This window comes from Hydrogenobacter hydrogenophilus (assembly GCF_900215655.1).
GTDB classification, from domain to species: domain Bacteria; phylum Aquificota; class Aquificia; order Aquificales; family Aquificaceae; genus Hydrogenobacter; species Hydrogenobacter hydrogenophilus.
The window spans coordinates 1-56,144 of the sequence record NZ_OBEN01000004.1 but is presented as its reverse complement, the minus strand read 5'-3'; the positions used below and the strand labels follow the sequence as shown (position 1 = coordinate 56,144).

Genomic DNA, 56,144 nt, shown 5'->3' with positions numbered 1-56,144 from the left:
AGAGTTTATGGCACTCCTGAAGGTTTCTAATGTACCGTGTGGAATTGAAAGGTAGACAATGCAGGATTAAGTGTAGTAGTGCCTACAGTTTCTAATGTACCGTGTGGAATTGAAAGGTATGTGTTCTCTTTCAATCATGAGAATCTCTTTTTTGTTTCTAATGTACCGTGTGGAATTGAAAGTATTGTGAAAGATACTTCACTATAGCCCTTTGCACGTTTCTAATGTACCGTGTGGAATTGAAAGATTAGACTTTTAATCCACATACTCGCTATGTTTTTGTGTTTCTAATGTACCGTGTGGAATTGAAAGCTCTTGTAATCTTAGGTGGTGCAGGTCTTCCAAAAGAGTTTCTAATGTACCGTGTGGAATTGAAAGGTGGGTTATAATAAGTCCATATGTTCAAGATTCTTTCTAAGGAAATTTTAGGTGAAAGATTTTTGCTCTTAAGGATTTATGCTCCTCACATATCGGATGCAAAAGCAGGACAGTTTGTCATATTACAGCTCAAAGAAGATTCGGAAAGAATACCTGTATTTGTTTTGGAAACTTTTCAAGATGGTTTTTCTTGCATACTGGAAATAGTAGGAAGGAGTACTCTTGAGATAAAAGAAGAAGGAGAGGAATTTTATTATGTAGGTGGTCCTTTGGGGAAACCTTTTCCTGCTAATTACTACGGAAAGGTAGTTTTATATTCAAAAAATTGGGGTGTTGCAGGTGCAATAAGCGTAGGGAGAGCTCTAAAGGAGATGGGAAACCACATCACTCTGGTTTATTTTGAGGAAGTTTTCACTGATATTTTAAAAAAAGAAAAATTTGATGAAGTTATCTTAGAGAAAGATTTAAAGGCTTACAAAGGTGTTGATCTTGTAATAACCGTTGGTGATAACTTACTATCAAAGAATGTCTCAGATATGTACCCTTCTGTAAGGCATATAGCTACGCCTAAGGTGTATATGCTGTGTTCTGTGGGGCTATGTCTTAGTTGCAGGCTAAAAGTGGGGGATGGTTATTCTCTTGCATGTACTGATGGTCCATGGTTTGATGCTCACAGTATAGACTGGGAAGAAGTGATAAAGAAAGAAGACACCTACAAAGAAGAGGAAAAAATAGCTCTTGAGGAGTATCTAAAAAAGCTTGCAAGTAAACGCATTAGCGCTTAGTTATCCACTCTTCAAAGCTCATGCCTTTTTTTATGCTCTCCAAAATGTGTTTTTCTGTGGGTGTAAGGTCTTGTGGGATAAGATCTGGCCTGTACTTTAAAGTCCTTTCTATAGCATGCCAGAGTTTCCACATCTCTATAAGTTTGTGATTTCCAGACAGCAAAACTTCTGGGACCTTCATGCCCTCGTACTCAGGAGGTCTTGTGTAAACAGGGTATCCCATCCACCTTCTGAAAGAATCAGACAGAAGACTTTCTGGTTCTGTAAGCACGCCCGGTAGAAGCCTTACAATACCTTCAAGCAATGCAAGAGCAAAGACTTCCCCTCCGGAAAGCACAAAATCTCCCAAAGATAGCTCTTCATCTGCAAGAGTGCTGACACGCTCATCTAAACCTTCGTATCTACCGCATATTACCGCTATACTGTCTTTTTTGGATAATCTCTCAAAATCCTCTTGGGTAAGTCTTTTGCCCCAAGGTTGAGGTATTATGGTGTAAGGCTTGCTGTGTTTTTGGATGATCTCCTTATAAGCGCTAAAAACGGGTTCTGGCTTTATCACCATACCCGGAAGACCACCGTAAGCGGTATCGTCTACCTTCCCCTTGTCCGCATAACGCCTTATATCTATCACTTTCAGATCCAAAACAGACTTCTTTATAGCTTGCTTGATGATACCATACTGAGCGTAGCACTCTATTATCTGAGGGAAGATGGTAAGCACGAAAAACTTCATTTTAGAAAGCTTTCTACTAACTGTCTTGCCCTTTCCTGACTAAACTTATAGTATATGTCTATGGTAGTTCTTATGTGTGAGTGTCCTGCAAACTCTTTTACCACTTCAGCAGGAAAACCACTATTTACTAAATTTGTTATGTAGGTATGTCTAAAGCTATGCACAGAAAAAGGAATTCCCAATCTGTGGGACAATCGGTTAGTATAAACTTGAAGAGATCCCCTTTTGACCTTAAAGTTCTCATCGTACGACTCTATCCATTCAAGCAACTTATGTGTAGCTTCGTATGTTTCTTCTTTTGTGCTTCCTAAGACGGGAACGAGCCTTTCCTTTCTACCTTTGGTGATGTCTGCAGAAAGCCTTATCCATAAAAGACCACTTTTGTCCTGATAAAAATTGCTTTTCCTAAGGGCAAGATACTCAGAAAGTCTTACACCGCTGTGAAGAAGAAGCATGTATACCTTCTCGTACTTAGTCCCATGTACCGCCGATAGAATTCTCTTGGTTTCTTCCTTTGATAAAGCCTTTGGATATCTATCCGCTACATTCCTTCCTATTTCCTCTCTCACTTCGTCTATGACCGTTTCTATATGTGAGTATCTTTCCTTGTCTATGTATCCTCTTCTGAAAGCAAACTTATAAAAGTGCTTTATAGCAGATAAGTGAGTAAGTATGGAAGAAGTGTTAAGCAATGAAGCGTCCACATAACTGTATATACTTTTGGGGTCTATTTGGATAAAGTCTTGACTTTGTATGTGTTTTACGAAGGACTCAAAGCTTCTTATGTATGTAATAACAGTTCTTGGGCTTTTAGTTCTTTCTAAGCTATTTTTCCAAAGCCTCAAAAGGTGATCACTATCCATAAATTTTAATTCTAATCCCTGACAGCTCCTAACTCAAGTCTCAAAAACCTATGCTTAACCATATGATGTACTGGTTTATGTACTTCCTTCCGTTAGTCATGTACTCAAAATCCGTAGGCGTTCTTACACCAAAATTCAATCTGGTCATCTTGTCAAGGTTATAACTGAGTTTAAGGTCTGGCTCCATACTTTTTGGGATATTTTCTTCATCCTGCGCTGTGAGCAAAAGAGCCACTAAAAAAACTTCCAAAGCCCTACCTCTCCTCCACATGTGCATACCTCAAAAGAGATGGTACTACTAATAATATAAGCAGTCCTGAGAGGAGCATACCACCTACAACTACTACAGCGAGAGGTTTTTGTATCTGGCTTCCTACACCTTTTGCAAGTGCAGTGGGTAAAAGCCCCATGGATGCCGTAAAACTGCTCAGAAGCACCGCTCTAAAGTTCTCTTTAGCGCTTCTTTTTGCGGATTCCACAGAAGATAGTCCATCAAGTATATGTTTTTTGTAAGCTCTGAGCATAAATGATATGTTCAGTACGGATATTCCAAGTATGGATACAAAACCTACTATAGCGGAAAGACTCATAGGAAAACCTGCTATTAAAAGACTTACTGATCCACCAAAAAGTGCAAAGAGAATACCAGACATAGCGATAAGGGTGTTTCGTACAGAACGGTTTATTATGTAAAGAAAGACACTCAAAGAAAATAGCGCTAAAGTGCCAGAAAAAGCAAACCTTCTTAGACCCTCTACCAGACTCTTGAACTGTCCGCTCCACTCTATAAAATAACCTTCTGGTAGTTGAATGTCTTTTACGGATTCCTGAGCTTTGCGCACAGCACCTGCAAGGTCTTTGGAAACTACGCTGAACTTTATGGGTATGTACCTTTTGTAATTTTCTCTGTATATAAAGGATGCGCCTGTGCTGAACTTTATATTTGCAACGGAAGACAATTTTACATAAGAGCCGTTAGGAAGCAAAACGGGAATATCTCCTATCTTTGATACATTCTGTCTTAACTCATCTGGTAGTATCACAAGAAGGGAAAAGCGTTTGTCTCCTTCTATAACCTGTGTTGCTTCTTTGCCTCCCATTGCTGCAGATACCGTATCCATAAGTTGCTGTACACTAAGACCGTAGGCAGAAAGTTTTTCTCTGTCTGCTTCTATCACCAAGTTAGGTTGACCTATTTCTCTAAAAATGCCCACATCTTCTATTCCCTTTACTTTGGTTATCCGCTCTTTTATTTGGTCTGCAATGGTATCTAACTTGTAAAGGTCATCGCCAAAAACTTTTACAGCGTTTTCCCCTTTTACCCCAGTCATAACTTCCTCAAGGTTGTCCTGTATGTACTGAGAGATATTTATATCTACCTTAGGAAACATGCTTTTCACACCTACTCTTATAGCTTCTTCCAACTCTTCCTTAGAACCAAACCTCTTCCATTGGGAGTAAGGCTTTAGGTCTATGAAATATTCAGAATTGAAAGGTCCAGTTGGGTCTGTTCCATCCTCAGGTCTTCCTACTTGAAATTCTACCGTTTTTATCTCAGGAAATTCCATTAGAAAGTCTCTTACTTTCTTAGCGTTCTCATAGGTTTGGGAAAGAGATATAGAGTAAGGAAAGATTATACGCATGTAAATGTTGCCTTCATCCATTTTGGGAATAAACTCAAGCCCTAAGCTTTTGATGACAAAAAGACTAAGTAGTGCCAAAGAAGAAAGCAGTATAACCGTGTACTTTAGCCTCAGGTTCAAAAGCTTATTAAGTAGCTTGTCGTAGATGTCTTCCAAAATTCTAACTACAAGAGTTTTTTCTTTGGCAGATTTGATAGCGGAGACCAAAAGAGCTACTACAAAGGTAAAGGTCAAAATCACCACCGCACTTATGGCATAAAGGTAAGTTCTGACCATAGGTGCAAATATGCGCTTTTCCGCACCCTCCATTAGAAAAACAGGAAGAAAGGATATTCCAATGAGAACTACAGAAAACACAAGTAGCCTTCCTACCTCCTGAGAAGATTGGACTATAGCACGCCTGACACCCAACTGCCTTGTATTCCTAAGATAGTTTTCTACAAAGAGCAAGGGTATGTCCGCTATTATGCCAAAGTCTATAGCAGCTATGGAAAGGAAGTTAGCGGACTCCCCTTTTATTGCCATAACACCTAAGGCTACAACCAAAGACATGGGAACGGTAAGAGCTACCAATAAGGCTACTCTTAGATCTCCTAAGAATAAAAAGATGGAAGCAAATACCAAAACTATACCCACGAGAGCTATCTCTGAAACCTTATGAATGACAGTGTCTATGAGCTTGCCCCTTTCGTAAAAGGGTATCACCTTCACATCCTTGGGAAGGATGTAAGAGTTTAGTTCTTCAATTTTTTCCCGTATAGACCTTATAGATGGAATGCTTTTGGCATCTCTTCTTAGCACAACCACACCCATAACTATGTCATCTTTGTTATTTAGTCCCACTATACCCGTTCTTGGTATGTTGCCAATCCTTACTTCTCCAAGGTCTTTTATCAAAACAGGTACGCCGTTGTGGTAGGCAACTACTATCTGTTCTATATCTTTAATGTTTCTGATAAGACCCACTCCCCTTATAAGGAAGTACTGAGAACCAAAGTCTATGGCTCTACCTCCTACATTTATGTTAGAGTTTGTAATGGCTTGAACTACATCTGATAAAGAGACTTTGTACTTTAAGAGATTTTCAGGCTTTATCTCTACCACATAAGCCTTTATAAACCCACCGTAGCTTGGTACATCTTCCACACCCTCTGCGGTTTTTATGTATCTGGATATGACCCAGTCTTGTAGAGTCCTCAGCTCCATAAGGTCTCTGTTTCCTACTACAACGTATCGCATCACCTCTCCTATGGGATTGGGGATTATCTGGGGTGATACTCCATCAGGAAGGCTAACTGTGGAAAGTCTGTTTATAACTTCTTGTCTTGCCTCTTTGTAAGGTATGTCGTAAGAGAAGGTGCACTTGATGTCCGAAAGACCGTATAGGGATATGGAGTTTATTCTGTGAAGACCACGCATACCCGCAAGAGCTATTTCTAAAGGTACGGTTATTTGTCTTTCTACCTCTTCAGCAGACCTTCCAGGATAAAGGGAAACTATCTCTATTACAGGGGGTGAAGGATCAGGAAAGGCTTCTACATTTAGATTCCTAAGAAAAAGCGCAAAAGCACTGATAACAATAAAGGTAAGAAGTATAAAGAGTAAACTGTTATTCGCAACAAAGTTTACCCAAGACTTCAAGGTGATACCTCTCTCATAGGATTTGCAAGCACTTTCTGTCCTTCTTTTAAGCCTTCTAAGGCTACATTACCATCTTCCAACTCTTTTACAAAAAGTACTTCTCTTTTCTCTACATTTTTGCCTTCCAAAAGGTAGACATAGAACTTACCATCTTGGTATAAAAGAGCCCTTTTTGGTAAAACCGCATATCGCTTTTCTCCTGTAAAAACTTTCATGTTGAAAAACATATTTATCTTGAAAGGTTCTTTCTCCAAAGGATCTATGTAAACCTTTACTGTGCGCGTTTCTGGGTCTACAACATCACTTACATACTTTACCAAGCCTTTGAAGTTCTTATCTGGATAAGTGCTTATGTTAAACTCAACAGCATCTCCCTTTTTAATCTTAAACGCATCCCTGTCATGAAGCTGTGCAACTACTACAACCTTTTTAGGGTCTGCAATGCTCAGTATTTCCGTAGATGTGTCTACGCTATCGCCTACATGAGCATTTATCTGATAAACGACACCATCTATGGGAGATCTTACCATGCTTACACCCATACCACCACCTAACAGTTTTAACTTTTGTTCTACACCTTCCAGCTGGGCTTTTATGACCTTATAGTTAGTTTCTGCATCCATGAGTTCGCTTTTGGGTATGGCTCCAACTTCGTAGAGTTTTTGCTTTAGTTCATAAAGTCTTTTTGCCTGTGCTAACTGTACGGTAAGAGAGACTTTTTGAGAATAAAGGTCTGTTGCGTCCGGAGCTTTTACCACTGCAAGAAGCTGACCCTTTTTTACCCTATCTCCCACCTGCACTTTTATGCTTTGCACTACACCCGGTAGACGCGATGTTATTTTTACCACACCTTCCTTATCAGGCTGTATACTACCTGTAGCTTCTATGAAATCTTCTACCCTTTGAACAGCCACCTGAAGGGTTTGAATGTTTTGAGTTCTTTCCTTTTCTGGTATTTTCTCTTCCTTTTTACCGCATGCAAATACAAGTACCAGACCAAACATTAAAAACTTAACCTTCATAATTCCCGACTCCCAAGATTTCTAAAGTGTAGTAGCTTTGCAGGTATTGATAACGAGCCTGAAAAAAGGCGTTCATAAAGGCTCTGTATGTGCGCAGAGTATCTAAAAAGTCAAGGGTAGATATACCTCCCAGTAGGTATGCTTTCTTTGTCCTCTCTAACAGCTCGTCCATAAGCTGTTTTTTTTCCGTATAGTTGTTATATATCTTTTTGTTAGCTATGTAGTCCTCATAGGCTTGAGAAAGTTCTTTTCTTATCCTTCCTTCTTCGCGTTTTATGGAAGTAAGGATCTGTTCTCTTAAAGCCATAGCCGTCAGAAGGTCTCCCTGCCTGCGGTCAAATAGGGGAAGGCTTACCGAAACACCAAAACCCAACCCCGGCTTGTATTTCACACCAAAGGCGTCATACTCCACACCTACAGAAATGTCTGGAATGGAGTAAGCCTTCAAAAGTCTTATTTGGTAATCCACAGACCTTAGTTGTTCTTTTAGAGCCTTTAGACTTTCTCGCTCTTTTAGAGCTCTTTGTATGAGTTCTTCCAAGTTGGCTTCCTTGGAGATATCCTTTACATCTGTTGGCTCGTAATCTTCACCACCTAAATAGAAGCTAAAGTCCTTTAAGTCCTTTTTGTAGTTGCTCATTGCCTGGGTTAGGGCTTTTTCAAGTTCAGTTTTATATAGCTGGAGTTTTATAAGCTCTATCAAGCTTAAAAAACCTAACTTCTGTTTCTGTTCCTGTATTTTTAATATCTTCTCAAACTCGTCCATGTCCTGCTTTATGTACTCAAGGTAAGCCCTATCGGAGAGTGCTTGAAAGTAAGCGGATACCAAACCCAGGCTCAAGGTTCTAAGAAGGTCTTCACTTTGGTAGCCTACGGATCTTAGCTGATACATGGCAGAAAGCTTCCTGTATTCCCTTTTTCCGCCAAGCTCTATAGGTTGATCTATCCTCGCAGAAAGCAATGTGTTTCCCGTATCGTAAAGGATATTCTTCCCAAAGTTAAGGCCTGTGTAATTTACCGAAAGGGTAGGATTTTGGAACAATCCAGCCTGTAAATACGCACCTTCACTCTTTTTAATTTCGTAAAGGGATATCTTAAAGTCATAGTTTTTATCTCTGAGTAGTTTTATTGCCTTAAAGAGACTTATCTCTTCCGAAAAAGCAAAGCTCACAAAAAGAAGGACAAAAATAAACTTCATGAAGCAGGATTGTAGCAGAAACACATAAATTTTTTATTAATTATTTGCTTATTAATTCTCTTTCTCTTATGCGAGGATCCAACACAGCAAGGAGTATGTCTGCTATGAGGTTTCCAAGCAGTAGCATAATGGTTCCTATGTACAGTCCTCCCATCACTAAAAAAAGGTCTTGAGACAAAACCGCATCAAGCATAAGAGTTCCAAGACCTGGCCAACCCACTATTATCTCTATAAGTGCCGCACCCGAAAGAAGTCCTGCAATCTCATAACCTATCAGCGTAGTAAATGGGTTCATCACATTCTTAAAGACGTGCTTTATCATAACCTTTTTGGGTAATCCCTTTGCCTTCAAAAAGAGCACCATGGGACTGCTTAGTACTTCTATCACACTGCTTCTCACTAGTCTTACCATGCTTGCAGTTGAAACCAAACTTAATGTAAGAACAGGTACAACCATGTGTTTCAAAAGATCCAAAGTTCTCTCGGAAAGACTCATACGCTCAAACCCAGCACTGTGCATACCACCAACAGGAAGAATTCCCGTCTTGGACACTATTAATAGAAGTATAAAAGCCAGGAAGAAAGAGGGAAAGGACATAAAGGTGTAAGCGTATGCCTTTATAAGCCTATCTATCCAAGTGCCTTCCCTAAAACCTGCCAGAAAGCCAAGAGTAAGGGCAAAAAACCAAGAGATTATCGCAGAACTAAGCGTCAGCAGTAAAGTATTACCTATCCTTTCTTTTATGAGCTCTAACACAGGCGCGTGGTACTGGAAGGAGTATCCCAAATCAAAGGTTATTGCGGATTTGAGCCACTTGAGGTACTGAACTGACAGGGGCTTGTCCAAACCGTACTGTTTTTTGAGAAGCTCTATGGTCTCTGGCGATATCTGTGGATTAAGCCTAAGCTGATCCAAGTAATCTCCTGGTGCCATCTTTATGATAAGAAAGGAAAGGAAAGTGACACCCAAAAGGGTAATGACTGACTGCAAAAGCCTTACAAAAAGAAACCTTACCATCAGAAGTAGTTAGCCACAAAATATCTGACCTGGGAGAAGTACCTTTCTATCTCTTTCTTGTGCTTCTCTTTCACGTACCTTACGAGTTTGTAGTCGTCCCATAAACCTATCAGTGGTATCCAGTCAGGGATGGAGTCCTTGTTTTCTATAAAGTAAAGAAGGGCAGAAGTAAAGTCTCTTCTTGCAGATTCCTGCAGGTCAAAGTTGGGATCACTAAGAATTCTAAACAAAAGCTTAGTATCCAGGATAAGATTTCTCACATACTCCATAGTAGGTGGTACAGAAGAAAGTTTTTCAAAAAAGAGCTTTCTAAGTTCACTTATCTGCACAGGTTTGTAGTATCTTTGAAGTGTTTTTTCCTTCTTTGGGTCCTGCATAATTACTATTATACAGTTCCTTCTTCTCTTATTTTCTCCTTGGAAATTATGTAATTTTTTCTCATAATGGCTCTATTTAGAGCATCTACAAAGCCGTTTACGCTTGCTTTGATGATGTCTGTATCCACTCCTCTGCCAGAAGCTTTCACATTGTCAAGTTCTACTACCAAGCGAGCTTCCGCTTGAGCATCCGTGTTTGGAGTAAGTGCCTTTATGGAAAAGTCCAACAGCTTGGGTTCTATGCCAAGGGCTTTTTGTATTGCTTTTATTACCGCATCCACAGGACCGTTTCCCGTAGAGGTTGCGGTTCTTTCTTCACCGTTAAAGCTAAGCACCACAGTAGCTGTAGGAAGAAGGTTTTCTCCTGTTTGTACCTGATAGTGTTTTATCTTTATAGGCTCTTCTTCCTCAACTTTCATAAACTCTTCGTATATGAGAGATTCCAAATCTTCATCGTAAACTTCTTTTTTCTTGTCCGCAAGAGCCTTAAACTTTTCAAAAACCCTCTCTATATCTTGGTCGCTCAGTTGAAAACCCAGCTGACTCAATCTGCGCTTGAGTGCGTGCCTTCCCGAATGCTTACCTAATATGATCCTTGTCGAAGGAAAGCCCACATCTTCTGGACTCATTATCTCGTAAGTGAGGGGGTTTGCAAGAACTCCGTGCTGATGTATACCAGATTCGTGAGCAAAGGCGTTGTCTCCTACTACCGCCTTGTTAGGCTGTACAAAAGACCCTGTTATCCTACAAAGTAGTCTGCTAGTTTTGTATATCTCCTTTGTGTTTATTTCTGTGTAAAGATCACCAAAGAAATCTTTACGCACCTTTATTGCCATGACTATCTCTTCAAGAGCAGCGTTGCCCGCTCTTTCTCCTATACCGTTTATGGTGCATTCCACCTGCCTTGCGCCATGCTTTACCGCCATAAGAGAGTTAGCAACAGCCATACCAAGGTCATCATGACAGTGTACGCTTATGATGGCTTTATCTATGTTGGGAACATTATTCTTTATGTCCTCTATAAGTTGGGCAAACTCCTCTGGCAGTGCGTATCCTACAGTGTCAGGTATGTTTATCACGGTAGCACCCGCCTTTATGGCAGTCTCTATAACCTTATAAAGGAATTCCCTCTGACTTCTTGTAGCATCTTCACATGAGAACTCCACATCATCGGTAAACTTTCTTGCAAATTCCACAGCTTTTTTTGTTCTCTCAAGAACCTCCTCAGGAGACATGCGCAGTTTGTATTTCATGTGTATTTCTGAGGTGGCTATAAAAGTGTGTATCCTCTTTCTTTTTGCTGGTTTTAAAGCTTCTCCTGCAAGCTCTATGTCCTTTTCCAAAGCTCTTGCTAAGGAGCATATAACAGGACCATCTACCTCCAAAGCTATAAGCCTAACACTATCAAAGTCCCCTTTGGATGCTGCTGCAAAGCCCGCTTCTATGATATCCACACCGAGTTTTGCAAGCTGATGTGCCATCTGAAGTTTTTCGTCAGCAGTCATGGAAAAGCCCGGTGCCTGCTCTCCGTCCCTTAAAGTAGTGTCAAATATGTACACTTTATCCATACACGGAAACCTCCTTTAATGATAATAATTCTCAATTAACTAAAAGTCAAGAGAGCGCATTATAATTTTGACCTTGTGTTCTGGAATGCATAACTATTACCTTTTGTACCAGCTTGTGAAAAGAGACATAAAAATGTCTTTTGCAGGGTCTATGTTTGGTACTTTGTGGATGTTTTTAAACCCTCTTCTCATGACAGGAATTTTTTACCTTATATTTCAACATATAGTGAGAGCAAGGTTTCCTATTGATGCTACAGAGGGTGCAAGCTATACAGTTTATCTTCTCACGGGACTTGCCTTTTGGAATGGTTTCAGCCAGTCTTTAATCAGGGGTATGAACTCTATAACAGACAACGCTTACCTGCTAAAGAAGACCGCCGTACCACCATACCTTTTTGTGCTTGCTTCCACCATAACAGGTTTCATATACACCTTTGTTTCTCTGGGGTACGCCCTTTTACTCAAGGACTTCCCGCAAAGTCTGACTCACCTAATACCGCTAATTCCAGTGCTCATGGTGGAACTTTGCTTTGTTGCTGGCTTAACTCTTATTTTGGGAAGTCTGTGTGTGTATGTAAGAGACATCTCTCAGATAGTTTCAACCCTCCTAAGTTTTGTCTTTTACTCTCTACCCATCATATACCCCGTTTCTTATGTGCCTGAGCCTCTCAAACCCTTTCTCCTTTTTAACCCACTTTTTTATATGCTCAGGAATGTCCAAACCTCATTGTTGAAAGGTTATATAGACCTAAAACTGTTTATCATTTCCTTGATAATATCTTGTGTATCCTTAGTTTTAGGTGCGCTTGTTTACAAACTTCTCAAAAGAGGTTTTTATGATGTGCTCTAATGGTCATGATGTATCTCATAATGGGAACTTCTGAGCATCTGCTAAAATACTTAACAAAAAGCTACAGGAGGTATGTAATGAATTTTAAGCACGTCTTTATATGCGTAAACCAAAGGCCACCAGGGCATCCTATGGGTTCTTGCGCAGAGAAAGGAAGCAGAGATATTTACCAAAAATTCATGGAAAAACTGCAGATGGACCCAGAGCTATTTATGAGCGTGGTAGTAACACCTACAGGCTGTCTTGGTCCCTGTGGAATGGGACCCACTATGGTGGTTTACCCAGAAGGTGTGTGGTACGGGAATGTTAGATTAGAAGATGTGGAAGAAATAGTCAATAGCCATCTTAAGAAAGATCAACCCGTAGAAAGGCTTGTAGTTTCAAAAGGCAAACCTCCCGGTATGTTTTAAGAGTGGGGCTTTACACAGCCCCAGGCACACCCTCTTCTTCAAACTCTATCTCAAGCTTTTCTGCAGGTATTATCGTGGTTATGGCGTGTTTATAAACAAGGGTCTGTTGCCTCCCATCTTCTATAAGTATAGTATACAGATCAAAGGATCTTACCCTACCTTGAAGTCTAACTCCATTCACAAGGTATATGGTCACCTTTACCCTTCTCTTCCTTGCGGTGTTTAAAAAGCTCTCCTGCAACTTATAGGGCATCTTCTAACCTCCTTTCTATGTGTTCTTCTACTATGCCGTAGAGCCTCTGTGCTAAAGAAATATAATAACCTGAATTTTCTAAGTTTTCAACAAGGTATGGTGGGAAGACGCTTTCCCCCCAATAAGCGCCTATATAAGCACCTACTAAGTATCCTATGGCATCCGTATCGCCTCCAAACTCTCCGTAGGAGTTTACCGCAGACCAAAAGGCACTCATGGGATGTTCTATGTGGGAGAGGAAAATAAAGAGGGATATGGGAAAGGCTTCAAAGACATAAGTGGAGTTGCCTATGCTGTAAATGGCTTCTTCCAGCGTTGCTCCACACTCAAGGAGTTCCTTCACTTTATCTATGTAAGATTTATGTTTTTTATATTTCGCAAATGACCCAAGCGTTTCCAGAAGCTTTAACCTCTGCGAGAGATCCCTAAGGTCATGATCCCCTTTAAGAAGGTAGGATATAAAAACTGCAAGCATGGAACTCGCATCGTAAACCTCTGGACTTCTGTGGGTCATTATGGAAACGAGCCTTGCCCCCTCAGAAGCTATCGTAGGTTCATAAAAGTGGAACATTCCAACTGCGATGCATCTCAAAATACCTTCAACGCTTGCAGATACAAAACCAGCATTTTCAAGAGATATACCAGAAGACAGAAGGTCAAGAGCTGTTAGTAAGGCAGGGTCAGGGTATCTATGGCTTTTTTCGTCCTGCCTCCAAGCAAGCAGTCTGTTGTAAAAGTCATAGGGATCTATTGCCTTTTTGCTCACTATGCTTTCAAGAAGTATAAGGGTTATTGTTGTTTCATCAGACACTTCCTGCGGTGCAGATCCGTATGCAGGACTAAGAGGATGAGGTTCCACAAAACCTTCTACTGGACCACCATAAAAGTCATAGACTTCCTTTATGGTGATCTCCTCCACGCACTTGCCTATAGCATCTCCCAAAGCCGAGCCTATTATAGTTCCTACAAACTTACTCTTGAGTGTACTCATGAAGCACTTTCCTATAAATTTCTTTGGTTATAAGTTTCCAGTCTTTTCTACCTTCCTCTATCTCATCCAGCATATCTTCCATGTTTGCAGTAAAACTATAATCCATAAGACTTGGAAACTTTTCCATAAGATAATCAACCACCTTAAAGGCTATCTCTGTAGGCTTTAAATGTCCTTTTTCAACAGCTACATACCCTCTTTGTTTTAGGGTTTTCACGATGGTTGCGTAAGTGGATGGTCTTCCAATGCCTAAGCGCTCTAAAGTTTTCACAAGGCTTCCTTCTGTGTATCTTGGTGGGGGCTGTGTCTCCCTTTCCTCTATGTATATCCTTTTTGGTTTTAGTATATCTCCCTGTGTAAGCTCAGGAAGTTTTTTACCTTCCCATTCCTTTCCGTAGATTTTCATCCAACCATCAAACAGTAAATCCTCACCTTCTGCAAAAAACTCAAGAGCTTCGTCAGTTATAGGATTTAGACTAACATAGGTCTTTTCTATTATTGCAGGGGAAGATAGGCTCGCAAGGGTTCTTGAGCTTATAAGCAAGTATAGCTTTAGTTCTATGCCTTCCTTAGGTTTTTTTCTCAGGCTTGTGGGTCTTATGCATTCGTGTGCAGACTGGGAGAGCCTTCCCTCTCTGAAGTTCCTAAGTTTTCCCACATACTCCTTTCCGTAATTTTTTTCTATAAAAGCTATAAACTCTTGAGCTTTCTCTTGGTTCATTCTGTAGCTGTCTGTTCTTGGGTATGTGATGTATCCTTCTTCGTATAGCTTTTGGGCTATTTTCTGTATCTCACTAACACTTAAGTTGAGTTTTTTGCTACCTTCTGATTGTAGGCTCGCGGTATTAAAAGGTTTTGGTGGGTCGGATATGGACTTTTCCTTTTTTACAGCATTTACAACAAACATGGTATCCTTTAGCTTCTTTAGGTAAGGCTCTGCGTTGGAGGGCTTTTCAAACCTCTGTTGGAAAACTGCAGAAAAGCTCACACCGTCTTTCTCAAAATCTACTTTTATGTAGTAATACTTTTTCTTTTTAAAGCTCTGAATCTGCTTCTCCCTTTCTACTATTAGCCTAAGAGCAGGAGATTGAACTCTCCCAACAGACAAACCTTTTGTTGTGAGTTCCTTCCACAAAAGGGGTGAGAGCTTGTATCCTATCAGTCTGTCAAGCACTCTTCTTGCAAACTGTGCGTGCACAAGGTTTAAATCTATGTCTTTAGCTGTTTGAACCGCTTTAAGTATGGAATTTTTGGTAATTTCGTAAAACATAGCTCTGTAAATTCTGCCATTCACACGGGAAAGCTCCTCCTTTAAAAAGTAAGCTATGGCTTCTCCCTCTCTGTCTGGGTCTGTTCCCAAATAGATCTTTTGGGCATTTTTTGCGATCTTTTTTATGTTTTCCACCAGTTTCTTTTTACCTTTTAGCCACACATACTTAGGTTCTAAGGTCTTTGGGTCTACCCCCAAGGATCTTTCTGGAAGGTCTTTTATGTGTCCCAGTGTTGCCTTAACTATCCAATCTTTTCCCAAATACTTAGATATGGACTTGGCTTTTGTTGGAGACTCCACTATGAAGAGCTTCATCTCTTAGTACATGCCACCATTTACGTGTATGACCTCTCCAGTTATGTAGTCAGCTAAAGGGGAGCACAGAAAAAGCACCGCACCAGCTACATCCTCGGGTTTACCAAACCTACCAAGAGGTATTCCCTTCAGATATTCCTGCTTTAGGTCTTCTGGAAGTAGGGAAGTCATATCAGTTTCTATAAAGCCCGGTGCTACCGCATTAACCGTTATGTTCCTGCTTGCGAGCTCCTTTGCCAAGCTTTTGGTAAAACCCACAAGACCCGCTTTTGTAGTGGAGTAGTTGACTTGCCCCGCATTCCCTGTAAAACCAACCACGGAAGATACATTTATTATTCTGCCCCACCTTTTTTTGACCATATCCTTTACAAAAAAAGATGTTATCAAGAAAGTGCCTGTTAGGTTCACCTTTAATACCTCTTCCCAATCTTCTAAGGACATTCTTAAAAAAAGTTTGTCCTTGGTTATGCCTGCGTTATTCACAAGTATGTCTATATCCCCCACCTTACTTTGTATCTCTTCACAGCACGCTCTTACAGAATTTGGGTCTTCCAAGTTGATGCTTGTGCCAAAAGTAGGAACTGAGTACTTATCAGAAAGCTCTTTAGCGATCTCCTGAGCTCTTGATCTGTCTCTTCCTGTGATCACAATACTTGCACCTGCTGATGCAAGGTACTCTGCTATTGCCCTGCCTATACCCCTTGTGGAACCTGTGATGAGTGCTTTTTTTCCCGATAGGTCTATAGAGAGCATAAAGATTAGTATATCATATTAGTTATGAAAATAGTTTTCACAGAAGTAGGAAAAGAAGATGTAGATTACTATGCAAATCATTTGAAGGAATACCAGCTTGTCTTTTACGATAAGCATTTGGACCTTATAAACCTAAGTGAAGTGGAGGATGCAGACATACTGTGCGTATTTGTCTTTGACAAACTAAACAGGGATAGATTGGAGGCATTCAAAAGGTTAAAACTAATAGTTACGCGTTCTGTTGGTTATGATCACATAGACCTTGATTACTGTAAATCAAAGGGTATAAAAGTAGCCCACATGCCCGCTTACTCCCCAAGGTCTGTGGCAGAACACGCAATAGCTATGATGTTTGCTCTCGTCAGAAAGTTCAAAAAGATAGAAAAGAGAATTAGAAACCTGAACTTCTCTCAGGATAATGAGCTTGAGGCACAGACCTTTGCGGATCTGACAGTTGGAGTTATAGGAACAGGAAGGATAGGTAGCTGGACTGCAAAGATACTACATCTCTTAGGTTCCAGAGTTTTGGCTTATGATGTAGTTGAGAACACAGAGCTTAAAACCTTAGGTGTGAATTACACAGACCTTGAAAAGGTTTTAAGAGAGAGCGACATTATCTCTTTACACATACCTTACACACCACAGACCCATCACATGATAAACGGTGAAAGGATAAAGTTGATGAAAGAAGGTGCCATACTTATAAATACCTCAAGGGGCAAGGTGGTAGATACGGATGCTCTTTACGAAGCTCTTATGCAAGGTAGGCTTGGGGGAGCTGGCTTAGATGTTTTTGAAGACGAAGAATTCCTAATACTCAAATCTTACGAAAGGGGTTTAGCTTCAGATAAAAACCTGAAGATAATCAAGCTTTCAACCTTAGATAATGTTATAATCACTCCTCATATAGCTTATTACACAAAAGAGGCAGTGAATAATATAAGAAAATGTACAGTTGAGTGTATAGAGATGTTTTTAAAACATGGTTCTTTGGGAAGGTTTGAGATAGTCTAAAGGTCTGTAGAGAGCATAGGGATATAATATAACATGAAAAAAAGTTAGCCTATGAAAAAACTGTTTTTCCCATTAGGGGTTTTACTCACAGTTGGTGCTCTTTTGGTGGTTTTTTACAAAAGCAACAAAGTAAAGGTTTTTGTGGTAGAAGAAAGACCTATAAAGAAAGTAGTTTACGCTTCTGGCTATGTAAAGCCCGTGAATTATGTAGTGGTAAAATCCGAGGTGTCTGGATACATACAGGAGATTAGGGTAAAAGAAGGGGACAAAGTGAAGAAAGGACAGATACTCGCCGTTATTGATCCAGGACCAGTGCTTGCTTCACTCAAAGAAGCTGAGGAAAGGTTAAAGCTCGTCAGAGAAAGACTCAGAGAGGATTCAGACTACAGAAAGAGCTTGCAGGAGCAGGTGGATATAACTAAAAGAAATATGGAACAAGCCCAAAGGTATCTTGAAAGAAGAAAAAACCTTTCAGAAAGGGGACTCATACCAAAGGAGCAGTACGAAGAGGCAAAAAGATCTTACGAAAACGCCAAAAGTGAGTACCAGCGAGCGCTCGCTGTATATGAGGATGCCATAACTTCCCTTAAGTCAGAAGAGAAAACCCTTTACGCAAACAAAGAGAAGATAAAAAGGGAGATAGAAAGGTATTACATAAGAAGTCCTGTTGATGGTATAGTGCTTAACAGATATGTGGAAGTAGGGGACTATGTAAATTATATGAGTGATAACAAGCTTTTCAGCATAGGAAATGAGAAAGATAAAGAGGTAGTTCTTAATGTAGACGAGGAATACGCTTCCATGATAAAGAGAGGTATGAAAGTGTTTCTTTCTCTTGACATTTACCCAGATAAGGTGTTTGAAGGGACTGTAAAGCTTGTAAAGGAGGAACTTGACAGGAACAAAAAAACCCTTGAGGTAAGAGCAAGTGCTCCGCTGCCTGCAGAAGTTCCAGCAGGTGCCACCGTGGAGGCAAACATACTGGTGGAGGAGAAAAAAGCTCTGGTCATACCCATCTCCGCTTACAAAGACGGATATGTTTATAAGTACGAAAGGGTTAGAAAGGTCAAAGTGCCCGTCAAGGTTGGGAGTCAGGTAGATGGATACATTGAAATAATTGAAGGTTTAAAGAAAGGTGATAAGGTGATTGTAGAATGAATCACACGCTCTTCATAGCTTACAAGCTCCTTCTTGAGAGAAAAAGGCAGACCCTTGTTTCCGTAGCAGGTGTTGCTATTGGGGTCTGTGCGTTAATAGTTATGAGTTCTCTCATGTTTGGCTTTCAGAACTACTTTATCCAGCAAGTCATAGACTTGGAAGCTCACATAAGTATAAAACCAAAAGAGTATGAGGAAGAAGACAGAATAGTAAAGAAAGCTAAGCAGGATAACATATGGGAAGTTTACGGCAACAAACCAAAAGAGAAGGACAGGATCGTAGGTTGGAGGGACATAATCAAAGAAGTACAGAGAAGGGAAGACATTGCCGGTGTAGCGGTACACCTTGTAGCAAGAGGTATTCTCAAGTACGGTGTTAAAGAAAAACCTGTTACACTCATAGGCATAGACCCTGACATGGAACCAAAGGCATCTGTGATAAACAGGTTTCTTGAAAACAAGAGAATAGAAAAACTAAAGACAAACAAAGACGCTTTAATAGTTGGTAAGCTGGTAGCTAAGGACTTGGGTATAAAGGACACAGGTAAGAAGGTGATCCTCTCTTTGGCAAACGGTCGCACAGCTTTGCTCAAGATAGAAGACTTTTTTAACTCAGGCATAACTAACATAGATAACAGTAGAGTTTACATGCACATAAAAACTTTGCAAGCCCTCACAGACAGACCTGACGAAGTGAATGAAATAGTGATAAAAGTAAAGGATGTAAACAAAGCCCAGAAGATAGCCTTAGACCTTCAGAAAAATCTCAGGTACGATGTGGAGAGTTGGCAGAGAGCTTATATAAACTTCCTTCAGATATTCAAAATACAGAACCTCATAACATACATGATAGTGTTTGCCATACTGACCGTTTCCGCCTTTGGTATTTTCAACATTATTATGATGACCGTCTTAGAAAAGAAAAAGGACATAGCTATACTTATGGCAATGGGATACAGTAGAAGAGACATACTTTTCATGTTTCTCGCACAAGGATTAGCCATAGGGTTCTTTGGAGCCATATTGGGTTTTATTTTGGGTTATGCTCTTCAGGAGTATCTTTCTTCGGTGAAGCTTGATGTAGAAGGACTTATAAGAACTAAAGGCTTCATATTAGACAGAAGACCCATATATTACCTGTATGCCTTTATCTTCTCTATGTTTTTTTCCTTTTTTGCAAGTTTCTATCCATCTTACAGAGCGAGTAGGCTAAACCCTGTGGATATATTCAGAAGTGGCTGATGGTTCTGATAGAGCTTATTAATGTAAAAAAGAGAGTAGGCAGTGAAGAAATACTAAAAGGTATTGACCTGAAGGTCCATAAAGGAGAATTCTTAGCGATTATAGGCGCTTCTGGTTCTGGGAAAAGCTCCTTGCTCTACATAATGGGACTTCTTGATTTTCCTACAGAGGGCGAAGTGTTTTTCAAGGGACAACAAGTTAGTTCTATGGATTCCCAGATGGTCTCCAGAATAAGGAACGAAAGTATAGGCTTTGTTTTTCAGTTTCATTACTTGCTTCCTGAATTTACTTTGCTTGAGAACGTCATGATCCCAATGTTAAAGAAGGGCATACAAAGACCGCAAGCAGAAGAAAGAGCTCGTGAGCTTCTTAAAAGTTTAGGGCTTGGGGGTAAGGAGAAGAGAAAAATTTACCAAGTATCAGGAGGGGAGATGCAAAGAACAGCCATAGCCAGAGCCTTAGCCAACAATCCAGAAGTAATATTAGCAGATGAACCTACAGGCAACTTAGATAGCAAAAACACCGCAATTGTCATGCAGATACTACAGGAGATAAACAGGTCTGGTACAACTGTGGTTATGGTTACCCACGAACTTGAGCTGGCAAAAAAAGCAAACAGGATACTGCAGATGAAGGACGGACTTTTAGTGTTGTAAGAAAGTCTAAAAAGCCTATATTATATAAAGTTTAATGAAGGAGGTAAGGCATGCTGAGTAAAGAAAACATAAAGAAGCTCATGGAGCTTGGCGAGAAAGGTTATGTGACCTACGATGAGATCAACGACGCTTTAGGAGATGAGGTTGCAGACCCAGAGATATACGAAGAGATCATGGACTTCCTTCAGGAAAGGGGCGTAAGGATAGTAGAAAGCGAGGAACTCACAGAAGAGATAGAGGGTGGTGATGAGCTCACCGTATCAGCGGACAACCTCCTTCTCAGTGCCAGAGACGGCGATCCAGTAAAGCTTTATCTAAGAGAAATGGGAAGGATACCTCTACTCAAAAGGGAAGAGGAGATCATGTACGCAAAACAGATAGAAATAGGCAGGAAGATCATGAGGCGAGGCCTTTTGAGGACTTCCTTCCTCATAGACAGGGTGCTCAGGGAGTGGGGAAATGTCTGCAACGGAAAGATTAAAGCTACAGACCTTATGGATACAATGGATGACAGTAAAACGGTGGAAGAGTACGAAGAGAGCCACGAGCACCTTGAAAGATACTTTATTGAAAAGGGACTTGAGCTCGCCAAGGCTTACAAAGAAGCCATAACTTGGAGGGAGCTATACCTCAAATACAGAACACCAGAGTATAAAAGGGCATATCTTGAAAAGCACGCCAAGATGAACAGAGTACTAAAGGACATGAAACTAAAATACTCAAAGTTTGAAAAGGTAGCGGACGAGCTTTTGAACCTTTACAAAAGGTACACAAAAAAATTAAAAGAGTACGAGATTAGAAAGCAAAAATTAGAGAGCATACACCCAGATGTGGAAGAGCTCATAAAGTTTTATGATTATAACAAAGACTTACAGCTCAAAGCAGAAAGGGCAGGATACGGCTTTGCCAAGTTTCAAGTTTTGAAAAGTGAATACCTAAGCCTTGAAAAGGAAGTAAAAGAGTTAAGAAAAGAGTTAGGGGTCCTTCCTGAAGAGTTAGACAGGGTCATGCACATTATAAAAGAGGGCAGAACCAAAGTAACCAAAGCAAAACAGGTTATGGTCAAGTGCAACCTAAGGCTTGTGGTATCCATAGCCAAAAAGTATGTCAACAGGGGCCTGCACTTTTTAGACCTCATACAAGAAGGCAACATAGGGCTTATGAAGGCGGTAGATAAGTACGACTACAGGAAAGGTTATAAGTTCTCTACCTATGCCACTTGGTGGATAAGACAAGCTATAACAAGAGCTATAGCAGACCAAGCAAGAACCATAAGGATACCCGTACACATGATAGAGACCATTAATGACATAACAAAGGCACACAAAAAACTCTTTCAAGAACTTGGGCGTGAACCTTTCCCAGAGGAAATAGCAAAATACTTAGGCATATCAGTAGAAAAAGCAAGAAAAGTCATGAGAACTTCCCAAGAACCCATATCCCTTGAGACACCTATAGGAGATGACGAAGAGACCCACCTAAGAGACTTCATAGAGGACAAAAGCGTTCCATCACCTGAAGAACAGGTTTCAAGGAAGCTCCTCAGAGAACAGCTTATAAAAGTTCTTAACACCTTGGGAGAAAAGGAAAAGGAAATACTTATGTACAGGTATGGACTTGTTGACGGCACAGAATACACCTTAGAGCAGGTAGGCAAGATGTTTAATGTCACCAGAGAGAGGATAAGGCAGATAGAGACAAAAGCCATAAGAAAACTCAGGCATCCAGCAAGAGCCAAGTATTTGAAAGACTTTGAGATATGAATTTTAAAAAGAAAGCTGTTGGTGTAGAGATAACTCAAAGAGGAATTTATGTATGTTCACAGGAAGGGAAGCTAAGCTTTGAAAGTCTTGACCAACTAAGGGAGTTTTCCAAAAACAAAAAACTTGGTATAGCAGTAGGAAGAGACATACTTTTGGTGCGCAAATACCTTTTTCCTGCTCAGGCGGTAGATGACCTTTTGGAAACAGTTATGCTCAACATTGAAGACTTATTCCCTACAAAGGTCCCTTTGAAAGTGAGCGTCTTGACTACAAGTAGGGAAAAAGATAATATAGAATGCTTAGTGTTCGCGGTGCCACAATCCCTTTTTGAAGAGCTTATGAGCTTCCCTAATCTTAAGTTTGTAGTGCCTTCCCCAGCACTTTATGTAGGGGAAAAAACTGGGATTTTTTACAGAAAGCTTGGTGATACACTTTACGAAAGGATAGTTATAAAAGACGGTAAGCTTATAGACAGCATACTTACGGAAAGCGTAGAAAACGGTAGTTATACAGTAGAAGATATCCACAGCGCTTCGTGTCTTGCTATGGAGGCGCTTTTGGAAAATAAGCCCATAGATCCTGTTTTTTATGACAAACGCAGGTTTCTTCCTGTAAAGCTAAGTAGGAAGTCCACTCGCCTTCTGATTGCAGGTATTTTTTTTATACTTTTGGCAGTAGGTATGATGGCAAAGGATATTTATCAACTCAAGAGCAAGCTACAAAAGACCCAGGAGGAGATAGAAAAGTTAAAACCCCTCGCTGAAAGGTACGAAATAAAGCGCAAGGAGATAGATACGAAAAATGCCGTCCTGAATGTACTCAAAAGCAAGGGTTTTGTAGTGTCTTTTGCGAATTTCGTTGAAATGCTTCCACCCAAGACCAAGATACTAAGTGTAAGTTATGACCGAAAAAGCATAACTGTAGAAGGCTATACACCTTCTGCTCCTGCGCTTATTCAAACTATTCAGAATAAATGCAAGGATCTTCAGGTGCAAACATCTAACCTTCAACCACCTCACGGACAGTCTTTTAAGATAATGGTAGGATCAGGATGTCTTTAGGTTTATATTATTTAAACGGAGGCTTTTGGAATGAGAACTAACAGCCTTGATTACATAAAGGAGAAAGCACTTGACAGAAGAAGGATAAGCCCTGACGAAGCCCTTTTGCTTATGGAGGGAGCGGACCTAACCCTTTTGGGTTTTTTGGCAAACGAGATCAGAAAAAACTTACATCCTGAGGATATAGTCACCTTCGTAATAGACAGGAATGTCAATTATACTAACATCTGTGTGGCAGGCTGTAAGTTCTGTGCCTTTCAGAGAAAGGTAGGCTCACCTGAGGGGTATGTGCTCAGCAAAGAAGAGATCCTTCGTAAGGTTCAAGAGCTTGTAGATTGGGGCGGTACAACCCTTCTAATGCAAGGAGGGTTAAACCCAGACCTCCCTTTAGAGTATTACGAAGACCTCATATCCTCTATAAAAGAGCGCTTCCCTCAAATTCAAGTGCACTCCTTCTCCGCACCAGAAATAGTTTATCTCTCTAAGTTAGAAGGTATAAGCATAAAACAAGTTCTTGAAAGGCTGAAAAATGCAGGACTTGACTCTTTACCCGGTGGTGGTGCGGAAGTGCTCTCTCAAGAAGTGAGAAGTTTTTTAAGTCCGGGAAAGTGTACAGTAGAGCAGTGGGAAGAAGTGCACAGAACCGCTCACGAGCTTGGCATGACTTCAACCGCTACCATGATGTTTGGACACATAGAAAAACCACACCACATAGTAGAACATCTTGAAAGAGTAAGGCGCTTGCAAGACGAGACGGGAGGCTTTACAGCCTTTATACCTTGGACTTTCAAGAAAGGAAACACTCAGCTTGACCACATAGAGGAAACCTCCACTGTGTATTACCTTAAAGTCCTTGCCCTTTCACGCATATATCTTGATAACTTCAAAAACATTCAGAGCTCTCATGTGACACAAACTATGCATGTGGGTATGGTGGGACTGCACTTTGGTGCAAACGACATGGGAAGTGTTATGATAGAGGAAAATGTCATATCTTCCACATCCTATAAGGTAAACATTCCAAAGGTGGAGGATATGGTTTCTGCCATAAGGTCTGCAGGTTTTGTTCCCGCACAGAGAGACACCTACTACAGAATAGTGAGGGTCTTTGAGTAAGCTTTTCTGCCTTCACGGTTGGGGGTTTTCTTCAAAGATCTTTAGAGGTCTTGGGTGCTTAAGCATAGACCTTCCCGCTCACGGAAGTTCAAAGCTCCTTTACAAAAACTTTAGGGATATGGCTAAAGACATAGGGCTGAGGATTCCCAACAAATCTGTGCTTCTTGGGTGGTCTATGGGTGGCAGTTTGGCTCTTTTGACAGCTTTTATGTTCCCGCAAAAGGTTCAAGGGCTCATTCTTATAGGCACAGCTCCCCATTTTAGATTGTGCTGGAGCGAGAAAAACATAAGGGCTTTTCTTTTAAGGCTAAGAAAAGAAGGAGAGAGTTTCTTAAGAGAATTTAGGAAGGTAGCCTACTCAGAAGAATTTGAAGACAAACTTGACTTTCAAGTGGCTTACAGAATGCTTGAGGACTATATAAACTTGGATTTGACTTACCTTCTGCCGTATATAAAACAAAAAACTGTGATAATTCATGGTGTTTGGGATAACATAGTCCCATTAAAAGCTGGGCTGAGCCTTTACAATCTTATTAAAAAGTCTAAATTTATTACCTTCCAAGGAGGACATTTTCCGAAAGGTTATGAGCATCTTATCCTTGAGGTTCTCAAGAGCTTTTGATACTTATGAGAGGTGGGCTTTGCCACAGAAAAAGAGTGCCGAGATACTTCTTAATATGAAAAGGGTTTGTGGGCCTGCCTTAGATGTGGGGTGTGGTACAGGCTTTGCCAGCAGAGGTTTGGAAAGGGTAGTAGGAGTTGACATATCAAAGGGTATGGCAAAGGTATACAAAGAGAGGTTTGGAAGGGTAGTTTTGGGAAATGCGGAGTATTTGCCTTTCAAAGACAAACAGTTTGATCTTGTGGTGAGCAACTTCTCCCTTCACTGGACGGACATAAAGAAAAGCCTTCCTGAGCTAATAAGAGTTTGTAAAAGACAACTACTTTTAGCTATCCCCATAGAGGGAAGTTTAAAAGAATTAGGTTTTCCCTTTCCACAGAAAGAGGAGGTTCTTGGTATCCTGATGGCGGGAGGTTGCAAAGTGTTGGATCACTTTACACAAGACATGGAAATTCCTTTCAAAGGTTGGGACTTGGTTAGGTTCTTCCACTACACGGGTAGCTCCTTTAACCCTTCAACAGGAGGTGTTATAATGTCAAAAAAGAGGATAGAGGATATGATATCTCGTATTGACATGCCCCTCTTCACTGTGTTATTCTTGTCCTGTGAGGTAAAAGCATGAGGAGGTTAAAAATGTTCTTCCTTTCATCCTTAGTTTTGCTTTCCTTCCTTATATTCACTGGCTGTAAAGCTCAAAAAGTACAGGAGGAAGTCCAGAGAGCTCCGTTAGTAAAGAGCGATGTGCTTGCCCAGTTTGAGAACGAGCTCACCCAAATAGTGGATAAGGTTTCACCTTCCGTGGTTACCATATTTGCCACTCAGGAAGTCCAGATGCAAAATCCTTTTGGTGAAGACTTTCCTTTCCCTTTTCCTATTCCTGTTCCACCGCAAGAAAGAAGATCCCTGGGTTCTGGCGTCATCATTGACTACAAAAACGGAAAGTTTTACATACTCACCAACAATCATGTGGTGCAAAACGCAAAGGCTATAAAGGTCAGGTTTGACGAGCACACAGAAAAGAAAGGCAGGATAGTAGGAACAGACCCCAAAACGGATATAGCGGTGGTAGAAGTTGATGCAAAGGATATAAAAGATCCAGAGCAGAGGGTGGCAAGATTAGGAGACTCTGACAAACTAAAAGTAGGACAGTTAGTTATAGCCATAGGCAACCCTTACGGACTTGAAAGAACTGTCACTATGGGTGTCATATCCGCGCTTAAAAGGTCTATAGGCGTCACTCAGTATGAGAGCTTCATACAGACGGACGCACCCATAAATCCGGGAAACTCGGGAGGACCTCTTGTGAACATAAGGGGTGAAGTTATAGGTATCAACACAGCGATAGTTGCAGAAGGGCAAGGGCTTGGTTTTGCCATTCCCATAAACTTAGCTAAATGGGTAGCGGATCAGCTCATAGCCAAAGGTAAGGTTATAAGAGGTTGGCTTGGTGTGGTTATACAGGAAGTCACACCAGATATGGCAGAAGCAGTTGGAGTAAAGGAAGGTGTTATCATAGCTCAAGTGATGCCATCAAGCCCTGCAGAAAAAGCAGGACTGAAGGTAGGAGATGTAGTGATAGCCATAGATGGGGAAAAGGTAAGCAGTGTGAGAGACCTTCAGCTCAGGGTTATGAGAACTCCACCCGGTAAAGAGATAACTCTGACAGTAATAAGGAACAGCAAAGAAGAAAACATAAAGGTAAAAGTGGAAGCTATGCCCGAAGAGACTAAAATTTCTCAGGCAGGACCATCCGCTCAAGATGTGGGACTTCTGCTCAGAGACCTTACACCCGATGAGGAGAGGCGCTTAGGCGTAAAAGGTGTGTATGTAAGCGGTGTAATGCCTGGAAGTCTTGCGTACCAAAGTGGTATAAGACCCGGAGATATTATAATGAGCGTTAACAACAGAGCGGTTGCCAACAGAGCGGAGTTCACTCAAGCCATAGAAAGTGCCAGAAAGGCAGGAAGGGACAAGGTACTGCTTCTCATAAGAAGAGGAGATACAAACCTTTATATTGTGCTTAGTTTGAGGTAGAACCATGATACCCGATACAGAGCAGGAGCTAATAAATCAGTACCTTAAGAAGGTAGCCAAAATACCCCTCCTGACGCCGGAGGAAGAGAAAGAGATTGCCAAGCGTGCTAAGGAAGGCGATCAGGAGGCTTTTAAAAAGCTCGTGGAGTCTAACCTCAGGTTCGTTATAAACATAGCAAAACAGTATTTGGGATATGGACTTCCCCTTTCTGAGCTCATAGCGGCAGGAAATCACGGTCTTATAGAAGCGGCAAAGAGGTTTGACCCAGACAGAGGTGTGAAGTTTATATCCTACGCGGTATGGTGGATAAGACAGGCTATTATGCAAGCGCTATCCCAACAAACTGGTGCTGTGAGAATACCCCTCAAGCAAGCTCATGTGATAAACAGGATAGGCAGTATATACAGCAAACTCTTTAGAGAGCTTGAGAGAGAGCCAACAGCAGAGGAGGTGGCGGAGGAATACTCAAGAGAGGTCATATCTAAGGAGCTTGAGAGAGAGTTGGGAAGAAAACCTACAAAAGAAGAGGTAGAAGAAAGACTCAAGAAAGAAGGTTTAAAAATAAGTCCTGAAGAGGTAGAAAAGTGTATGCAAGTGTGCAGGATACCTCTGTCTTTGGATGCGCCCGTAGGTGAAAACGAGGATACATTCTTTGTTGATTTTTTAAGCCAGCACGGAACCGCAGATGTAGAGGAAAGGATCATCACCGAAGTACTTGAGAAAGAAATAGAAGACATGTTAGACAGACTTCCAGAAAAAGAAAGGAGAGTTATAGAGCTACGGTTTGGACTAAGAGGCGAAGAGCCAAGAACCCTCAGGGAGATAGGGGACATACTCAACATATCAAGAGAAAGAGTCAGACAGTTAGAAACGAGGGCGCTTAGAAAACTTAGAAACATGGCTATAAAGAAACACCTGAAAGACTTCTTAAGCTAATGTTCCCTTCCGTGCTTTTGGTGGACAAACCCAAAGGCTTGACCTCCTTCCAAGTGGTAGAAGATGTAAAAAGAAGGTTCAAAGTCAAGGTGGGACACACAGGCACCCTTGACCCTATAGCTACAGGATTGCTCATCCTTCTTCTTGATACAGCAACAAGGTACGCTGAGTTCTTTACCAAACTTCCCAAGGAATACTTGGCTACAGCAAGGCTCGGAGAGATAAGAGATACATACGATGCGGAAGGCACAGTAGTAGAAAAAAGAGAAGTGGATATTACCTGTCAGGACATTCATAGCGTGCTCAAGAGCTTTATAGGAAGGATAAGCCAAGCACCACCGCCTTATTCTGCAAAAAGGGTAGAAGGCAGAAGAGCTTATGAGCTTGCAAGAAAAGGTTTATCTGTACCTTTAAAACCTGTGGAAGTGGAGATCTTTAATGCGCAAATGTTAGAATGCCAAATACCTCAGGTGAGGTTTCTATTTTGCGTATCTTCTGGAACTTACATAAGAAGCCTTGTACACGACATAGGACTAAGGCTCGGTTGTGGTGCCTATGTGGAAGACCTAAGAAGGACAAAGATAGGTCCCTTTGATGTAAGTAAAGCCATAAGTTATGAAAGACTTATGACACTCACAGATCTACAAGGAATAGCAATACCCATATGGTCTGCCCTTGATTTTATGCCTGCGGTTGAGCTTGACTTTAAGAATGCGGATAAAATAAGAAAAGGCATGTTCATAACATTACCCTCTTATACTAAGGAAAAGCTCTTTGTGAGACTCTACGAAGGTGATACTTTCATAGGGGTAGGCGTAGTGGAAAAAAACAGGTTAAGAGCTTACAGACTTCTTCCTCAAAAATGAGAGTGTTTATCCTTGCAATACTTAACGGAGTTTTGCTTTATCTTCCCTTTTCTCGCTACGAGCTTTGGTTTTTGATCTTCCCAGCACTTTTAATGCTTTTGGCAAACCCCAATCACAGACATTACTTTTTAGCAGGCTTTACCTTCTTCTTCATATCTTTAGAATGTGTCAACATAGCCAGCATACAGTATGGAGGTGTTAATCCCTTTTTGGCTTACGCTTTGTTTTCCATCTTTGCCCTTTTTCTCACCTTTTACCAAATGAACCTACCTCTAATGTTATGGAAAAAGCTAAGCCATAGCTTATGGACCTTACCCCTTTTTTATTCTCTCTTTGAGGTGATAAGGTCTTATCTGCCTTACGGTGGCTTTCCTTGGCTTGTATTAGGTGAAATATCCACTTACATCCCCATTGCAAAGTATTCACTGCGTTTTTTTACCGTTTACGGTGAGAGCCTCCTTATGTGGTATGTGGCTTACTTCCTCTTCAAAAGAAAAGTAGTACCACTACTTTTTTTGCTGATGCTCGTTTTTTTGACGGGTTTGTATGCTAAGCACACACTTTTGAAAGAACTTAGTTCCGCAGTTTCCATAAAAGTAGCTCTAGTACAAACAGCAATACCTCAGGAAGACAAGCTCACCGAAAAAGAGTTTAGAAAACACACAAAAGAGATACTTTCCTTGGTCAGGTCCGCTCTGAAAGAAAAGCCAGACCTTGTAGTGCTTCCAGAATCCGCCTTTCCTTTCTTTTTTTCCGATGAATTTGACAAAGACAGGAATGAGTTTTTTGAACTTAGCTTTCAAGCACCTCTGTTAGTAGGCCTCATAGACATAAGAGAAGGTCTAAAGCCTTATAATTCTGCCTATCTAATAAAGGACGGTCAATTAGTAGGCTACTATGACAAGATAAGGCTTCTTCCTATTGGTGAGTATGTGCCCTTTCCTTTTGCTTTCTTAAAGGATGTCTTTTCCGCAATAGCAGGTATAGACTACACACCCGGTAAAACTTGGAAACCTATAACTTACAGGAACATAAGACTGGCTACACCCATCTGCTTTGAAGTAGCTTACTGGGACTTGGTGAGAAAACTGTCAAAAGAGGCAAACCTTATAGTGGTTCTCACTAACGACGGGTGGTTTAACAACAGCGACTGCACGCACCAACACTTCACTTGGGCAAGAGTAAGAGCCTTAGAGAACGCCAAGTTCGTCCTTTGGGTGAATAACTCAGGAGACACAGCGGTAATAGATCCATCAGGGAAGGTGCTAAAAAAAATACCTTACATGAAAAGAGGTATTCTTGTGTATGATATAAAGCTAATGGATCCTTAAGTACCACACTTCCAGCTAACTCCTTCAAGAACCTCCTTTCTGTATTCTTTAAGGTCTACTATACCTTCTATTCCTTCCCTCTCCTTGTCCAGAAAACTTTTCAGAAGCTCTCCCAAATGTCTATAGTAGTTCTCTTCTGAGTGTTCCTTCAGAAGATCGGTGAATATCCTGTACCACCTCCCCAAATGATCCCTAAAGAAGGACCTAAAGGCGTTCTCATAAACCTCTTGAGCTTCAGCGTTTCCCTGTTGTTCAGCCCACATCTTACCTCTCAGCAGGAAAGCAGTAAACTCAAGCTCTGCAACTATGCTATCAGGTTCGTAAGGAGACTTTACCTCTAAACCGAAAGCTTTGTAAAAACCTTCTATGTCCGCAAGCTCCACCGCCTTTCTTCCCGCCTTTTCCAGTTCATAAGCGGTCTCATTGGCTGGTGCTTTGAGGGTTGTTGAAAAAAGAGCATTCCATTCACCTTGCAGATCAATAACCCTTTCTTTCGCTTCCGCGATAGCCTTTTTGAAAGGTTCAAGATCTACCTGCATCTGGAGTGTCTTAAAGGAAAGGGAGAGGTCGTGCAACCCCTCCTCAAGCTCCTCAAGGAGCTCCTTTTGTGGATAAAAAAAGGCTAAAGAAAGAAACTGATAAATGTAAGCTCTGTGCAATACACTCATTGTCATCTACCCTCTATCTTTAAAGGTATCCACGAATAGCTTAAAGACTTCCTTGCTCCCACTTCTCCGTTGGAACCGTCCCAGACTGCAAAGGTTATAAAGGTTTCTTTACCAGGTCCCCATTCTGGGTTGCTCGTGTTTTCCTCAATAAAGGCTCTTTTTATAACCACATACCACTTACCGTCCTTGTAAACACCCTTACCTTCTGCACCTTGAACATCCTTCCATGTTGAAGAGCCATAACCTTCCGCAACCACTTCTCTTACAGGTGTTTTCAGGGTGTTCTTCCTAAAGACCTTTTCCCCACCTATGTAGTTTAGTGCGTACTGATTAGCCCAGTCTTCCGGATATCTATAAGGAGGCATTGCATGAGGATACCAGTCGTAAGTAAAATTGGGATACACCTTTGGAACATCTGTATAACCGTGGTCTATGTTTTCCTGTCTTGCAGCAGTCCAGTGTAGTATGAGAACTCTTTGTCCTTTGTCGCCCATGGTCACAGGTGTGTCTGGGGAAGGCTTGTAAGGTATCTGCACCGCTACAGCGTCGGAAAACTTACCTACAAGATGGAAGCTATCCTTTGTCTTGTCTTCCCATACCAGCAAAAAGGCTATGTACTTGCCGTCGTTGACGCTTTTAACCGTTATCTTATTAACAGAAGGTTTTAACTCCATAGGTGTGGTAACCGCCTGACCAGAAAGAGATACTTCCACTGCGGGTGCGTTATCCCAAACTTTGCTGAAGGGATCTGTGGGTACTTCCTGAACTCTTTTTGAAAGAAGCTCTTGAGCTGAAGCAAAGCCAAGGAATGCAATACCAAAAAGAAGGATTTTTAATGTCCTCATGGTTAAACCTCCCTTAGGGTATGTCCTGTCTAACAACATCAAGCTTTTCATCTTTATGCGGTCTGTACTGAAGGGGCTCAACAAGAGGAACCCTTACTATTTCCTTTCCTTTCTCGTCGTAAGCTATTACCTCATTGGGTCCTACAGCAAAGGAATGAGGTATGTACGGTGTTGAACCAAAGAGGTGCAATACCGCCTGAAGCTCAGGCTCTTTTCCTTCTCTCATAGCCATATATGTCTTCACCGCATGCTCTGCTCCCTGTCCAAACATCTGCCTTAAGAACCTTAAGGGTACATTGATGGGAGGTATGTAGTAAACATTGGGCTCAAGTCCTGTCTGTGGGTAGAGGGGAAGAGCAACCTTCTTTATGTGCACGAGGAAATCTATGGGATTCTCCTGCCTTGCTCCTTCTGGTGGGTTTATAAAACCCATGAGCCTTATCTTACCTATACAGGTTATCACACACTGAGGCTGTAAGCCTTCCTCCACGCGAGGAAAACAACCTATGCACTTTTGGGAGATCCTCGCTACGAAGTTAAACATGGTCTTCTTGTAAGGGCATGCTTTAACACACTCCTGATAACCTTCGCACCTTTCGGCGTCAATAAGAACAATACCGTCCTCCTCCCTCTTGTATATGGCTTGTCTTGGGCATGCTGCAACACATGCTGGATAAGTACAGTGGTTGCAAATTCTCGGAAGGTAGAACATCCATATGGGGTGGGGGAAAGATTCTATGACAGTTCCTATATCTACAGGCTCGTTCACCTCGTCCTCTCCTATGTTCGGATACATCCAGTCAAGATCGTCAGGTTTCCAACCCAGTATCCTTTCCCCTTCCGGTGCGTCAAATACAGTCTTTTTATCCCCATCCAGAAGCTCAAGCAGTTTAACATCCCATCCAAGAGGATAAAAGCCCCAAGGCTTAGTTTCCACATTGTTCCACAGCATGTACTCCTGACCCCTGCCCGGAGTCCATGTGGTTTTGCACGCTATGGTGCATGTCTGACAGGCTATGCACTTGTTTAGGTCCATAACTACCGCAAACTGCCTTTTGGGTCTTTTCGGCTCGTAGGGATAGTTTATCTCCCTGCCAAGTTGCCAGTTAAAACCTTTAGCCATGACTAAACCTCCTCACTTTATGAAATCGCCTTTTACATACCTTCTAAGAGACTGACTGGCGTTCATAGGTCTAAAGCCAAGCTTTAGAGGTCTCCACGCACCCTTACCACCTATACCTCCGTCTTCGGCTTTGGTTATCTTACAAAAGCCTTCCCTTGGAGCTCCAATAAGACCGTGAACATCTAACTCAAAGCCCTTTCCTATTATCTGACCCATAAGGTTCTTCCTTATGAGGGTATCCGTTTGCAATGTAGCCTTGAACCAACCTCTCGTAACAGACTGATGGCTACCCTTTCTGTAAAGAGATTGGTAGCCAGTATCGGGATTTTTGGCAAGTCCATTAGGATTTTCTTTTGTACCTCTGACAGAACCGTGAGAAGAACCGTACATGTTAAACCATATCTTGGCGCATCCCGGCGGTGTGTTATTGGAAGCTCTGGCTCTCAAAAGCAGTCTTCCTACCTCGTAATCATCAGGCCTTTTCTGCCATCCCACAAAGGGTCTGTCCTGAGGGTCTGCATCCACCCACACATAATCACCGTCCTTTATACCCATCTTTTCAAGGTCTTTTGGGTTTATGTCTATATAAGCCTCTGAGACAAAGGGCATTCTTTTGTCGTGTCTGTATATATCTCCAAAAGGTCCAAAGAGAAGCACCGTTATATCCGTGTCTCCCGTTGTAGTATGAGCGGAGTGTCTGTACTTGGGAGTATGCACTATGTGCGTTGCACCAAAGGTAACCATTAGAGGATGTTTGGTACCAGGTAGCTTTTCAGGCTCTACCAGTACATTTCTGGCTTGCCTCCACTCGGTGTTAAGCAGAGCCTCTTTTGAGCTAACACCGTAATCTTCCGGTTTCTTAGGTCTTAGAAGGGGGTGGGGCCTTGCTACTATCACATTGGGTTCGTGGTGAGTGGAGTCCACAGGCTCTCTGTAAACAGGTAGGTTTTCTCCTGCGTCCATAAACTCGGGCTCTTCCCTATAGAATTCAAGCCTTCCGCTCTTGGTGTACCAAGGTTTGCTTTCTCTCGTTTGGTCTTCTCCCACATATTTGGGATAGCTTCTCGTCATTATGAGAGAAGGAATGCCTTCGTGAGCCTTTTTGGCTATATCTTCAAGCTTGTATCCTCTTAGATTGGAAGATGCGTTTATAACCCTCTGCACGTACACAATGTCCTGTTTGCCTTCCAAAACGAACTTCCAATAGTTTCTGAAGCGTTCGTCCCCCGTAAGTTCTGTAAGCCTATTAGCAACAAGGGCAAAAGCTTCAGCGTCATTTTTGGTGTCAAAGAACCTTCTGTGTCCAGTCTTGGGCCAGACATACACAAAAGGATTTGTTACAGAACCCGCTATGTCCCAGTACTTATTCTCGTTCCAAGCATCCACCCCAAGTACTATGTCTGAGTATTCGCAGGTGAGCGACCACCACCACTCATTGGTCACTATGCACTCTATTTTGGGCAGAGTGTTCATTATGATGTTGTACTTCCATTTTGCATTTCCAAGAATTGAGTTAGCATCAACAAACCATACAAACTTGGTTGGCGTGGGCATATGGGTCTTACCCGTTATGAGGTGGTCCCCCATGTATTGTGGGTGGTCATCGTGAGAGTAATAGTGTGCAGACTCAGGCTTCCAATAAAACCTCACCTTTGCAGGCTTTTCAGGATCAAGCTCTACATTGAAGGGGTCTTCTGCAAGGTATTGAGGTGCACCGTTAAAGAGAGCTAACCTAAAGTTTCCTGCGTAAGATCCTATGTTTCCAGTAGGGTGTCCTATGTTATCAGTCAGGGCACATATCATGTACATGGCTCTGTCTTTTAGATCCCCGTGCAAGTATTGATTCACACCCATTCCCTGAGCGAGTTTGAGGTTTCTCGGATGTGCTGCTATTTCTCTTGCAAGCTTCTCTATCTTCTTTGCAGGAACGCCTGTTATCAACTCAGCCTGTTTGGGTGTATAGTTCTTTCCAAAGAACTCAAGGTACACCTGAAATAGGGGCTTTACCTCTACCTCCTTACCATCAACAGTTTTTACCTTATAAGTGCCGTGCAGAGCGGGATCTATACCCAGCTTCCAGAAATCTTCTCCCACATCATCTCTTGTTATGACCTTTGGTGAGTTAGTCTTCGTGTCCCAAACGACAAAGTCATTCATGTCATCGTTTCTTATTGGCGCAGGTATATACTGTTTCTCCTGTTTGTAAAAGGGTGGTAGCGGATCCCCTGGCTTGAACACAACAGCCTTCTTGAGGGGCTTAGGTTGGTAGTTGGGTATTAAGTCTCTTGCTCTGAGGAGCTTACCATTGTCCATTCTCACAAGAAGAGGCATGTCGGTAAAGCTCTTGACATACCTATCCTGATAAAGCTTTTCCTTCATTATCACATAGGCTATGGAGAGAGCCAAAGCGGTATCGGTGCCAGTTCTTACTACTATCACTTCATCGGACGCTCTGGCTGTGGGTGAGTAGTCGTTGGATATGACTATAACCTTTGAACCTTTTATCCTAGCTTCCGTGAGCCAATGACAGTCGGGCATTTTTGTAGTAAAAGGGTTCATACCCCATAGGATTATGAGCCTGGAGTGTTCCCACATACATAGGTCAAATTCGGTGTTCTGCTGACCAGTGACCATGGGATGACCGGGTGCAAGGTCCGTATGAAAAGCGTAATTGTCCCAGCCTCTCCCTCCAATGGCTTTATCCGGTTCCACTCCCCTTATAAGACTATCTAAGATGGCAAGCATGTTAGCAAACCTATAGGGAGATGTGTACCTCACCACAGCTAAAAAGGGCATGGAACCTCTGAACTTGAGAGTCCTAGTTCCAGCCCCTTCCATAGCATCAAGCATGGGCTTAGGATAATGTCCCTGTGCCTCAAGCTTCTTTCTTCCTTCCTCACCACTGTAAGTTGAGGCTATGTTTATAATAGTTTTGGCTATTATGTCCGCAACCTCATCCCATGTGACCTTTATAAACTTATCCTTTCCTCTTTGGAAATACTTTTCTGGGGGTTTACCTGTTTTTGGGTCCCTTGGAAATCCTGCCTTGTACCACTCATAAAAACCCTTCCTAACCATAGGACCCTTGACCCTTCTATCTCCGTAAAACCTCCTCATTAGAGCAAGACCTTTGTTGCAACATCTGGGGTCCCAACGGTGAGAAGCTCTCAGTCCGTATATGTCTGTTGCCTCGCCAAACTTGTAAGAGGGCTCAATCCTTGTTATCACCCCATTTTTGACATGAGCAGTCAGCAGGCAGTTGTGAGTATCGTTTGGAGCGCATAAAAAGGTGAAGGTTGTCTCTGATTTAAAAATGTCTCTGTAAAACTTCTCCCAGTCCCTGTTGGGATAACTGCTCAGAGGATTCTCCACCTTTACCACAGGTTCCATAACCCTAAGAGCGAAAGATGGGCTCGCAATAGCGGTAAGGGAAAGACCACCCACCTTTAGAAGGTCTCGCCTCGTCATCTCTCTCATGTCTTGCCTCCTTTACTAAATACTCACTTACTGATTTAGATCACTTATAATGAATATAAACTTTTCTTATAATTTCGTCAAGAAGTAGGGAAAATGTTCCTCAAAACCGCCTACTGCGTTGCCTGTCAATGCCTCAAGCCTTTTAAACGAGCTCTAAACCCCTTAACAAGTGCCTTTTGAAGGGAGGAAATGTGGGTGCTTATACTTCAAAGATCAAGACTACTCTGTATAGACACTAACACACTTACAACACAGATAGACTGGTGCTACTATAGTGATAATCCAGGCAATCAGTGCGGACTTCCTTGGTTGCGCTCTTACCTCTTTAGTTTTTTGATGAACTAAATATTGGAGACAATCTCAAAAAGCCTTTAGGTTAAAGTTCTATACTTACAAGCATGCTAAAGGGGACTGCAATACCACTGAGGAAGAGCGTTCCGGGTCTTAAGGAGGGTAGGAGCCTGAGAAGTTCCATCTGTCCTTCTCCGAAAAATACAGAAACTGCATCGAGGTCGTTTTTGGTTATAAGTCTAAAAACTGCTTGAGTGTTCAGTTGAGAAAGTATGTACTTACTTATATTAGCTGGCCTCTGGGTTATAGCTATAAGGCCAACACCGAACTTCCTACCTTCTAAAGCTATCCTTTTTGCCATTAGGTAAGACAAGTTTTCTCTGCCAAAAGGTACATCTAAAGCACCCCTTTCTGGGGCAAAGTTGTGAGCTTCTTCAAGTATCACAAGTCTTTTTTTGCCATCAAGCCTTGAAAGTATAAAAACCTCCTTCATGAGTAATCCTACCATGTTTGTTCTGGCATCAAGGTTGAGTACATCTTTAAAGTCAAATACCACTATATCCTTGTTTGATCTTAGCCCCTCAAGAAGCATAAAGTAAACATCTTTCTGATTTTTTACAGAGGCAGGACCAAAATCCCGCATAAGGGCGTTTAGAAAGTCCTTTACATGGCTCTTTAAAGAGGTAGGAGCTGATGAAATAAGAAGTTCCTCTAAGTTCATCTCTTTGTAGCAAATAAGCTCAAGGTCTGGTTTAAGATACTTTCTGAGGTTCGTGAAGAATGCTTTTTCTTCTGTTGTTCTTTCTTCTATGCCTATACCGTAGGCCCTAAGGATGTCTTTTAGGTCTTCTGCTTGAATGGGAAAAAGGGTATAAGGTATCTTTACATACTCTATGCGTTCTTTGTTCACTTTTAGTTTCTCGTAATACTCTCCGAAAACATCGATAACGAAAAACTGAATTCCTTCGCTCTGTGCGTGCTCTATGAGTCTTCTGATAAATGTGGTTTTACCCGCTCCAGTGGTGCCTATTACTGCCATGTGCATACTGGACACCTTCGTTATATCCACATAAACATCAACATCCGTGTTGAGTATTTTTCCTACAAAAGCCTTTTTTTCCATAGGGTATCCAGAAAGGTTCATGCTCATGATCTTTTGCATGTCCTGATCATCACCTTTTACTCTCAGAAGTTGTGTTCCCACTTTCAAAGGTTTTAAAGGTACGCCAAAATAACTCTCTTTCTCCTCTTCTTTTACCTTCCTATACTCGCACATGATCCTTACTTCACCTATTTTTAGGTTTCCTGTTTCGTTAGCACAAGCTTTCAGAAAAGCTATAAGCCAGTCTTTATCTGCAGTCTTTCCCCAAAGAATACTTTCTTCTAAGCCTTGGGTCTTTACTGCGATGAGCTTACAGAGTAAGATTCCCCTTTCTGTTGGTGTTTTGAGAAAGCACTGTTCTGGAAGGTCCTCAAGGAGTAAGACGTGAGAGGATAGGGAGTTTTCAGAGGAGAGGACCAATGCGACTGTATCTTGCTGTATCTCTTCAGATTCATCCTTTAGCGCTTGGTAAAGAAGAAGAAGTTCCTTGAGTTTAATAGGGTCTGTGATCTCAACAACTGCCTCAAAATTACCTTGCTGTGTTCCTGCATAAGTGAGGTTAGCAGAACCTACAAAAGCCCTACTGTCATCAATTATAAGGAACTTAGCGTGAAGCCTTGGGTTTAGGTATATTTTCCCCTTTACGCTTCTGACTGCCTTAAAAACCCTAAAGTCAGTAATGTCCATATCTTTCCTTTCTCCAGCCCTAAGGAAGACCTCTACCTTCACATCTTCTCTGATATCTTGGAGAAGACTTTCAAGGATGTCCCCCTTTATCCAAGCAGACACTATCTTTATACTTTCCTGAGCCGATCGGAGTGCATTTTTTAGCTCTTCTATAAGCTCCCCACCTGCCATAGCTTTAATTATCTATCTTTTTAACCATCCTTATCCAGTAATTGAACCTGTCTTTGCTTTCAAAACCAAGAGATCTGTAAAAATTTATAGCAGGATAATTTTCTTCCCCCACCCACAGCTCAGCGGTGTCAAGACCTCTGCTTTTGAAGTACTCTAGTGCTTTCTCTACAAGAGCCTTACCTACACCCTTGTTCCTGTAATCTGGAAGTACGACAATCTCATGAATGGCACCCACTACTTTGCCCTCCCTTTTGCTAAACCAGTTTCCATCACTGGCTACAAAACCAACGATCCTGCCGTTATGCTTTGCTACAAATATACCTGCTACATCCCTTCTAAAAAGCCAGTTCAAATAAGCCAGTACATCATCCATGTGTGTGTAAGAATATTCTTCAAGCCCTTTGTAGCCTTCTAGATATATCCGTGCAAGCTCTTGCATATCTTTTTCTGAAGCCTTTTCTATGGAAAAATCTATTGCTTGTTTCTTCATAACTTCTTAACCTTTACACCCTGTGGTAGTTTGATCTTAAATAGGTCCTCTGAAGGCGAAAAATTATTGCTCACACTCAAAAATTCCACAGTGGTGGTTGTTCCTTCCTTGTCTTCAATCTTTATGGACTTTATGTTGTTTTCTTCATCAAGCTCTACATAAACCCTGTGAAACTCCTCATCTCTAAGTTTAGGCTTTAGTACCAAAGTAGTGTTTCTACCGTTTTTTATCTCTCCTATTGATTCAAAAACCTCGCTTAAGGGCTTAGACAAAAGGAAGAGGGCTTCTATTACTGCAGACCTGTTATTTTCCACCCTATCTATAATGGCGCTTTTTTCCTGTGGATAGTAGATAAGTATGTTCCTACCATCGGATACTATAAGCATGCGCTCAGGTTGTTCATACTCTATTCTGAACTTTCCTCCTCTCTGGGCGTAGAAAAAGCCTTTAGATATGTCTGGTTTAGGATACCAAGAGTAAGATACCTTCTGCACAAAGGATACCCTGATAGTTTTTGTCTCTTCAAGCTTTTTCTCCAAAAGATGCAAAGTTTGTGCGAAAGACAAGAGGGGAAGGAACAACAGTAAAAGGTATCTCATAGTCTGTGAAACCTCCTTAAAAAGGATAAGATAAGCTCGTACCATACAATGACCATATCCCAGTTTATAGCTTCTGTGTTGTCATGGAGGGTGTGATTTATGGTAAAAGGTTCAGAACTCAAAAAAAGAGTCTGCACCCCTTTCCTTTTGAAAGGTATATGATCACTTTTTGCCGAGCTTTTACTAACAAAAGGTATGTCCATTCTCATGTCCTGAAGATGCTTAAAAAACATCTCCATGATGCGCTCACCATTGTATCCTTCTGCGTCTTTGTATATAACTGCAGGATTGCGCCAACCTATGGTATCTAAGTTTATACAGTAGTAAGCGTACTTTATACCCTTGCTAACATGGAAATTAGAACCTTCAAGTCCCAGCTCTTTTGCGTCAGTAAGGAGAAACCTTATCCTGTAAGGTAGATAGAAGTTTTTCTTTAGCTCATCTGCTAAAAAAAGAAGCAGTAAGAAGCCTACCCCATCTGTTGAACCAAACACTTCTGGCGCGGTGTCCACATGTGCCACTAAGTAGATAGTAGGTCCTCTTCCCAAGTCAAAAACTATGTTGCTACAGAGAACCTTCTCTTTCTTAGTTTTTATCGTAAGCTTCACATAGGCGTCTTCTATGTGCTGAACATCCTCAAGCTTTATATTTACAAAAGGGATTCCTTCCCCATTTACACTACCGTAATAGTAAGTGTTGACCTTATCTAGATATGTGATACAAGCCTTTGCCTTCTTTACATGATCGCGTTTTTCCTCTGATACTCTAAGAAGAGCAATATCTCCTTCTATGGGCTCTCTTTTTACATAACCTTCATAAACTCCGCTGGGACTTCCTGCATAAGGGACTCCCAAAACTACTGTGTTGCCTACCTCTATACTTGCTTCTATTGGCATGAGCCTCTCTACATAAAAGAACTCCTCAGAATAACTTATGCCTCTATGTTTTAGCCACTTTTTTATAATTCTCTTAGCTGTAGCGTTTCCTTCACTTCCAGATAGTCTGTTTACTCTTAAAACCTCGTCTGCTAAACGCTTTAGTTCATCAAGAGTTTCACTTCTCATAAACGGGAGTAAGCCAGACCTTATACCTTTCTATGTTTCCCCTGACCGCATTGAAGTAAAGCTCTTGGAGTTCTCTTGTTATAGTTCCCACCTCTCCGCTTCCTACTTTCCTGTTGTCCACCTCTATTATGGGTGTCACTTCCGCAGCAGTACCAGTCATAAAAAGCTCGTCAGCAATATACAGTTCGCTCCTGGCAACAGGTCTTTCTTCCACCTCTACTAAAAGCTCCTTTTTGAGAAGTTTTATGACCGCACTTCTTGTAATACCCTCAAGTATGTGTTCTGAGTATGATGGAGTTATTGCCTTTGCACCCCTTATGAGGAATATGTTTTCCCCAGAGCCTTCCGCAATAAATCCGTGTTGGTTGAGCATTATAGCTTCGTCGTATCCACCAAGAAGAGCCTCAGTTTTTGCCAGAGCGCTGTTTACATACGCACCCGCTACCTTCCACCTTGAAGGTATGGAGTTATCGTCGTTCCTCCTCCAAGAAGAAACTTTTACCCTTATACCCTTTGAGGTGTCCAAGTACCTACCAAAGTTATAGGTGTATATGGCAACATCAGGCGTAAAGCCAATGAGCTTTGGGGTGAGCGCAAGGTCCTTAAAGTAAGCTATAGGTCTTATGTAAACATCCCATCTTATCTCGCTTTTTCTGAGAATTTCTTTAGTGATCTCTACAAGCTCATCTGCGGTGTAAGGAAGGTTCATGAACATAGCTCTTGCATTTTTCAAGAGTCTTTCGTAATGCTCACGGGCGAAAAGTATGTATAACTGCTGTTCTTTTTCATTCCAGTATGCTCTTATACCCTCAAACACTGCGGTTCCGTAATGAAAGGAGTTGGTCTTTATGTTTATGTTTGCGTTTTCTACGGGGACTATCTTACCTTCAAAGAAGGCGTATTCCATGATGTCTTATTATAGCACAAGCGTTGTATAATTATTTCACTAAGGAGGTCAGAAAATGAACTTGGAATTTATCGGAAAGGGCATTGAATGGACTGACGCTATGAAAAGCTTTGTAGAAGGCAAATTGGAAAGGTTATCGAGGTTTTTAAAGGAAGCGGAAGAGGATCAAGTGGAAGTGGTAGTCACCCTTTCTACCACAAGGGCAAAGCAGAAGGACTTTGCAGGAGATAGCAGACCTACTCTTTACAGGGTAGACATAGACATGTACCTCAAGACTTGGGGTGGTGGTAGTGTTCACGCATGGGAAGAAGATGTGGATGTGTTTTCTGCACTTGATAGGGTTATGGACGAAGTAGAAAGGCAGATCATAAAGTTAAAACAGCGCAGACACGAGATAAGAAGAAGGGGAGCAAAGCTAAAGGAAGAGATGCTAACCGCAGGGCTGATGCCTTCTGAGGAAAGGGAACTTCCTCCTGTAATAGAGGAAGAGCTTGTTGTGGAAAAACCCATGAGTCTTGAGGACGCCATTTTTGAGCTAAAAGGTACAGGCGTATACTTCCTTCCTTTTGTTGATGTAGAAACAGGTACTCTTAAAATACTTTACAGAAAAAGAGGAGGAAACCTTGGTGTCATAAACACCAAGTGTAAGATGCTCTGATCAGGGACAAACCTCTTTTTCTTCCACCTTTACGAGTTTACCATTTTGATAATAGCTGGTTTTTACTATCTTACAGTTTCCTTTCGATGCCACTGGCTCTGCATAAACCTTTTCTCTTCCATCTTCAGATCTGTATTCCACAGGTCTGTTATTTATTGCAGCTTCCCTTGCAGCCCTTGAGGCTATCTCCGTTATAGTTCCTCCTAAGACCGCACCGAGCACACCGCCTATAACAGCTCCTCTCCACCTGTTCTCTTTGTCTATAAGTGCTCCTGCTATGGCACCTCCTGCAGCGCCAACACCGGCTCCTTGATAAGTCTTCTCTGAGGTCACCTGTCCACAACTTACCAAAAACATCACCGGAATCATAAATAAAGCTACCTTCTTCATTCCTACACCTCCTTTCATCACTTAGTATAACCTCTTGAATCTAAAAACTTCATGAAAATTTCAAGGGAAGTCAGCTCCTGTTCTCCAAGTCCGTTGTGAAGGCACTTTGTGAAATACTCAACAAGCTCTTCCCACTCAAAACCCTCTATCTCTATCTTTCTCTGCATAAGGTCATCGAAGAAAGCCTTTTTTGATGCATTGCACAGCTCACCTATTCTTTGAGCAAGCCATAAAGGCGCATCTTTCCTTACTATGAAAAGGGCAAAGACAAAAGGCAGTTTGTGTTTTTTGTACCACTCATGGCCAAGGTCATAAATGTAGGGAAATTTACCTCTCTTTTTCTCAAACAATGCTTCATCACCTATGAGCAAAAGACAGTCTGCACATTCTCTATCTTCTGTGTAGATGGGTTTTATGCGGTAAATCTCTTCAAGCACATATATGCTAAGATATCTTGAGGTTATAGAGTTGGGTGTAAGATACACCTTTTTGACCTGCGCAATAGGTACATGGGAAAAGAGCAACACAGAGCAGGTGTATTCCTTAGAAGATATGGAAATGTCAGGCACATAGTCATAAAGATGAGAGTTTACAAGATACTCCACCGAAGAAACTATCCCCGCTTGTATATCTCCCTTCCTTAACATAAGCGCAAGTTCAGAGGGATGTCCGTATACGAGCTGTATGTTTTGGTCTTCCCACTTGTAAAAAAGGGGAATGGTGTTTAGGTAAGCTACCCTCCCAACTTTTATCATAACTTTTGGGATAGCTCTACGAACCTTGTGAGCTTCTCGTAAGCTTTACCACTGTGTATAGACTCCTTTGCCCTCTCCAGAGCGGTTTTTTTGTCTTCTGTAATACCAGAGACTATAAGCCCAAACATGGCATTCAAAAGCACCATGTAGTACGCGGGAGATTCCTCCCCTTTAAGAACGGACATAGCAACTTTTGCGCTCTCTTCTACACCCGATACGCACACAGAACTTAAAGGATATCTTTTAAATCCTACATCTTCTGGTACAAACTCGTAAAGTATAACTTCTCCACCTTCTCTTAGCTGTGCTATCTTGGTGGTAGAGGATATGGAGACCTCGTCTATTCCATCTTTACCGTGCACAACTATAGCACTTTTACACCCGAGACCTTTAAGAGCGCGAGCTATTTTATCAACAAGCCTTTCAGAGAAAACTCCAAGCAGTTGTCTCTTGGCACCCGCTGGATTGGAGAGGGGACCTACCAAGTTAAACACTGAACGCACACCTACCTCTCTCCTTGGACCCAAAACCCTTTTCATGGCAGGATGAAAGATGGGTGCAAACATAAACCCTATACCAAGCTCCTCTATCATAACAGCCACTTTTTCTGGTGAAAGGTCTATCTTTGCTCCCATATATTCCAGAAGATCTGCGCTTCCGCTTTTTGAGGATACTGATCTGTTGCCGTGTTTGGCTACTCTTACACCCGCACCTGCAAGCACAAAGGCTGTAATGGTGGACACATTAAAAGTTCCCTGCATGTCCCCACCGGTACCACAAGTGTCCACAAGCTCTTCCGGTCTTGAAACAACCACCTTGGTAGCTAACTCTCTGAAGATTTCCGCAGAACCTTCTATCTCTTCTACGCTTTCCCCCTTCATCTTGGTGGCTATGATGAAAGCACCTATCTGTGCATCTGTGGCTCTCCCCTCCACCATATCCTTTATGGCTGTCTTGATCTCTTCTTTTGTGAGATTCTCAAAGTTGGACAGTTTATAAAGTATTTCCTTCATAGCAAAGTGGCGGAGCCGACGGGACTTGAACCCGCGCCCTCCGGCTTGACAGGCCGGCGTTCTGACCGGGCTGAACTACGGCTCCTTACCAATATTTTATTATATCACCTTTTGAAGATTTTTAAAAGTATGTAAAGAGAGGTAGATACAAAACCCAATAAACCAACAAAGAACACGTAAGGTCTTGCTATCTCAAGTATGCTTTCCTTCCCCATAGCCTTTTTTAAATCTTGATGACTGAAAACCACGCCGTAGAGGTATTTTTTCACCCTCATATCTGGAGATATAACCACCAAAAGATTGGGATGGATAAAGTCTCTGTTTTCCAATGTCATAAACCTAAAGTCTATTGCATCTACAAGTCTAAAGAGATTTTCCTTATCCTTTGCTATGACCACCTTCCAACCAATGCCGTCTATATGGTGCTCCTCTTGAAACTTCCTTATGTCCTTAACTGTGTCTTTGGGATCAAAAGAAAAACTGATAACCCAAAAGTCCTTTCCGGGTTTTCCCAGCTGGGAAATTGCTTTTTTTAGAGAATCCGTTATTATGGGACAAGCAGAAGAACAGTGCGTGTATATGGGACTCAAAATTATGGGCTTTCCTTTGAGCTCATATATGTCAAAAGTGTTTCCGTAAGAGTCCATTAGCTCTATGTGGGGTAAATGCTTCCCCAGAGTTCTTGATTCGTTAGGAGGTATCCCTGTTCCTTGAGAGTAGGTGTAGCTAAAAAATAAAAGAAGGGGGAGGATCCCCCAAAACAAAAGGCGCACGAGGGAACGCATATCACTTGGCTTCTGCGGTATTTGTTTTCTCTTCTTTTGCACTCTGAGGTTTGGTTATAGGCACAGGATTTTTGTCGTTGTATCCCGGAGAGTCAAAGAATACACCCCTCTTGGTAACATCGTACAAAGCAGGTAAGTAAGATAGCACGAAGAGTAGCACTGATACGGTAAACCACGGCGTCAAACGGTTAAGCGCTGGAGCTTTTTCGTCGTGCAGTGCAGATGCAGTAGGAAATTCGAGGGTTTCCTCTCTTACCTTTGGTGAAAGGATAGTTCCAAAGAAAGACACAGCCCAGAATACAAATCCAAGCACTATTATAAAGGCTGCAAAGGCGGAAAGTTCCGCATAACCTACCCATTCGGGTCTGTAAAGAGGAGACTCAGGGTTTAGGTAGGATAAACCTGCGTTTGTTCTTCTTGGGAATCCATGAATACCAGCTACAGACATAGCATACTCAAAAATGAGCATGCCCTGCCACCACAACCACGGAGCCAAAACCGCAAGTCCCTTAAACCTTATATCCTTACCCATGAGTTTGGAAACCATGTAAAGGGATATACCCAGAAGAGACAGAGTAACAAGGCCCCCTACGGTAGTGTGAAAGTGCCCTGGTACAAAGGAGGTGTTGTGTACCACGAGGTTCACATTGTAAGACGCATTGACTATACCCGTTATGCCACCTACGAAGAAGAGGAAAAGACCTGCCATAAAGTAGGAAACCAACCACTTATCACCCTCTAAGCTTATGTAGGGTATCTTGGTCCACCAATAAAAGAGGGAGTCTCTTACCTCAGGATATTTCTGTTTTATAGAGTACTCAAGAGATGCAGCAACGGTAAAGGCTGTGAGCATGCTGGGAACAGCTACTCCAAAAGTAAAGAGCGCGTGTATGAGCTTGTAGTTGTTGGTTACAGCAGGTTCAGTAAACTGGTGGTGAAGACCTACAGGGAAGGAAAATAGTATAAAGAGTATGAAGGCAAACCTTGCAGCGCTGTCCGAATACAGCTTTCCATCTCCTGTTACTATCTTTGGAAGTATGGTATACAGCATGGTATAAGCAGGCAGTAGCCAGAAGTAAACGAGGGGGTGTCCAAAAGCCCAAAAGAGTGTTCTGCTGAGAGACACATTCTCTTCTTGGGTAATACCCAAAGACAGAGGAATCATCTGAAAGACTACCGTAATTACTACAGGGACGAGCATGATAACCCACATGATGTGATTGACAAAAACACCAAAGACCGCCAAAGGTACTTTCTCTCCTGGGTGTTCCTTCCTCCAAGCTATGTAATTAGGTGCCCAGTCAAAGAAAAGAGGAATTATGGAACCTACAAGCAGAAGAGCAGCACCTATGTAAAAGGCAGGGTGAGCTACAAGGGGAAGGTAAAAGGTGTATAGTACATTGGCTTTGCCCGTAAACATAGCCCACGCAGCCATAAGAGTGCCTATGACCATCATCAAAAAGCTAACCCATTGGACTGCAGGCCTGAGCGGTTTTTTCAGATAATAGAGAAACACCGCATTACCAAAAGCCACAATTACCATGGTGGTAAACACTACCGCATTTATAACACCGTGAAGAGTAAGCCCCTGATAGTACTCAATGCCCAAGAAGGACATGTCCTTTATAATACCCGCCCTATAGAGTGCCTGCATAAGTCCGTGGTATATACCAAAAACAAGTAGCAGTATGGGAAATATGATCTCACCTAAAATAACAGTTTTTACGCTTCCTTCCACCTTCATTTCTGCTCACCTCCTTTTACCACTATCTTTGTAGTCATATCCTGATGTCCTATACCGCAGTATTCGTGGCAGACTATGTGATAAACACCCGGCTTTTCAAACTTGACCCTTGCGTAAGATATGGCTCCAGGCACAGCCATAAGGTTCACATTGGTCCCATCAATCTGAAAACCGTGGACTACATCCCCACTGGTCAGGTATATGTCCACCGTTGATCCTACCGGCACTTCCACATCCGCAGGCTCAAAGTACCACATCTTGGCAAGGTAGTGGATCTCATACCTGTCAGGTGCATGCTGGATCACCTGTCCCTGCGTGTAGGGTTTCACATCCGTTATACAGGTAGGTACATCAATGTTTAAACCTTTAGCAGCGTAAACTATGAGAGCAAAGAAAAAACCAAGAAAAATCACTGCTGTGATGAATGCACCCTTCTCCGCCCTGTCCATGGTATTACCCCCTTGCTATTAGCGTCAAGTAAATGGAGAGCCATACAAAGGCATAAAAGGCAAGCATAAGAACAAGAAATGCTACTGCACCTTTTGGGAAGAAGTCTTCATGTCCTTCCATGTGTCACCTCCTTTTTACAGAACTATAAGCTATTTTTAATAAATATATAAGGAGTTCTTATAATGTCAAGGACTACTATTTGGTATAATTTTACAAATAGATTTCTATACTCTTAAATCTTATTTTCTACATCTTCCGATGTAAGAGTTATCATCTAATAATATTTTATTGATTATAAAGATTAATAAATCTTAAAATTCAGTTTCGCAGGATGACAAGCTCGAAATAGTTAAGAAAGGTTCTGTTGAAATAAACAGACCCATCTTTATAGAGGAGCAGTATGCCTATGTCCTGATGGTTTTCTAAGAATCTCTGTCTTTGTTCGTCACTCATAGCAAACACCGCAGTGGATATGGCATCTGTAGCAGTACAATCCTCGTAGGCAACGGTAACCTGAAGCAAGGAATTTGGTTTTCCTATTATATGTTCTCTCAGATAGTTGCCAGAAGTAGATAGACAAACATCTCTTTTATTTATAGCTTCCATCAGAATACCCTTTGTGATGGGGTCATATACTGCCAGCAGTCTTTTCTCTCCCCACACTTTCATGTCTCCCGCTATGGATATAAAACCTTTTGGAGTTTTTACATATTCATAAGCCTTCTGCACCGCGTATCCCTTACCTATACCACCCAAGTCTATAGCCATATTTTTTTCTGTTAAAAACACCTTACTGCCTTCTAACTTAACTTTTCTGTAATCAACAAGTTTGGTAGCTTCTTCTATTGATATCTCCTTGTTTCTTTTAGCCCTTATGGTTATAGCACCTACCGTTATGTCAAAAGCTCCTTCCGTTATCTGAGAGATGTAAAGTGCCTTTTTTATGACCTCTAAGGTTTCTGGTGATACAACCACAGGCTGAATTCCCGCATTTTTGTTTATTTCCGAAACCTCCGAAGTGTCCATATAGTCCGAAAGTTTCTCTTCAATATTTCTCATGTATCTGTAGGCTTGGTAGTTTTTACCTCCCGGTAGATCAATAATAGCGTAAGTTCCCATTAGATAAAACACTTCCTCTTTTGGGAAGGATGCAGAAAGAGAAAGGATTAATATAACTACTATGATAGTTATTTTCCTCATACTATTTTTCAGTATAGCCCAAAGCCTTGAGGTAAGTAAGATAAACTCTCAGATTCTCACCTCGATACCCTATGTAGTGAATCTAACAGACTTTCCAGAAAAAGTAAAGGGAAGTACGGTAAAAGAGTGGATGTTTAAAGATGTTTTACCTATGGACAAAAGCTTTGTGGAGAATACAAACTTGGAAGGTGTTCCGCAGGAGATAAAAGTATCCTTTGGTTGGACCTTAAGAAGGACAAACATGAAGATGTATCCTACAGACCTTGCCATATACAAAAACAATAAGGACATAGACCTAAATCAGTATACTCTTCTTGAACCTTTCACACCCCTGGCGATACTTCATACCTCAAAAGACGAAAATTGGCTCTATGTCCAGTCTCCCTTTATGAGGGGATGGGTAAAAAGGAAAGATGTTGCGATAAGGGATAGGAAAGAACTTCTTGAAGTGCTTTCTTTACCCTTTCTTGTAGTGTTAAAGCCAAAGCTTTACATAAAAAACTTGGAGTTTGGGCTTGGTTCCAAAGTGCCTTATTTGAGTAAGGAAGGGGAGCTTTACCGTGTTTTACTTCCTGATGGCTCTTATCATACAGTGAGCCTATCAGAAGGTTTTAACGATGGTTATCTTGAGTACTCTGAAGGTCTTGTCAAGAGCGTACTGGAAAGGCTTTTGGGACAGCCTTATGACTGGGGAGGAAGGCACGGTAGTTGGGATTGTTCTTCCCTTGTTAAAGATGTATTTTCCCTTTTTGGACTTGAACTTCCAAGAAACTCTCAGCAACAATCACAGATAGGGATAAAGGTAAAAGAAGGTTTCAGTAGCTACGAAGAGATGAAAACCACTCTTGAAACATTACCACCTTTTAGAACCCTCCTTTTTCTCAGAGGACATGTTATGCTATATGGTGGCATGGAAGGAAAAGACATTGTGATCTACCATGCGCTTTATGGTATTTTGCGTGATGATGGAAAGTACATAAAGGTCAACAAGGTGGTAAAAAATTTACTTGAAAGAGATAAGCTTACAAACATATACAGAAGAGTAATAAGTGTAAACGTGCTGGAGTAAAATATTTTCATGTTTTGTGTAAGAGTTCCTGCAAGCACGAGCAATCTGGGTTGCGGTTTTGATACCTTTGGGCTCGCGCTTAGTCTATACAACGAGTTTTTCTTTGAAAGATGGCAAAAGTTTACAGTAGAAGGAGAAGGAGAAGGAACTAACCTACCCAAGGATGAGAATAACCTCTTTATAAGAGCCTATCTTAAAGCTTGTGAATACTTTGGAGAAGATCCAAAGCCCATTAGAGTAATTCAGAAGAACAGTATACCTACGGGGAGGGGTCTTGGGTCCTCTGCTACAGCTATAATAGGTGGTATAACCGCCTTTGAGATCCTGCACAGTAAAAGGCTAAGCCAGGAGGAAAAGCTAAAGTTAGCCATAAGCATGGAACCACACCCAGATAATCTCTCTCCCGCACTTTTGGGTGGCTTTGTAATATCTCTTTGGGACGGTAAAAGACTCATTTATACCAAGATGGATTTCCCCGAGGACATCAAAGTGGTAGTCGCTGTACCAAATTTTGAGCTTTCTACTGATATAGCAAGAAGCATCTTAGAGCAAAAGGTCAGCCTATCTGATGCGGTAAACAACATCCAGAGAGCGAGCTTGATGATGGCAAGCCTGTGCAAAAGGGAGTATGATCTTCTTAAAGAGGCGGTAAAGGATAGATTGCATCAACCTTACAGAGCCAAACTCATACCGGGTTTTTTTAAAGTGATGGATAGGGCTTACCAAGAGGGAGCTTTAGCGGTATTTCTGAGTGGTGCAGGACCCTCTGTGGCTTCCTTTTCCAACCGCAACTTTGAAAATATAGGAAAAGCTATGACTAAAGCCTTTGAGGAAGAGGGTATAACAGCAAGATACTTGGTTCTTGATGTAGATCAAGAAGGGACTAAGATTTATGAAGGTTTTAACTCTTGATGTGGGAAACACCAGCGTTGATGCCTGCCAATACGACGGTAAAAACCTTACCTTTATCCGAAAACTTTCCCATAAGGAATTAGAACATTTAAGAGGCGATTACGATAGGGTATATGTAGCATCAGTAAAGCCCTCTCTAAACATACTACTAAAGGAGATCTTTCCCAATGCCCTTTTTGTAGAGGGTAAAGATATACCAATAAAGGCAGGTTTTGACACAACCAAAGTAGGCGTTGATAGGCTCTTAAACCTTTACGGAACGCTTGGTTTTTACTCTGAGAATGCCCTCGTAGTTAGCTGTGGGACAGCCCTTGTGCTTGATGTCCTTGTGGAAGGAGTGTTTGAGGGTGGATTTATAAGCCTTGGATTGGCTACAAAGCTACAGTGCCTTTCGCAGAGAGCAGAACTTATACCCTCTTTTGAGCTTAAGAAGGTTGAGGTAATTTTAGGTAAAGATACACAAAGTGCAGTTGTTGGAGGAGTTCTAAAAGAAGCTAAAAGCTTTATAAAAACCCTTCTTGAGGAATTGAAAAACACCTACATGAAGGATTTTTCCTTGGTGATCACGGGTGGTGATGGATGGCTTCTTGAAGATATGGGAATCTATGACCCCTTACTGATACATAAAGCTATGCTTCGTATCCATAAGCTTCTTTAAATTGCCTTTCAAAAGCTTGGCTATCGCTACAAACCACAAAAACTTCTTGCACAGAAGTGCCATTTTTATAAAGAAGCTTAAAACCAGAGTTTGTCCTGTATTTAAGAAATATACCTTTTGAACCTCTTCCTCTGTTATTTCTTGATATCCTTCCCGGCACTATACTTTTTACTCCATCAAATTGGGATATAACTCTCAGATACCTTTCAAGTCCTTCAAGCAAAGTGTGTTCAACCTTTACTTTGTTTTTTCTGTGTTTGCCCATATATTTAAGTTTAAGATGATCTTTTCAGACAGAACTCAAGCAGGTAAGGTCTTGGGAGAGTATTTAAAAGACAAGATAGACAGAAGGTTAAATCCTATAGTCTTAGGAATACCAAGGGGTGGTGTGGTGGTTGCCAAAGAGGTAGCAAAGATTCTTAATGTTCCTATGAGTCTGCTTATAGTGAGGAAGTTGGGAGTACCACAAAATCCAGAACTTGCTTTTGGAGCAGTGGACAAAGACGGTGAGGTCTACATAGACAAAAAAACGGTGGATTATTTTAGGCTTTCTGAAGACCAGATAAGAAAGGTAGTTCAAGAGGAGATGAAAAAAATAAGGGAAAGGGAAAAGCTCTTCTTAAAAGGTGGCGTGCCCGACCTTTCGGGAAGAGAGGTGATAATAGTTGATGATGGTATAGCAACGGGGTACACAGTTATAGCAGGCGTGAATTTTGTTAAAAGGAGAGGAGCACAAAAGGTAATAGTTGCATCTCCTGTCTGCCCTGCGGATACTTGGAAGAAAATAAAAGAGTATGCTGATGAGGTTTTCTGTTATCATGTATCCCACGAACCTAACTTTGCGGTAGGCATGTTTTACAGAGACTTCCGTCAGGTGGAGGACCAAGAGGTTTTGGAGCTTTTACAAGAGCTCAATCCCCAAGATGCATAGCGGTGGTAGAGTCCCATCTTGCTATGTGTAGCATCAGCCAAGGCACTAACCGTTCCTTTATAAATTGAGATATCTCTTCTGGCTTTTTGTTCCTTTTCCAACTTTCCATAAGTGCCTTTACTTCCTGCCTCATGCTGTCATGTTCCGCTTTGTGCATAGGGTAAGCAAAAAAGTCTCCCTCTCTCATGAGCTCTTCTTCCGTAGAAAAGTGATCTTCTATATCGTAGACCAAAAGTTCCATAAGCTGGTCTATTCTCTCTTTGTTTCCTTCCTCACAGGCAGAATAAAGCTCGTTAATGATCTCTACTTCATCCTCGTGAAGGGCATTCATAATAGAGTTAGCCACTTGAGGTAAGTCCGTCTTTTTTATTATCATAACTCTTCACCTCCTATATAAGTAATTATACACTTACTAAACTTTCAAGAAAAATTATCAAGGGGGCGCTTTATGGCCCCCCACTTTTCATTTAGAGATTGCTTCCTGAGGTCTTGGTAGGAAAGGCTCTATACCTTGTTCCTGAGCCCATCTTTTTGCAAGCTCGTAGGCAGCTTTTGCGGTATTTAGGTTCTTCTCTATGAGCTCTAACTTCTTCTTGAACTTCCTCTCAAGAGCGGAGTCAAGGGATGCGGTACCACCGGATGCCACAAACTTTTTGAGAAATCTTGACTTTATACCTTCTTCTATGGCTTCTAAACCTACACAACCTATCACGCCAAAGAGCGCTCCTATCATAGCCATGTTGGTGGAGAGCTCAGTACCTGCAATATCTATAGCGAACTTTGTAGCTGGAAAGTTAAGCACTTTTACATTCAAAGACTCCAAGTATTCTTTGTCTTCTTCTGTAAGTAAGTCTTCTTCTGTGTTTATGATGATAAGGCCGTTTCTCTTTATGCCAGAGTAAAAGGGCATGGTGTAGGATTTGCCCATGGTGATGACTTGAGGATGGAACACCATTATAACATCAGGATAAACCACTTCACCTCTATCGTAAATAGGTTCTAAGCCAATTCGTGCATAGCTCTCAGCAGGAGCCATTCTCTTCTCAGCACCAAAGAAAGGGTTGGAAACTGCATAATAGCCTTCGTAGTCTGCAGCTGTAGCTATTATGTGAGCGGCAGTAACAGCACCTTGACCTCCCAAAGCTGGCATTCTTATGTTTACCCTTCTCCTCTTCATAGCAAGCCTTCCTCCTTTACTCTGTTTATTACTTCTTCTGCTTGAGGTGTCATGTACTCAAAGAAAGCGAACCTTTCCTTATCCCTTGCTCTCATCTCATCTAAGCCATCGTCAGCATTTAGGCCTATCTCCAGTATGCAAGGTGTATAGAGGTGTACGTATGTAGGTCCTACCTCTCTTGCCACATATATGGCTTTCTTTATCACCTGCTCCACTCTTTTGGGAGAGGACACCGTGAGCCTTGCCACATAATGACATCCCGAGTCTATGGCTAATTGCCACATGGGCACCTTGTCCCACTGCTTACCTTTAGGAGCCATCTTAAAGACATGGCCTTTGACGGTAAGACCGCTTTCCTGTCCACCCGTGTTAGCGTAAACCTCGTTGTCAAAGCATATGGTGGTTATCTTTTCCTGCCTAAAGAAGGACTGAAGGGTACAGTCAAGGCCTATATCCACAGTAGCGCCGTCGCCCGCTAACACCACCACGTCTTTAACCTTGTCGGGGAAGCGCCACTCAAGAACCCTTTTGATACCAGATGCTACAGCATTTTGGTTTCCAAAGAGAGAGTGAACTGTGTGCAAGGCTATGTGAGGAAATACCAGTGAGGTGCATCCAGTGGAGTTTACTATTATGGTGTCCTCGGGGTTAGGAAGGGATGCCAGTATGTACCTGAGAGCCATAGACTCTGGACATCCAGCGCAGAGGGAGTGCTCTTCTATAAGCTCCTTGGTGTAGGGAAGGTCCATAACACCCCTTTTGGGATTGCCCCATGTGGCTTTCTCCTCAAGGTCTATTATCTCTTTTGGCATAAACTCCTTTAGCTCTTCGTTGATGTCGTATATCTTATATGACATGTTTGACCTCCTTTCCTGTGAGTTTTAGAACTTCTTTTACGATAACCTCCGCAGGCATGGTCATTCCACCAGCAACCCTTGGAGCACCTATTATCTCAGCGTTAGAGTGCCCGTAGAGATACCTCCTTACCTCTCTTTCGAGCCAACCTACCACATTAAACTCAGGAACGAATATGTATTTAGCACCCTTCACCGCTTGCCTAAGTTCCTCTATGGGGAAGGGTCTTATGGTTTTGAGTTTGACCACCCTTGCTGGTATACCTTCATCTTCTAAGAGCCTTACTGCTTCCTTTGCTTGAGCGGATGCAGTGCCACACGCTACAAACACAAGATCTGCCTCTGGATCTCCAAAGTGCTCTATGAGGCCCCTAAGGTAGTGTTTAGCGTAAGGTCTTGATCTTTCTATTGCAGCTCTTACCTCCCACTGCCAGCTTGCATGTGTAGCGTAAGATATGTAGTTGGACTTCATAACAAAGGGGTCTCTGAGAAATCTACCTGGAGGAACTTCCGCATCTATAACGGGCATGGGAGCTCTGTAGGGGTTATAAGGAGGAAGTGCTATGTCATCTGGGGGTAGCATAATGGCTTCTCTTGTGTGAGATACAAAAAAGCCGTCAACTACGGTAATTACTGGCACATGCACGTCGGGTTGTTCTGCTACTACAAAACCCGCTAATATCATATCAAATAAGTCTTGAGCAGTTTCTGCATACCATATCATGCAACCCGTGTCAAGCAAAAATCCCACTTCAAGATTGTCAGGTTGTATAGAGAGTGGAGAGTTTACACCTCTTGCCATCAGCACGAGCTGAACTGGTATCCTTGTTCCAGCCCACATGGGGAAGTTTTCCATAGCTCTGAGGGTTCCAGGTCCTGATGTGGTTGTTATGGTTCTGGCACCTGCCATAGCACACCCTGCTATTTCTGACATAACTCCAAACTCGGATTCACCCCTAAAGTAAACACCTACGTATCCTTCCACCCATAACTCACCTATGAGGTGCGCAGCTTCTGACTGCGGAGTTATAGGATAAGATACAGACGCATCAACGGATGCTCGCTTTACCGCTTCTTTAACCGCTTCTGAACCTGTCATAAAGTGTTTTGTTCTTGGAGCTTCAAAAAGAAGGTAGTCTGGAGAAACTACCCTCTGTCCTGCCCTGTTGTATAAAATGGTTTCTGTAGCTTGCATCTTACACCTCCTCAATAAGGGTTTACTTAAATTTACTTAAGAAAGAGATAAATTGCATGATTTTAATCAATTTTCACTTTCCAAGCTCTTTCTTTACTTCTTCTGCCACCTTTATAAACTTTTCCATCTCCTCAACGTGCTGATCTCTGAGAGTTATCATGGCATCTTCGTGTCCTGCCATACCGCACATGGCTATAGTAAAGCAGTCCGTTTCCGCCCTTATGATCTTTAAGGCTACGTTAGCATAGTGGCAGTGAACACCTACAAATATGCAAGCTTTTATCTTATTGTGCCATATGGTAAGGTTAGGATGGTTAGGATTTATCTCTATAGCGGGGTTTATCTTGGGATATTTGGGCCTATAATCGTACATAGGTATGATCTTGGCTCCTAAGACTTCTGCCATCTTTCTCACCAGCTTTGCCTTTTCCTTTGCCTCTTCGTTCCAAGCGTAAAGCACCTGAGGTCCGGGGAATATAGTGGGGTTTTCTCTGGTAAGCATTGCCTTTGCAGCTTCACGCATAGCGATCTCTTCATCTACTATTTCGTTAAACAAAAGGGCTTTACCTGGTGGTGGATTAAGTATACCTTCATAAACCGCCACCGGATAGGGTGAAAAACCACTTGGACCTATATGTGCCATCACAAACCTCCTTTAGGGTTCTTTACTTTTCTGCATGCACTTCTGGCATGATCATGTGTATAGCATTTCGCTTGAGTAGGTTTACACACACATAAACACATAAAGCACAGCCTTTACATCTGTCCTGAATTACATATGCGTGATGTTCTTCGTCAGTGTACATGAGTGTGTTGGGTTCCGGACAAAAAAGAGTGCACTGCTTACAGTTGTATTTACTGCATTCGTCGTTTATCACCTCCGCTACATAGTACATACCTTGCCTCCTGATAAGGATTTTCGGATTTTATTAAGTTAAGACTATTAAAAAAAATGTCAAGTTAAAAGGAGACTGTTTAAAAAATAGCAAAAAAGCTCCCCACAATGGGGAGATAATATTAGAATGAGAAACAAAAAACACAAACAGATCGTAAAGTTCATAG

58 protein-coding genes, 1 tRNA gene and 1 CRISPR repeat array (1 of these 60 running past the window's edge) are annotated in these 56,144 nt (G+C 41.8%); of the genes, 22 read left to right on the top strand and 37 right to left on the bottom strand.

Annotation, left to right across the window (positions count from 1 at the left end; genetic code table 11):
• Window positions 1–378: a CRISPR direct-repeat array (repeat unit 29 nt; unit sequence GTTTCTAATGTACCGTGTGGAATTGAAAG) (it extends 44 nt beyond the left edge of the window).
• A gap of 20 nt (window positions 379–398) precedes the next feature.
• On the top strand, window positions 399–1,163 hold the full coding sequence (locus CP948_RS04735; RefSeq protein WP_096601821.1) for an iron-sulfur cluster-binding protein: 765 nt from the start codon (window positions 399–401) through the stop codon (window positions 1,161–1,163).
• On the opposite strand, the gene trmD is transcribed toward CP948_RS04735, so the two are convergent.
• From trmD to leuA, 9 genes are read right to left on the bottom strand one after another with little or no spacing between them, the layout of a single operon-like run.
• Window positions 1,153–1,896, bottom strand: a complete 744-nt coding sequence (trmD, locus tag CP948_RS04730) for a tRNA (guanosine(37)-N1)-methyltransferase TrmD (protein WP_096601818.1) — start codon at window positions 1,894–1,896, stop codon at window positions 1,153–1,155. The genes CP948_RS04735 and trmD overlap by 11 nt on opposite strands.
• Entirely contained in the window at window positions 1,893–2,759 is an 867-nt protein-coding gene (locus CP948_RS04725; protein WP_096601815.1) for a tyrosine-type recombinase/integrase, read from the bottom strand. The genes trmD and CP948_RS04725 overlap by 4 nt, the downstream gene beginning before the upstream one ends.
• Before the next feature lie 40 nt (window positions 2,760–2,799).
• Window positions 2,800–3,030 (bottom strand): hypothetical protein, encoded by a 231-nt coding sequence (locus tag CP948_RS04720; protein WP_096601812.1) that lies wholly within the window; start codon window positions 3,028–3,030, stop codon window positions 2,800–2,802.
• Window positions 3,014–6,043, bottom strand: a complete 3,030-nt coding sequence (locus tag CP948_RS04715) for an efflux RND transporter permease subunit (RefSeq protein WP_096601809.1) — start codon at window positions 6,041–6,043, stop codon at window positions 3,014–3,016. The genes CP948_RS04720 and CP948_RS04715 overlap by 17 nt, the downstream gene beginning before the upstream one ends.
• Window positions 6,040–7,065, bottom strand: coding sequence for an efflux RND transporter periplasmic adaptor subunit (locus CP948_RS04710; protein WP_096601806.1), 1,026 nt, complete (start codon window positions 7,063–7,065; stop codon window positions 6,040–6,042). The genes CP948_RS04715 and CP948_RS04710 overlap by 4 nt, the downstream gene beginning before the upstream one ends.
• Window positions 7,055–8,263, bottom strand: coding sequence for a TolC family protein (locus tag CP948_RS04705; RefSeq protein ID WP_096601803.1), 1,209 nt, complete (start codon window positions 8,261–8,263; stop codon window positions 7,055–7,057). The genes CP948_RS04710 and CP948_RS04705 overlap by 11 nt, the downstream gene beginning before the upstream one ends.
• A 40-nt stretch (window positions 8,264–8,303) precedes the next feature.
• Entirely contained in the window at window positions 8,304–9,281 is a 978-nt protein-coding gene (locus CP948_RS04700) for an ABC transporter permease (RefSeq protein ID WP_096601800.1), read from the bottom strand.
• Window positions 9,281–9,658 (bottom strand): YkvA family protein, encoded by a 378-nt coding sequence (locus tag CP948_RS04695; protein WP_096601797.1) that lies wholly within the window; start codon window positions 9,656–9,658, stop codon window positions 9,281–9,283. The genes CP948_RS04700 and CP948_RS04695 overlap by 1 nt, the downstream gene beginning before the upstream one ends.
• Window positions 9,659–9,666: 8 nt before the next feature.
• Window positions 9,667–11,226, bottom strand: coding sequence for a 2-isopropylmalate synthase (gene leuA, locus CP948_RS04690; RefSeq protein WP_096601794.1), 1,560 nt, complete (start codon window positions 11,224–11,226; stop codon window positions 9,667–9,669).
• An 85-nt stretch (window positions 11,227–11,311) separates the two neighbouring features.
• Between leuA and CP948_RS04685 the strand changes: the two genes are divergently transcribed.
• Together CP948_RS04685 and CP948_RS04680 are read left to right on the top strand one after the other, a co-directional pair.
• On the top strand, window positions 11,312–12,076 hold the full coding sequence (locus CP948_RS04685) for an ABC transporter permease (protein ID WP_096601791.1): 765 nt from the start codon (window positions 11,312–11,314) through the stop codon (window positions 12,074–12,076).
• Window positions 12,077–12,153: 77 nt separating this feature from the next.
• Window positions 12,154–12,486, top strand: a complete 333-nt coding sequence (locus tag CP948_RS04680; protein ID WP_096602015.1) for a (2Fe-2S) ferredoxin domain-containing protein — start codon at window positions 12,154–12,156, stop codon at window positions 12,484–12,486.
• A gap of 10 nt (window positions 12,487–12,496) precedes the next feature.
• Here the strand turns inward: CP948_RS04680 and hfq are convergent, their stop codons facing one another.
• Genes hfq through fabG form a run of 4 tightly spaced genes read right to left on the bottom strand, consistent with a single transcriptional unit; the run spans window position 12,497 to window position 16,068 of the window.
• Window positions 12,497–12,739: an RNA chaperone Hfq gene (gene hfq, locus CP948_RS04675; protein ID WP_012963138.1), complete on the bottom strand. Its 243-nt coding sequence runs from the start codon at window positions 12,737–12,739 to the stop codon at window positions 12,497–12,499.
• On the bottom strand, window positions 12,729–13,730 hold the full coding sequence (locus CP948_RS04670) for an ADP-ribosylglycohydrolase family protein (protein WP_096601788.1): 1,002 nt from the start codon (window positions 13,728–13,730) through the stop codon (window positions 12,729–12,731). Before CP948_RS04670 ends, hfq begins: the two co-directional genes overlap by 11 nt.
• Complete coding sequence (topA, locus tag CP948_RS04665; protein ID WP_096601785.1) at window positions 13,711–15,315, bottom strand: type I DNA topoisomerase; 1,605 nt, start codon at window positions 15,313–15,315, stop codon at window positions 13,711–13,713. The genes CP948_RS04670 and topA overlap by 20 nt, the downstream gene beginning before the upstream one ends.
• 3 nt (window positions 15,316–15,318) lie before the next feature.
• On the bottom strand, window positions 15,319–16,068 hold the full coding sequence (gene fabG / locus CP948_RS04660; RefSeq protein ID WP_096601783.1) for a 3-oxoacyl-[acyl-carrier-protein] reductase: 750 nt from the start codon (window positions 16,066–16,068) through the stop codon (window positions 15,319–15,321).
• A gap of 24 nt (window positions 16,069–16,092) precedes the next feature.
• On the opposite strand from fabG, the gene CP948_RS04655 reads away from it, so the two are divergent.
• The 13 genes from CP948_RS04655 to lnt are packed head-to-tail and all read left to right on the top strand — an operon-like array spanning window position 16,093 to window position 29,867.
• On the top strand, window positions 16,093–17,082 hold the full coding sequence (locus CP948_RS04655; protein ID WP_096601780.1) for an NAD(P)-dependent oxidoreductase: 990 nt from the start codon (window positions 16,093–16,095) through the stop codon (window positions 17,080–17,082).
• A 51-nt stretch (window positions 17,083–17,133) separates the two neighbouring features.
• The gene (locus CP948_RS04650; RefSeq protein ID WP_096601777.1) at window positions 17,134–18,240 is read left to right on the top strand and encodes an efflux RND transporter periplasmic adaptor subunit; all 1,107 of its coding nucleotides are present in this window, start codon (window positions 17,134–17,136) and stop codon (window positions 18,238–18,240) included.
• Window positions 18,237–19,481, top strand: a complete 1,245-nt coding sequence (locus CP948_RS04645) for an ABC transporter permease (protein WP_096601774.1) — start codon at window positions 18,237–18,239, stop codon at window positions 19,479–19,481. The genes CP948_RS04650 and CP948_RS04645 overlap by 4 nt, the downstream gene beginning before the upstream one ends.
• A complete protein-coding gene (locus tag CP948_RS04640; RefSeq protein WP_096601771.1) occupies window positions 19,481–20,137 on the top strand; it encodes an ABC transporter ATP-binding protein in 657 nt (218 codons plus the stop codon). The genes CP948_RS04645 and CP948_RS04640 overlap by 1 nt, the downstream gene beginning before the upstream one ends.
• 50 nt (window positions 20,138–20,187) lie before the next feature.
• Window positions 20,188–21,900 carry an RNA polymerase sigma factor RpoD gene (gene rpoD / locus CP948_RS04635; RefSeq protein WP_096601768.1) on the top strand — a complete coding sequence of 571 codons (1,713 nt, stop codon included), beginning with the start codon at window positions 20,188–20,190 and terminating at the stop codon, window positions 21,898–21,900.
• Window positions 21,897–22,961: a PilN domain-containing protein gene (locus tag CP948_RS04630; protein ID WP_096601766.1), complete on the top strand. Its 1,065-nt coding sequence runs from the start codon at window positions 21,897–21,899 to the stop codon at window positions 22,959–22,961. Before rpoD ends, CP948_RS04630 begins: the two co-directional genes overlap by 4 nt.
• Window positions 22,962–22,991: 30 nt before the next feature.
• Entirely contained in the window at window positions 22,992–24,077 is a 1,086-nt protein-coding gene (gene mqnC / locus CP948_RS04625; RefSeq protein ID WP_096601763.1) for a cyclic dehypoxanthinyl futalosine synthase, read from the top strand.
• Window positions 24,070–24,699, top strand: a complete 630-nt coding sequence (locus CP948_RS04620; RefSeq protein WP_096601760.1) for an alpha/beta fold hydrolase — start codon at window positions 24,070–24,072, stop codon at window positions 24,697–24,699. The genes mqnC and CP948_RS04620 overlap by 8 nt, the downstream gene beginning before the upstream one ends.
• Window positions 24,662–25,321, top strand: coding sequence for a methyltransferase domain-containing protein (locus tag CP948_RS04615; protein ID WP_096601757.1), 660 nt, complete (start codon window positions 24,662–24,664; stop codon window positions 25,319–25,321). The genes CP948_RS04620 and CP948_RS04615 overlap by 38 nt, the downstream gene beginning before the upstream one ends.
• Complete coding sequence (locus CP948_RS04610; RefSeq protein WP_245810086.1) at window positions 25,318–26,733, top strand: Do family serine endopeptidase; 1,416 nt, start codon at window positions 25,318–25,320, stop codon at window positions 26,731–26,733. Before CP948_RS04615 ends, CP948_RS04610 begins: the two co-directional genes overlap by 4 nt.
• A 4-nt stretch (window positions 26,734–26,737) precedes the next feature.
• Window positions 26,738–27,670: a sigma-70 family RNA polymerase sigma factor gene (locus CP948_RS04605; protein ID WP_096601751.1), complete on the top strand. Its 933-nt coding sequence runs from the start codon at window positions 26,738–26,740 to the stop codon at window positions 27,668–27,670.
• Complete coding sequence (gene truB, locus CP948_RS04600) at window positions 27,670–28,536, top strand: tRNA pseudouridine(55) synthase TruB (protein ID WP_096601748.1); 867 nt, start codon at window positions 27,670–27,672, stop codon at window positions 28,534–28,536. The genes CP948_RS04605 and truB overlap by 1 nt, the downstream gene beginning before the upstream one ends.
• Window positions 28,533–29,867: an apolipoprotein N-acyltransferase gene (gene lnt, locus CP948_RS04595; protein ID WP_096601745.1), complete on the top strand. Its 1,335-nt coding sequence runs from the start codon at window positions 28,533–28,535 to the stop codon at window positions 29,865–29,867. The genes truB and lnt overlap by 4 nt, the downstream gene beginning before the upstream one ends.
• Here lnt and CP948_RS04590 read toward each other — a convergent pair.
• From CP948_RS04590 to narG, 4 genes are read right to left on the bottom strand one after another with little or no spacing between them, the layout of a single operon-like run.
• The gene (locus CP948_RS04590; protein ID WP_245810085.1) at window positions 29,864–30,541 is read right to left on the bottom strand and encodes a TorD/DmsD family molecular chaperone; all 678 of its coding nucleotides are present in this window, start codon (window positions 30,539–30,541) and stop codon (window positions 29,864–29,866) included. The genes lnt and CP948_RS04590 overlap by 4 nt on opposite strands.
• Entirely contained in the window at window positions 30,538–31,380 is an 843-nt protein-coding gene (locus CP948_RS04585) for an ethylbenzene dehydrogenase-related protein (RefSeq protein ID WP_096601739.1), read from the bottom strand. Before CP948_RS04585 ends, CP948_RS04590 begins: the two co-directional genes overlap by 4 nt.
• A 13-nt stretch (window positions 31,381–31,393) precedes the next feature.
• The gene (gene narH / locus CP948_RS04580; RefSeq protein WP_096601736.1) at window positions 31,394–32,503 is read right to left on the bottom strand and encodes a dissimilatory nitrate reductase subunit NarG; all 1,110 of its coding nucleotides are present in this window, start codon (window positions 32,501–32,503) and stop codon (window positions 31,394–31,396) included.
• A gap of 12 nt (window positions 32,504–32,515) precedes the next feature.
• Window positions 32,516–35,980: a dissimilatory nitrate reductase subunit NarH gene (gene narG, locus CP948_RS04575; RefSeq protein WP_096601733.1), complete on the bottom strand. Its 3,465-nt coding sequence runs from the start codon at window positions 35,978–35,980 to the stop codon at window positions 32,516–32,518.
• 189 nt (window positions 35,981–36,169) lie between these two features.
• On the opposite strand from narG, the gene CP948_RS08855 reads away from it, so the two are divergent.
• Complete coding sequence (locus CP948_RS08855) at window positions 36,170–36,325, top strand: hypothetical protein (protein ID WP_180764089.1); 156 nt, start codon at window positions 36,170–36,172, stop codon at window positions 36,323–36,325.
• Window positions 36,326–36,356: 31 nt separating this feature from the next.
• Here CP948_RS08855 and CP948_RS04570 read toward each other — a convergent pair whose 3' ends face one another.
• The 5 genes from CP948_RS04570 to ilvE are packed head-to-tail and all read right to left on the bottom strand — an operon-like array spanning window position 36,357 to window position 41,291.
• Entirely contained in the window at window positions 36,357–38,231 is a 1,875-nt protein-coding gene (locus CP948_RS04570) for a helicase HerA domain-containing protein (RefSeq protein ID WP_096601730.1), read from the bottom strand.
• Between the two features lie 4 nt (window positions 38,232–38,235).
• The gene (locus tag CP948_RS04565) at window positions 38,236–38,721 is read right to left on the bottom strand and encodes a GNAT family N-acetyltransferase (protein ID WP_096601727.1); all 486 of its coding nucleotides are present in this window, start codon (window positions 38,719–38,721) and stop codon (window positions 38,236–38,238) included.
• Window positions 38,718–39,320: a LolA family protein gene (locus tag CP948_RS04560; protein ID WP_096601724.1), complete on the bottom strand. Its 603-nt coding sequence runs from the start codon at window positions 39,318–39,320 to the stop codon at window positions 38,718–38,720. Before CP948_RS04560 ends, CP948_RS04565 begins: the two co-directional genes overlap by 4 nt.
• Window positions 39,317–40,384, bottom strand: coding sequence for a M28 family peptidase (locus tag CP948_RS04555; protein WP_096601721.1), 1,068 nt, complete (start codon window positions 40,382–40,384; stop codon window positions 39,317–39,319). Before CP948_RS04555 ends, CP948_RS04560 begins: the two co-directional genes overlap by 4 nt.
• Window positions 40,374–41,291: a branched-chain-amino-acid transaminase gene (ilvE, locus tag CP948_RS04550; protein ID WP_096601718.1), complete on the bottom strand. Its 918-nt coding sequence runs from the start codon at window positions 41,289–41,291 to the stop codon at window positions 40,374–40,376. Before ilvE ends, CP948_RS04555 begins: the two co-directional genes overlap by 11 nt.
• A gap of 55 nt (window positions 41,292–41,346) precedes the next feature.
• Between ilvE and hpf the strand changes: the two genes are divergently transcribed.
• Window positions 41,347–41,949 carry a ribosome hibernation-promoting factor, HPF/YfiA family gene (hpf, locus tag CP948_RS04545; protein WP_096601715.1) on the top strand — a complete coding sequence of 201 codons (603 nt, stop codon included), beginning with the start codon at window positions 41,347–41,349 and terminating at the stop codon, window positions 41,947–41,949.
• Here the strand turns inward: hpf and CP948_RS04540 are convergent, their stop codons facing one another.
• The 8 genes from CP948_RS04540 to CP948_RS04505 all read right to left on the bottom strand — a co-directional run bounded on the left by CP948_RS04540 (window position 41,950) and on the right by CP948_RS04505 (window position 48,286).
• On the bottom strand, window positions 41,950–42,339 hold the full coding sequence (locus CP948_RS04540) for a YMGG-like glycine zipper-containing protein (RefSeq protein ID WP_096602012.1): 390 nt from the start codon (window positions 42,337–42,339) through the stop codon (window positions 41,950–41,952). It lies immediately after the preceding gene.
• 17 nt (window positions 42,340–42,356) lie between these two features.
• Window positions 42,357–43,094, bottom strand: coding sequence for a menaquinone biosynthetic enzyme MqnA/MqnD family protein (locus CP948_RS04535; RefSeq protein WP_096601712.1), 738 nt, complete (start codon window positions 43,092–43,094; stop codon window positions 42,357–42,359).
• On the bottom strand, window positions 43,091–44,107 hold the full coding sequence (gene trpD, locus CP948_RS04530; protein WP_096601708.1) for an anthranilate phosphoribosyltransferase: 1,017 nt from the start codon (window positions 44,105–44,107) through the stop codon (window positions 43,091–43,093). Before trpD ends, CP948_RS04535 begins: the two co-directional genes overlap by 4 nt.
• A 7-nt stretch (window positions 44,108–44,114) precedes the next feature.
• A tRNA-Asp gene (locus CP948_RS04525) sits at window positions 44,115–44,192 on the bottom strand.
• A gap of 19 nt (window positions 44,193–44,211) precedes the next feature.
• On the bottom strand, window positions 44,212–44,892 hold the full coding sequence (locus CP948_RS04520; protein ID WP_096601705.1) for an SCO family protein: 681 nt from the start codon (window positions 44,890–44,892) through the stop codon (window positions 44,212–44,214).
• A 1-nt stretch (window position 44,893) separates the two neighbouring features.
• Complete coding sequence (locus CP948_RS04515) at window positions 44,894–46,636, bottom strand: cbb3-type cytochrome c oxidase subunit I (protein ID WP_096601701.1); 1,743 nt, start codon at window positions 46,634–46,636, stop codon at window positions 44,894–44,896.
• Window positions 46,633–47,085, bottom strand: a complete 453-nt coding sequence (locus tag CP948_RS04510) for a cytochrome c oxidase subunit II (RefSeq protein ID WP_096601698.1) — start codon at window positions 47,083–47,085, stop codon at window positions 46,633–46,635. The genes CP948_RS04515 and CP948_RS04510 overlap by 4 nt, the downstream gene beginning before the upstream one ends.
• 319 nt (window positions 47,086–47,404) lie before the next feature.
• The gene (locus CP948_RS04505; protein WP_096601695.1) at window positions 47,405–48,286 is read right to left on the bottom strand and encodes an FAD:protein FMN transferase; all 882 of its coding nucleotides are present in this window, start codon (window positions 48,284–48,286) and stop codon (window positions 47,405–47,407) included.
• Between CP948_RS04505 and CP948_RS04500 the strand changes: the two genes are divergently transcribed.
• Genes CP948_RS04500 through CP948_RS04490 form a run of 3 tightly spaced genes read left to right on the top strand, consistent with a single transcriptional unit; the run spans window position 48,267 to window position 50,925 of the window.
• A complete protein-coding gene (locus CP948_RS04500) occupies window positions 48,267–49,355 on the top strand; it encodes an SH3 domain-containing protein (RefSeq protein ID WP_096601692.1) in 1,089 nt (362 codons plus the stop codon). The two genes, CP948_RS04505 and CP948_RS04500, sit on opposite strands and share 20 nt — an antisense overlap.
• 9 nt (window positions 49,356–49,364) lie before the next feature.
• Complete coding sequence (gene thrB / locus CP948_RS04495; RefSeq protein WP_096601689.1) at window positions 49,365–50,267, top strand: homoserine kinase; 903 nt, start codon at window positions 49,365–49,367, stop codon at window positions 50,265–50,267.
• Window positions 50,248–50,925 (top strand): type III pantothenate kinase, encoded by a 678-nt coding sequence (locus CP948_RS04490; protein WP_096601685.1) that lies wholly within the window; start codon window positions 50,248–50,250, stop codon window positions 50,923–50,925. The genes thrB and CP948_RS04490 overlap by 20 nt, the downstream gene beginning before the upstream one ends.
• Here CP948_RS04490 and CP948_RS04485 read toward each other — a convergent pair.
• A complete protein-coding gene (locus tag CP948_RS04485; protein WP_096601682.1) occupies window positions 50,897–51,190 on the bottom strand; it encodes a DUF2103 domain-containing protein in 294 nt (97 codons plus the stop codon). The two genes, CP948_RS04490 and CP948_RS04485, sit on opposite strands and share 29 nt — an antisense overlap.
• 15 nt (window positions 51,191–51,205) lie before the next feature.
• On the opposite strand from CP948_RS04485, the gene CP948_RS04480 reads away from it, so the two are divergent.
• Entirely contained in the window at window positions 51,206–51,856 is a 651-nt protein-coding gene (locus CP948_RS04480; protein ID WP_096601679.1) for a phosphoribosyltransferase, read from the top strand.
• On the opposite strand, the gene CP948_RS04475 is transcribed toward CP948_RS04480, so the two are convergent.
• From CP948_RS04475 to CP948_RS04450, 6 genes are all read right to left on the bottom strand, one after another.
• On the bottom strand, window positions 51,837–52,232 hold the full coding sequence (locus tag CP948_RS04475) for a bacteriohemerythrin (RefSeq protein ID WP_096601676.1): 396 nt from the start codon (window positions 52,230–52,232) through the stop codon (window positions 51,837–51,839). The two genes, CP948_RS04480 and CP948_RS04475, sit on opposite strands and share 20 nt — an antisense overlap.
• Window positions 52,233–52,319: 87 nt before the next feature.
• On the bottom strand, window positions 52,320–53,033 hold the full coding sequence (locus CP948_RS04470; protein WP_096601673.1) for a 2-oxoacid:ferredoxin oxidoreductase subunit gamma family protein: 714 nt from the start codon (window positions 53,031–53,033) through the stop codon (window positions 52,320–52,322).
• Window positions 53,030–53,890 carry a thiamine pyrophosphate-dependent enzyme gene (locus CP948_RS04465; protein ID WP_096601670.1) on the bottom strand — a complete coding sequence of 287 codons (861 nt, stop codon included), beginning with the start codon at window positions 53,888–53,890 and terminating at the stop codon, window positions 53,030–53,032. Before CP948_RS04465 ends, CP948_RS04470 begins: the two co-directional genes overlap by 4 nt.
• Window positions 53,880–55,082 carry a transketolase C-terminal domain-containing protein gene (locus tag CP948_RS04460; RefSeq protein ID WP_096601667.1) on the bottom strand — a complete coding sequence of 401 codons (1,203 nt, stop codon included), beginning with the start codon at window positions 55,080–55,082 and terminating at the stop codon, window positions 53,880–53,882. The genes CP948_RS04465 and CP948_RS04460 overlap by 11 nt, the downstream gene beginning before the upstream one ends.
• Before the next feature lie 73 nt (window positions 55,083–55,155).
• Entirely contained in the window at window positions 55,156–55,725 is a 570-nt protein-coding gene (locus tag CP948_RS04455; protein ID WP_096601664.1) for a carbon monoxide dehydrogenase beta subunit family protein, read from the bottom strand.
• A gap of 22 nt (window positions 55,726–55,747) precedes the next feature.
• Window positions 55,748–55,978 (bottom strand): 4Fe-4S dicluster-binding protein, encoded by a 231-nt coding sequence (locus CP948_RS04450; RefSeq protein ID WP_012964184.1) that lies wholly within the window; start codon window positions 55,976–55,978, stop codon window positions 55,748–55,750.
• Window positions 55,979–56,144: the final 166 nt, after the last annotated feature.

Bases quoted from the DNA above. Each gene is read 5' to 3' on its own strand.
- CP948_RS04735 (WP_096601821.1), top strand. From the start codon at position 399: ATGTTCAAGATTCTTTCTAAGGAAATTTTAGGTGAAAGATTTTTGCTC.
- trmD (WP_096601818.1), bottom strand. From the start codon at position 1,896: ATGAAGTTTTTCGTGCTTACCATCTTCCCTCAGATAATAGAGTGCTAC.
- CP948_RS04725 (WP_096601815.1), bottom strand. From the start codon at position 2,759: ATGGATAGTGATCACCTTTTGAGGCTTTGGAAAAATAGCTTAGAAAGA.
- CP948_RS04720 (WP_096601812.1), bottom strand. From the start codon at position 3,030: ATGTGGAGGAGAGGTAGGGCTTTGGAAGTTTTTTTAGTGGCTCTTTTG.
- CP948_RS04710 (WP_096601806.1), bottom strand. From the start codon at position 7,065: ATGAAGGTTAAGTTTTTAATGTTTGGTCTGGTACTTGTATTTGCATGC.
- CP948_RS04705 (WP_096601803.1), bottom strand. From the start codon at position 8,263: ATGAAGTTTATTTTTGTCCTTCTTTTTGTGAGCTTTGCTTTTTCGGAA.
- CP948_RS04700 (WP_096601800.1), bottom strand. From the start codon at position 9,281: ATGGTAAGGTTTCTTTTTGTAAGGCTTTTGCAGTCAGTCATTACCCTT.
- CP948_RS04695 (WP_096601797.1), bottom strand. From the start codon at position 9,658: ATGCAGGACCCAAAGAAGGAAAAAACACTTCAAAGATACTACAAACCT.
- leuA (WP_096601794.1), bottom strand. From the start codon at position 11,226: ATGGATAAAGTGTACATATTTGACACTACTTTAAGGGACGGAGAGCAG.
- CP948_RS04685 (WP_096601791.1), top strand. From the start codon at position 11,312: ATGCATAACTATTACCTTTTGTACCAGCTTGTGAAAAGAGACATAAAA.
- CP948_RS04680 (WP_096602015.1), top strand. From the start codon at position 12,154: ATGAATTTTAAGCACGTCTTTATATGCGTAAACCAAAGGCCACCAGGG.
- hfq (WP_012963138.1), bottom strand. From the start codon at position 12,739: ATGCCCTATAAGTTGCAGGAGAGCTTTTTAAACACCGCAAGGAAGAGA.
- CP948_RS04670 (WP_096601788.1), bottom strand. From the start codon at position 13,730: ATGAGTACACTCAAGAGTAAGTTTGTAGGAACTATAATAGGCTCGGCT.
- topA (WP_096601785.1), bottom strand. From the start codon at position 15,315: ATGAAGCTCTTCATAGTGGAGTCTCCAACAAAAGCCAAGTCCATATCT.
- fabG (WP_096601783.1), bottom strand. From the start codon at position 16,068: ATGCTCTCTATAGACCTATCGGGAAAAAAAGCACTCATCACAGGTTCC.
- CP948_RS04655 (WP_096601780.1), top strand. From the start codon at position 16,093: ATGAAAATAGTTTTCACAGAAGTAGGAAAAGAAGATGTAGATTACTAT.
- CP948_RS04650 (WP_096601777.1), top strand. From the start codon at position 17,134: ATGAAAAAACTGTTTTTCCCATTAGGGGTTTTACTCACAGTTGGTGCT.
- CP948_RS04645 (WP_096601774.1), top strand. From the start codon at position 18,237: ATGAATCACACGCTCTTCATAGCTTACAAGCTCCTTCTTGAGAGAAAA.
- CP948_RS04640 (WP_096601771.1), top strand. From the start codon at position 19,481: ATGGTTCTGATAGAGCTTATTAATGTAAAAAAGAGAGTAGGCAGTGAA.
- rpoD (WP_096601768.1), top strand. From the start codon at position 20,188: ATGCTGAGTAAAGAAAACATAAAGAAGCTCATGGAGCTTGGCGAGAAA.
- CP948_RS04630 (WP_096601766.1), top strand. From the start codon at position 21,897: ATGAATTTTAAAAAGAAAGCTGTTGGTGTAGAGATAACTCAAAGAGGA.
- mqnC (WP_096601763.1), top strand. From the start codon at position 22,992: ATGAGAACTAACAGCCTTGATTACATAAAGGAGAAAGCACTTGACAGA.
- CP948_RS04615 (WP_096601757.1), top strand. From the start codon at position 24,662: ATGAGCATCTTATCCTTGAGGTTCTCAAGAGCTTTTGATACTTATGAG.
- CP948_RS04610 (WP_245810086.1), top strand. From the start codon at position 25,318: ATGAGGAGGTTAAAAATGTTCTTCCTTTCATCCTTAGTTTTGCTTTCC.
- CP948_RS04605 (WP_096601751.1), top strand. From the start codon at position 26,738: ATGATACCCGATACAGAGCAGGAGCTAATAAATCAGTACCTTAAGAAG.
- truB (WP_096601748.1), top strand. From the start codon at position 27,670: ATGTTCCCTTCCGTGCTTTTGGTGGACAAACCCAAAGGCTTGACCTCC.
- lnt (WP_096601745.1), top strand. From the start codon at position 28,533: ATGAGAGTGTTTATCCTTGCAATACTTAACGGAGTTTTGCTTTATCTT.
- CP948_RS04590 (WP_245810085.1), bottom strand. From the start codon at position 30,541: ATGACAATGAGTGTATTGCACAGAGCTTACATTTATCAGTTTCTTTCT.
- CP948_RS04585 (WP_096601739.1), bottom strand. From the start codon at position 31,380: ATGAGGACATTAAAAATCCTTCTTTTTGGTATTGCATTCCTTGGCTTT.
- narH (WP_096601736.1), bottom strand. From the start codon at position 32,503: ATGGCTAAAGGTTTTAACTGGCAACTTGGCAGGGAGATAAACTATCCC.
- narG (WP_096601733.1), bottom strand. From the start codon at position 35,980: ATGAGAGAGATGACGAGGCGAGACCTTCTAAAGGTGGGTGGTCTTTCC.
- CP948_RS08855 (WP_180764089.1), top strand. From the start codon at position 36,170: ATGTGGGTGCTTATACTTCAAAGATCAAGACTACTCTGTATAGACACT.
- CP948_RS04570 (WP_096601730.1), bottom strand. From the start codon at position 38,231: ATGGCAGGTGGGGAGCTTATAGAAGAGCTAAAAAATGCACTCCGATCG.
- CP948_RS04565 (WP_096601727.1), bottom strand. From the start codon at position 38,721: ATGAAGAAACAAGCAATAGATTTTTCCATAGAAAAGGCTTCAGAAAAA.
- CP948_RS04560 (WP_096601724.1), bottom strand. From the start codon at position 39,320: ATGAGATACCTTTTACTGTTGTTCCTTCCCCTCTTGTCTTTCGCACAA.
- CP948_RS04555 (WP_096601721.1), bottom strand. From the start codon at position 40,384: ATGAGAAGTGAAACTCTTGATGAACTAAAGCGTTTAGCAGACGAGGTT.
- ilvE (WP_096601718.1), bottom strand. From the start codon at position 41,291: ATGGAATACGCCTTCTTTGAAGGTAAGATAGTCCCCGTAGAAAACGCA.
- hpf (WP_096601715.1), top strand. From the start codon at position 41,347: ATGAACTTGGAATTTATCGGAAAGGGCATTGAATGGACTGACGCTATG.
- CP948_RS04540 (WP_096602012.1), bottom strand. From the start codon at position 42,339: ATGAAGAAGGTAGCTTTATTTATGATTCCGGTGATGTTTTTGGTAAGT.
- CP948_RS04535 (WP_096601712.1), bottom strand. From the start codon at position 43,094: ATGATAAAAGTTGGGAGGGTAGCTTACCTAAACACCATTCCCCTTTTT.
- trpD (WP_096601708.1), bottom strand. From the start codon at position 44,107: ATGAAGGAAATACTTTATAAACTGTCCAACTTTGAGAATCTCACAAAA.
- CP948_RS04520 (WP_096601705.1), bottom strand. From the start codon at position 44,892: ATGCGTTCCCTCGTGCGCCTTTTGTTTTGGGGGATCCTCCCCCTTCTT.
- CP948_RS04515 (WP_096601701.1), bottom strand. From the start codon at position 46,636: ATGAAGGTGGAAGGAAGCGTAAAAACTGTTATTTTAGGTGAGATCATA.
- CP948_RS04510 (WP_096601698.1), bottom strand. From the start codon at position 47,085: ATGGACAGGGCGGAGAAGGGTGCATTCATCACAGCAGTGATTTTTCTT.
- CP948_RS04500 (WP_096601692.1), top strand. From the start codon at position 48,267: ATGATAGTTATTTTCCTCATACTATTTTTCAGTATAGCCCAAAGCCTT.
- CP948_RS04505 (WP_096601695.1), bottom strand. From the start codon at position 48,286: ATGAGGAAAATAACTATCATAGTAGTTATATTAATCCTTTCTCTTTCT.
- thrB (WP_096601689.1), top strand. From the start codon at position 49,365: ATGTTTTGTGTAAGAGTTCCTGCAAGCACGAGCAATCTGGGTTGCGGT.
- CP948_RS04490 (WP_096601685.1), top strand. From the start codon at position 50,248: ATGAAGGTTTTAACTCTTGATGTGGGAAACACCAGCGTTGATGCCTGC.
- CP948_RS04485 (WP_096601682.1), bottom strand. From the start codon at position 51,190: ATGGGCAAACACAGAAAAAACAAAGTAAAGGTTGAACACACTTTGCTT.
- CP948_RS04480 (WP_096601679.1), top strand. From the start codon at position 51,206: ATGATCTTTTCAGACAGAACTCAAGCAGGTAAGGTCTTGGGAGAGTAT.
- CP948_RS04475 (WP_096601676.1), bottom strand. From the start codon at position 52,232: ATGATAATAAAAAAGACGGACTTACCTCAAGTGGCTAACTCTATTATG.
- CP948_RS04470 (WP_096601673.1), bottom strand. From the start codon at position 53,033: ATGAAGAGGAGAAGGGTAAACATAAGAATGCCAGCTTTGGGAGGTCAA.
- CP948_RS04465 (WP_096601670.1), bottom strand. From the start codon at position 53,890: ATGTCATATAAGATATACGACATCAACGAAGAGCTAAAGGAGTTTATG.
- CP948_RS04460 (WP_096601667.1), bottom strand. From the start codon at position 55,082: ATGCAAGCTACAGAAACCATTTTATACAACAGGGCAGGACAGAGGGTA.
- CP948_RS04455 (WP_096601664.1), bottom strand. From the start codon at position 55,725: ATGGCACATATAGGTCCAAGTGGTTTTTCACCCTATCCGGTGGCGGTT.
- CP948_RS04450 (WP_012964184.1), bottom strand. From the start codon at position 55,978: ATGTACTATGTAGCGGAGGTGATAAACGACGAATGCAGTAAATACAAC.